The organism is Achromobacter sp. D10 (assembly GCF_035282245.1).
GTDB lineage: Bacteria > Pseudomonadota > Gammaproteobacteria > Burkholderiales > Burkholderiaceae_B > Achromobacter > Achromobacter insolitus.
The window spans coordinates 730,164-786,916 of record NZ_JAYJLE010000001.1 but is presented as its reverse complement, the minus strand read 5'-3'; the positions used below and the strand labels follow the sequence as shown (position 1 = coordinate 786,916).

Genomic DNA, 56,753 nt, shown 5'->3' with positions numbered 1-56,753 from the left:
GGCAACGCTGCGCAAGGTGATTTCGGCATTTCATACCGCCAGCGCCGGCCAGTCAGCGAACTGCTTGAAGAGCGCATGCCCGCTACGCTGGAACTGTCGTTCGTCTCCGCCGTCATGGCGCTGGCGCTTGGCATCCCGATGGGCATCTACACCGCGCTCAAGCGCCACGGCGTGCTGTCCAAGACTTTCATGGCAATTTCACTGGCCGGCATCTCACTGCCCACGTTCCTTATCGGCATCCTGCTAATCCTGGTCTTTGGGGTGCAGCTGCGATGGCTGCCAAGCTTCGGGCGCGGCGACGTAGTCAGCCTGGGCTGGTGGACCACGGGGTTCCTGACCAAATCCGGCTGGCTGGCGCTGATCATGCCGGCCATCACATTGGCGCTTTTCCAGATGACGCTGATCATGCGCCTGGTGCGCGCAGAGATGCTGGAGGTGCTGCGCGCCGACTTCATCAAGTTTGCGCGCGCCCGCGGCCTGCCGGAACGCCTGATCAATTTCCGCCATGCCCTGAAGAACACGATGGTCCCCGTGATTACGATCACGGGGCTGCAGCTGGGCTCCATCATCGCTTTCGCCATCATCACCGAGACGGTGTTCCAGTGGCCCGGCATGGGGCTCTTGTTCATCCAGGCCATCAGCATGGTGGACATCCCCGTCATGGCCGCCTACCTGGTGCTGATCGCCTTCATGTTCGTGCTCATCAACCTGGTCGTCGACCTGCTGTACTTCGCCGTGGACCCGCGTCTGCGCGTGCAGAGCAAATGATGAATAACCCCCACGCCGCGCCTGCGGCTTGCTGCCCCCCGAGGGGGCGCTTTTTACCTTGGGACGGCCCGGCGGTAAAAAAGGAAATCATATGATTGCTCGCATCGCTCCATTCTTCACCCGCGCGGCGGACAGTGACCTCTGGCACAGCTTCAAGCGTTCGCCGGGCGCGATCATCGCCGCGATCGTCACGCTGGCCATCTTGCTGGGTGCGCTGTTTGCGCCTGTCGTCGCGCCGCACAACCCCTTCGACCTGGCGTCCTTGAGCATCATGGACGCCAACACGCCGCCGTCGTGGGAAGAGGGCGGCAGTCCCGACTTCCTGTTGGGCACCGACGACCAGGGCCGCGACATCCTGTCGGCCGTGCTGTACGGTTCGCGCGTGTCGTTGCTGGTGGGCTTTGCCTCAGTGCTGTTCTCTATGGTGCTGGGCGTGACGCTGGGCCTTATCAGCGGCTACGCCGGCGGCCGCGTGGACAGCTTCATCATGCGCATCGCCGACGTGCAGCTGTCGTTCCCTGCCATCCTGGTAGCGCTGCTGATCGACGGCGTGGCGCGGGGCCTCTTGCCGCGCGACATGCACGACCAGTTGGCGCTATACGTGCTGATCTTCGCCATCGGCATCTCCGGCTGGGTGCAATACGCCCGCACCGTGCGCGGTTCCACGCTGGTGGAACGCAACAAGGAATACGTGCAGGCAGCCCGCCTCATCGGCATTGGTCCCTTCACCATCCTGCGCCGGCATATCCTGCCCAACGTCATGGGGCCGGTGCTGGTCATCGCCACCATCCACCTGGCCATCGCCATCATCACAGAAGCCACGCTTTCGTTCCTGGGCGTGGGCGTGCCGCCCACGGCGCCGTCGTTGGGCACATTGATCCGCATCGGCAACAGCTACCTCTTCTCCGGCATGTGGTGGATCTCCATATTCCCCGGCATCGCGCTGGTGGCGCTCGTGCTGTCGGTCAACCTGCTGGGCGACTGGCTGCGCGACGCGCTCAACCCCAAGCTGCGCTGAGGACGCCATGGCCCTGTTGAACATTGAAGACATCCGCATCGAATTTCCCAGTCGCCGCGGCACGCTGGTGGCCGTGGACGGCGTCTCGCTCTCGCTGGAAAAGGGCGAGATCCTCGGGGTGGTGGGCGAATCGGGCGCCGGCAAGTCCACCATAGGCAATGCCGTGATCGGCCTGCTGGAAGCGCCTGGCCGCCTGGCTGGCGGCGCCGTGCTGCTGAACGGCGAACGCATCGACACGCTCAATCCCGCGCAAAAACGCAAAGTTCGCGGCCGCCGCATCGGCATGATCTTTCAGGATCCGCTGACCTCGCTTGACCCGCTGCAGACGGTGGAAAGCCAGCTGGTCGAAACCATGCAGGTACACCTGAACCTGTCGCAGGCCGAAGCGCAAAAGCGCGCCGTGCAGTTGCTGGCGCAAGTCGGCATCGACAAGCCAGAGCTGCGCGTCAAACAGTACCCGCATCAATTCTCCGGCGGCATGCGGCAGCGCGTGGTGATCGCGCTGGCACTGTGCTGCGAACCCGAAGTCATCATTGCCGACGAGCCCACCACCGCGCTCGACGTGTCCATCCAGGCTCAGATCCTGGAACTGCTCAAGAAGCTTTGCCGTGAAGAGCAGGTCGGCATGATCATCATCACGCACGACATGGGCGTGATCGCGGACGTGACTGACCGCGTGGCGGTGCTGTATCACGGCAAACTGGTCGAACAGGGTCCTACCGCCAAGATCCTGGGCGATCCCGACCATCCGTACACCCGCAGCTTGATCTCGGCCGTGCCGCGTCCCGATATCAAGCTCAAGCGCTTCCCGCTGGTCACTTACATCGAGGACGTGAAGAAGCCCGCGCAACCGCTGGACCTGGCCACGCACTGGCTCGGGCAGCGCCGCGACTTCGGCGCGCGCACTGACGGCCCGCTGGTGCAGGTGCGCGACTTGAGCATGCGCTTCGTCTTGAAGAGCGCGCTGCTCAAGCGCAACCAGCGCACGCTGGACGCGGTCAAGCGCGTCAACTTCTCGATTGGCGAGGGCGAGGTATTCGGCTTGGTGGGCGAGTCCGGTTCCGGCAAGTCCACCGTCGCGCGGCTGATCTCCGGCCTGTACACGCCCAGTGAAGGCTCGGTCAATTTTGGTGGCACCGACCTGACCGCGCTCAAGGGCGAAAAGCAGCTGAACCCGTTCCGGCGGCAGATCCAGATGATCTTCCAGGATCCGTTTTCCTCGCTCAATCCGCGCATGCGCGTGCTGGACATCGTGGCCGAACCGATCCGCTTCCACAAGCTCGCCGCAAATGAAGCAGAAGCACGCCGCATCGTGGCCGACTTGCTGGACGTGGTAGGCCTGGGCGACCGCGCCGCCGAACGCTTCCCGCACGAATTTTCAGGCGGACAGCGTCAACGCATCTGCATCGCCCGCGCCCTGGCCACGCGCCCCCGCTTCCTGATCTGCGACGAACCGACGTCGGCGCTGGACGTCTCGATCCAGGCGCAGATCCTGAATCTGCTGAAAGACCTGCAAGAGGAACTCGGCCTGACCATGCTGTTCATCAGCCACGATCTGCCGGTGATCCGCCAGATGTGCGACCGCGTGGGCGTAATGCGCTATGGCGAGCTCCTGGAAGTGGCAGATACCGAAGACCTCTTCGAACGCCCGCAGCATCCCTACAGCCAACACCTGCTTGGCCTCATGCCCCGCCTGCAATCCATGTCCCGCGAGGGCCTGGACGTGGCGGAGTAGCGCCAGGCGCAATCCGGAGCGAGACATGACGGCAACACGACAGACCCTGTTCATAGGCGGCCAGGTTTTCGACGGCAAGGGCAAGCTGCTGCCCAACCACGGCGTGCTGGTCGAAGACCGGCACATCGCGCGCGTGGCGCCGGCCGGTGAGTTCTCCGGGTATGCGGGCATCACCGTACGCACCGACGGCATGACCCTGATGCCCAGCCTGGCCGACTGCCACGTCCACCTGGTCTACACGGGCGGGGCCGATCCGAACGCCCAACTGAGCAAGCAGGGTCCGGCCCAGATCACGCTGACCGCGCTGGAAAACGCCCAGGCCAGCCTGCGCGGCGGCGTCACCGCGCTGCGCGATTGCGGCGGCAAGGACTACCTGGAGTTCGGTGTGCGCGACGCCATCGCGCGCGGTGTGTTTCCAGGGCCCACGATCAAGGCCTCGGGCCGCATCATCTGCATGACGGGCGGCCACGGCAACCGCATCGGCCGTGTCGCCGATGGCTGTGAAGACGTGATCAAGGCCGTTCGCGAGCAGGTGCACGCCGGTTGCGACCTGGTGAAGATCATGGCCACGGGCGGCGTCATGACGCCGGGCGTCAGCCCCATGGACGCGCATTACAGCTTCGATGAAATGAAGGCTGGCGTGCATGAAGCCAAGCGTTTCCGCAAAAGCACCGCTAGCCACGCGCAAGGCACGCTGGGCATTCTGAATGCGGTGCGCGCCGGCATCGACTCGATCGAACACGGCATCTTCATGGACGATGAGTGCCTGCGCGAGATGCTGGACGCCCAGACCTATCTGGTGCCCACCATCGCAGCCGTGCGCAACATCATCGCCAATGCCGACAACGGCATCCCCGCCTATGCCGTCGAAAAGGCGCGCGCGGTGGAGCAGCGCCACCGCGAATCGTTTCAGATGTACTACAAGGCAGGCGGACGCATCGCACTGGGCACCGACGCCGGCACCCCGTTCAACCTGCATGGCGAGAACGCCATGGAACTTGCCTACATGGTGGAGTTCGGCATGACGCCCGTGGATGCCCTGATTGCCGGTACGTCGCGCGGCCACGACCTGATGGGCATGGACCTGCACGGCGCCATCGCCGATGGCAATGTGGCCGACCTGCTGCTGGTGCAGGGCGATCCCACCGAAGACATCACGAAAGCGGCCGACAAGCGTTTCCACGTCGCAGTACTGCGTAACGGGGAAGTCGCGGCCGGCGCCTTGCCGCTCTGAGCCGACCCCGGCCCGGAACCGCAAATGAAAAAGCCGCCGCGCCCTGGGCGCGGCGGCCTTCGATACCGCCTCTGCTGCGGGCGGTTCGCCCGGTTTAGCGAGCGCCGCCCATCGCGCCGCTCATCACCATCATCAGGAACTGTTCAACAGGCATCTTCTTGCCATTGAAGTCGACCTGGCCGTCGGCGTAGTTCAGGTAGGTCACGATGTTGTTGTTCTCGACCTTGGCCATGCCCATGGCGGTAGCCATGGTCCCCACCATTTCAGCCTGGCCCTTGGCGGTTTGCTGAGCCTGCTCGGCCGGCACGCCACGCACCTGCGGCTCGATGGCCATCAGGTCGCTCAGGTTGCCCTTGGACAGCACCAGCTTGGCGTTGAGCTTGCGGATCGTCTGCATCAACGTATCGGCGAATTCGCCGTCCAGCGAGGCCGGCTTGGCCATGTCCAGGTCCAGGTTGAAGGTCGACGTGCCATTGGCCGTGCGCACTTCCAGCGGCGACACCGCCAGCGTCGGATTGCCAGCCAACAGCAGTTCGACGTTGGTCTTGATGACCTGCTTTTCCTCATCCGTGAACTGGGGAGCCTGTTCCTCGTCCTTGCTCTGCATCATGCGGCGCGACGCGGCTTCATAGACGTCGTTCAACGCCTTGAAGGCCTTCGAATCCAGCTTCTGGGCGTCCAGGACCAGCTTCAGGCCGGCCATGTCCTTGTCCTGCACGTTGATCATGCCGAAATCCATGGCCATCTTCACGCCCATCAGCGAATTGGCTTCCGTCATGTCGACGGTGATGGCGGTGTCCTTGAGCTGGACCGGCGGCTTTTCCTTGGAGGTGATCGTCCAGTTCTTGAGGCCGACCTTCTGGCTGCCCACGTACATATCGTTCGAGGCCGGCGTCATGTCGCTGGTCAAGGTCAGGCCGGACATGGCCATGCTGACGATGTCGCTGTCTTCGGATTCGCCCGCCAGCACCAGGCTGTCGGCGTTCAGCGCAACCGTGCCGTGCTTGCTGCCGGTGGCGTAGGTCACATCGCCCTTCATGCCCGAGAACTTCAGGCTATTGGCGTCCTTGGCGAATTCCACCGGAGCCATGTCGAAATTGCCGGTGATGTTCTTGGCGTAGCTGACGCTATAGGCGCCGGACAGGGGCGCCGCGCCCTTGGCGGCGGCAAACCATTCCTTGACCAGGGGCGTCTCTTCCAGCTGGAAGCGGCTGGCCACCATGGCAGGAGCCAGGGAGCCCGACTTCAGGTTGGACAGCGGGAAAGGACCATGGTCCAGGTGCTCGACGAATACGAGTTCGTGATCCTGGGCCGGCTTGCCGTCGGCAGCCGGCTCGGTGAACTTGACGCGGTAGCGCTCGGTGGACGTAAACACGCCGCGGTCGAATGACACCAGCTCAACCACGGGGGTCACACCCCATTTTTCGCCGAACTTCTTCAGTTCAACATTGGCTTGCTCGATCGATTGCTTGACGAAAGCCTCGGCCTTCTGGCCCGTGTACCAGGCCGTGCCGGTCCAGACCGCGCCCAGCGCGACGACAAGGCCCAAAATTGCCGATTTTTTCATTGCAATCCTTTATTCTTCAAATGGATGAAAGCGGACGGATTATAGGTATTACAGCCTAGGGAAAACACTTATTTCGTGCAAAGGCGCTGCAATATGTTGCTTATTGATACAGGGCCATCCCTCCCGGCCGGTACCGCCACGCCACATCAGCTACAATCGCCTCGTGTGCTTTGCCAATCTGCACACGTCCGCTAGGCCCTTCGCTGCCAAGCTTCGCCCATCAGGGCGCTTCCCTTTTCTCCTTATTCGTCCGCCTGGATTGGAGTCTCTCAACTTGAGCGACGGGCTGCCGCTGGAGTTGTTTTGACTACCTCTTCCCCTTTTGCCGACCTCGGGCTGGCTGATTCCCTGTTGCGCGCCATTGCCGAGACCGGCTACACCGCACCCACTCCCATTCAGGCCCAGGCCATTCCCCAGGTCCTCAAGGGTGGCGATTTGCTCGCCGCCGCGCAGACCGGCACCGGCAAGACCGCCGGCTTCACGCTGCCCATCCTGCATCTGCTGATGCAGAAAAAACCCGAGCAGCGCAAGCCTGGCCGGCCGCGCTGCCTGATCCTGACCCCGACGCGTGAATTGACCGCGCAGGTCGAGGAATCGGTGCAAACGTACGGCAAGTACACCCCGCTGTCGTCCATGGTGATGTTCGGCGGCGTCAATATCAATCCCCAGATCTCCGCGCTGAGAAAGCCGCTGGACATCCTGGTCGCCACGCCCGGCCGCCTCTTGGATCATTGCGGCCAGAAGACGGTGGACCTGTCCGGCGTCGAGATCCTGGTGCTGGACGAAGCCGACCGCATGCTGGACATGGGCTTCATCCGCGACATCCGCAAGATCCTCGCTCTCTTGCCCAAGCAGCGCCAGAATCTGCTGTTCTCGGCAACGTTCTCCGACGAAATCCGCACCCTCGCGCGCGGCGTGCTGAACAACCCCGGCGAAGTGTCGGTCACCCCGCGCAACACCGCGACCGAGCTGGTCACCCAGACGGTGCACCTGGTGGAACAGCACCACAAGCGCGACCTCATCAGCCACATCATCCGCGAAAGCGGCTGGCACCAGGTGCTGGTATTCACCCGCACCAAGCACGGCGCCAACCGCCTGGCCGAAAAGCTGGTCAAGGATGGCCTGACCGCCGCCGCGATCCACGGCAACAAAAGCCAATCGGCCCGCACCCGCGCGCTGGCCGGCTTCAAGGACAACACCGTGACGGTGCTGGTGGCGACCGACATCGCCGCGCGTGGCCTGGACATCGACCAGTTGCCACAGGTGGTGAACTTCGAACTGCCCAACGTCCCTGAAGACTATGTGCACCGTATCGGCCGCACCGGCCGCGCTGGATCCACCGGCGCCGCGATCTCGCTGGTCGACAATAGCGAAATCAAGCTGCTCAAGGACATCGAGCGCCTGATCAAGAAGCCCATCGAACGCAAGGCCGTGGAAGGCTGGACGCCGCCGGCCACGACCGCCGCGGCCTACGACCGCCAGGAACGCGACGAAGACAACCGCAGCCCGCGCGGCGGCGGCGGCCGCAATGGCGGTCGCGGCGGCAATGGCAACGGCGGCCGCTCGCGTCCGGCGCAAAGCCAGGGCCAGGGCCAGCCACGCGCAGCTTCAGGCAACCGCGCCCCGGCGCCGGCCCGTGCCGGCGGCGAAGGCCGCGCCAGCCACGGCCCCCGCGACGGCAAGCCCGCCGACCGTCCGGCCCACGCTGGCCGCAACGAAGGCCGTCCGCAGCAGAACCACCGCCGTCCGGAAGGGTCCGCCCGCCCGGCAGGCAATGGCGGTTCCGGACGTCCTGCCGGCACCCCGCGTGCCGCGCTGCTGAGCAAGTAATATCCCGCTACCGCTACCCACGGATCCGCGCCATGCCCTTATCCACCTGGTTGACGTTCTTCCTGGCCTCCTGGGCCATTTCGTTCTCGCCTGGCGCGGGAGCGATCTCGGCGATGTCGTCCGGCCTGAAATACGGCTTCGCGCGCGGCTACTGGAACACGGCCGGCCTGATCATGGGCATCCTGTTCCAGTTCGTGGTGGTGGCGGTGGGCCTCGGTGCCGTGCTGGCCACGTCCGAAATGGCCTTCAACGTGGTCAAGTACCTCGGCGTGGCTTATCTGATTTACCTGGGCGTGCGCCAGATCCGCACGGACGCCGCGCCGGTCGCGGTGGACGCGGGCGATCCCAAGCGCGCCTCGATCCGTGAACTGGTCCTGCGCGGCTTCCTGATCAACACCATGAACCCCAAGGGCACGGTGTTCCTGCTGGCCGTGGTGCCGCAGTTCGTGGACACCTCGCTGCCGCTGGTGCCTCAGTACGCGGCCCTGGCCGGCACGCTGGCGTTCACCGACCTGGTGGCCATGGGCGTCTACACGCTGCTGGCGGCGCGCGTGCTGCGCCTGCTGCGTGACGCCAAGCATATTCGCTGGATGAACCGCACCTTCGGTTCGCTGTTCATCCTGGCAGGCGTGTTCCTGGCATCGTTCCGCCGCCATTCCTGAACCTACGCGCGGGGCATGCGCCGGCGACGGCGCATGCCCCGCGCCTTTTCATGCCCGATACCGGACCGCGCCGGGCGATACAGCGGCGCCAAGTAAAATCCTTCCGATCATGAACATCCCTCACGAAGTAGCGCGGCGCCGTACGTTCGCCATCATTTCCCACCCCGACGCGGGCAAGACGACACTGACCGAAAAGCTGTTGCTGTTCGCAGGCGCGATCCAGATCGCCGGCAGCGTCAAGGCGCGCAAGGCATCGCGCCATGCGTCATCCGACTGGATGGAAATCGAAAAGCAACGCGGCATTTCCGTGGCGTCCTCGGTGATGCAGATGGAATACCGCGATTGCGTCATCAATCTGCTCGACACCCCGGGGCACCAGGACTTCTCCGAAGACACCTACCGCGTGCTGACCGCCGTGGACGCCGCGCTCATGGTGATCGATGCCGCCAACGGCGTTGAACCTCAAACCATCCGCCTGCTGCAGGTCTGCCGGGCACGCAACACGCCCATCATCACGTTCATCAACAAGATGGACCGCGAAGTGCGCGAGCCGCTGGAGCTGCTGTCCGAGATCGAAGGCCACCTGGGCATGGACGCGGTGCCGTTCTCGTGGCCCGTTGGCATGGGCAAGGCGTTTGGCGGCGTGTTCGATATCCGCCGCGATCGCATGCGCGTGTTCCGCCCTGGCCAGGAACGCCGTTCCGACAACGACGACTTCATCGAAGGCCTGACCAATCCGGAAATCGCGCAGCGCTTCGGCTCGGCGTTCGAGCAGGCCAGCGGCGAAATCGAGCTCATCAACGAAGCCGCGCCCGCCTTCGACCGCGACCAATTCCTGGCCGGCAAGCAGACGCCCGTGTTCTTCGGCTCCGCCATCAACAACTTCGGCGTGCAGGAAGTGCTGGATGCGCTGGTAGAACAGGCGCCGCCCCCTGGCCCGCGCACGGCCATGCAGCGGGAAGTGCAGCCTGAAGAACCCAAGTTCACCGGCGTCGTGTTCAAAGTGCAGGCCAACATGGACCCGGCCCACCGCGACCGCGTTGCATTCGTGCGCGTCAGCTCGGGCCGCTTCGAGCGCGGCATGCGCCTGAAGGTCGCGCGCACCAACAAGGAAATGCGCCCCAACAACGTGGTGTCGTTCCTGTCGCAACGGCGCGAGCTCCTGGATGAGGCCTATGCCGGCGATGTGATCGGCATTCCCAACCACGGCGTGCTGCAGCTGGGCGACGTGCTGACCGAAGGCGAGACGCTGCAGTTCACCGGCCTGCCGTTCTTTGCCCCCGAGTTGTTCCAGGCGGTGGAAGTGAAGGATCCGCTGCGCACCAAGCAGTTGCGCACGGGCCTCACCCAATTGGGCGAGGAAGGCGCCATCCAGGTGTTCCGTCCCGAGGCGTCCGGCGGCTCCCTGCTGCTGGGCGCGGTCGGCCAACTGCAGTTCGAAGTGGTCGCCCACCGGCTGAAGACCGAGTACGGCGTGGACGCGCGAATGATGCCTTCCCGCTACACAATGGCACGTTGGATTACGTCTGAAAACCCCAAGGCGCTGCGCAAGTTCATGGATGCCAATGCCGCCCATATCGCCTATGATGTTGTGGATGCGGCGGCGTTTTTGATCGGTTCTCCCGCGCAGTTGCGCGTAGCCGAAGAACTGTATCCCGATGTGAAATTCCATGCCATGCGGGAGCACGGCGGCAAGGTTTTCGGAGACAAAGCGTAGACCCGTTCGGGTTCCGCACGGCAGATGAGGGTAGCAATGTCTTGGCGTTTCTTATTCGCAACGCTCCTGATCGCGCTTGGCGCGTCGGCCTGGGGCGGTATTCAATTGGGTGATTGGCTGGTGGCGCATGCGCCGGTGGCCGCGCCTGCTCCTGGCCAGGATGCCGCGGCTTCCCAGCAGCCCGTGCTGGATGCCAATGGCCGTCCTTATGTGGCCCAGCCTCCGCAACCGCGCATCGACGGTACCTTGGGCGTGCCCGACAAACCCGCCGACCGCGAATGGCAGGTCAATACCGTTTCGCTGTTCGACACCGTCAGCGATCCGTCGGTGAAGATCTCGCGGGACCGCATCAGCCCCGACCAGGCCCGCGAAATCGCGGCGGCTTCGCACGTGCCGCTACCCTCGGGCCCTTCGGACGTCAGCACGCTGGATCTGCAAGCGCCGGGCACGTCCACCGCCATCAACGGCGGCGGCCAGGTCCAGGCCAGTGGCTACGGCACGCCGCAAATGGTCCAGGCGCCGCCCCCCAACACCGCGCAGGCGCCTGGCGCCCTGGGCTGGCAAGATGCGCTCAAGCGTGAACTGGCGCATTGCGCCACGCAGGGCTTCTTCGAGCGCCCGTCGTGCTCTTGGGCCGCGCGCAACAAGTATTGCGGCCCCAACCGCGCCTGGGGCACCATGGCCGAGTGCCCGGCCCGCCCGCAATAAGGCCGGCCTGCGGCGCAACGCGCGCAACACCAAAAAAATGGCGCCCCGCGGGGCGCCATTTTTCATGACCGGAACATTACTCCGGCACGGACATCTGGCTTTGCAGGTAGTTCTGGATGCCGACCTTGTCGATCAGGTCGATCTGCGTTTCCAGGTAGTCGATGTGCTCTTCAGTGTCGTCCAGGATATCCTGGAACAGATCACGCGAAACGTAATCTCGGACCGATTCGCAATGCGCGATGGCTTCCTTCACGGTCGCCTGGGCGCCTTGCTCCAGCTTCAGGTCACAAGCCAGCAATTCCGGCACGTCTTCGCCGATCAGCAGCTTGTGCAGGTCTTGCAGGTTGGGCAGGCCGTCCAGCATGAAGATGCGTTCGATCAGGCGATCCGCATGCTTCATTTCGCCGATGGATTCTTCGTACTCGTGCTTGCCCAGCTTGTCGAAACCCCAATGGTTCAGCATGCGGGCATGCAGGAAATACTGGTTGATGGCCGTCAGTTCGTTGGTCAGTTGCTTGTTCAGAAACTGGATGACGGTTTTGTCGCCTTTCATGATGGACTCCTTGCAGTCAGGCGCGACGCAGATGCATCGCGACAAAGGAGCGCACGATGCCGCGCGTACGCAACCCCGGCAGACTACCACCAGCCGGAGGGCCGCGCCTAGCCTTGCGCTGCATTTGGTAAACCGCTTTAGGACCACAAGAAGAAAGCGTTAGGAAAATGAGAATGAGTATGCGTGCGTGATACCTTGCATGCACTGCACAGCATCCATGCGGCCTGTGCGCGGGCAAGTCTGCGGATTGCGCCTCGGAATGCCGCGAGATCCGGCCCCAATCAGCGGCGGCGCCCGCCGGAAAGGGCGCGCGACACGCGCGGGCCCTTTAGTTGCAGATCGACAACTGCGCGGCAACGGTGCGGCAAGTCCACGCTATGCGGCCCGCCGCGTCGCAAGCCAGATGCCGAACGCGATCGGCACGATGCCCAGCAAGTCCAGCCACGACACGTGTTCGCCCAACACCAGCCATCCGAACAGCAGCCCCAGTGGCGGCATCAGGAAGTGCAGCGCGCTGGCGGCCGTGGCGCTGGCACGGCCGAGAATCATGAACCACAGGTAATAGCCGCCCATCGAGACCGCGACGATCATGTAGGCCATGCTCCAGAACAGGCTGGCGGTCATGCGCGCGTCGCCGATGCTCTCGTGCATCAGCGCAAAGGGCAGCAAGGCCGCGGCGCCCGCGAGCGACTGTATGCCCGTGGATGTCCATAAGCCCGAGGAGGGCTTCAGACGCTTGTAGAGCAGCGTGCCAGCCACCAGCGCCACCAGGCCTCCCGTCACCAGCAACGTGCCATGCAGGTCCTCCTGCATGCCCGACAGCCGCGAACGCAGCACCAGCGCCACTCCCGCCAATCCCAGGCACAGGCCGAGCAGCTTGCGCCAGCCCAGGCGCTCACCCAGTACCGGGCCTGCCAGCACGCCGATCAGCAGCGGGTTGGTGCTGATCAGCACCGCAGTGAATGCGGACGACACCGTTGTCATGCCTGACCAGCTCAGCCCCAGGTATAGAGCGTTGTTCAGCACGCCCAGCAGGATTAGCGCCACCAGATCGCGCCCGCCCGGCATTTTCCAGCGGCCGCTGGCCGCTGCCAGGCCCAGCATCAGGGCGCCCGCGATCAGGAAGCGGATGGTCAACAAGGTCAGCGGCGGACAGTCCCGCACCGCGATCTTGGCTGCCGCGAACGCCGAGCTCCAAAGAAAGCAGAAAGCCGCGATGGGAGCCCAGCTGATGCCCGGCGAGGCTGGGGCGGATATGGCGGTGGCAGACAGGGTCGAGGTGGCCTTCATGGGGGGAATCCGAGGTGGACGCGCTGCCGCAGTTGCGGCGGATGTAGGAATTCTGCGCGGCCTTTCATCCATTGACAAACTCTTTATTCGGATCGAAAGTATTTGAAAAATGAATGCATGGAGCACGCAGATGCCAGATCTCGACCTTTTGCACAGCTTCGTGTCCGTGGTGGACGCCGGCGGCTTCACGGCGGCAGGCGAACGGGTGCACCGCAGCCAGTCCACCGTCAGCCAGCAAATCCGCAAGCTCGAGGAAATCCTGGAATGCGCGCTGTTCATCCGTGAGGGCCGGCAGGTTTCGCTCACCGAGGATGGCGAGCGCCTGCTGGGCTATGCGCGGCGGATGTTGGCCCTATCAACCGAAGTCCGGGAAGCCGTCAGCGGGCGCAAGCGCGTGGACGTCATCCGGCTGGGCGTGCCGGACGATTTCGCGGCCGACAAGCTGACCATGGTGGTCGCGGAGTTCGCACGGTCCCGGCCGGGCGTGCGGCTATCGGTCCGCTGCGATCTGACCTCCGCGCTCACGCGCGCGCTGGAACGGGGCGACCTGGACGTCGCGCTGCTCAAGCGTGAGCCGGGCGCTGGCGCCGCCTTGGCCGCCTGGCCCGAACATTTGCATTGGATCTGCGGCCCCGGCCTGAACCTCGCACCGACCGAGCCGGTGCCGCTGGTGGCATTCCCGCAGGGCTGCATCTACCGCAACCGTGCCATCCACGCCCTGGAAGCCGCGGGCCGGCACTGGCGGATCGCCTACGAAAGCCCGAACCTCATGGGCTTGCAGGCCGCATTGACGGGGGGACTTGGGGTGGCACTGCTGGAGCGGCGTTGCCTCTTGCCGGACCATCGGGTCATCGATGCAGGACTGCCACCGATACCGTCGACCGAACTGGCGCTATGCCTCGCCGACACGGTGCGCGAGCCTGCACGCCAATTGGCGATGACCGTCCGGGAGTTTTGCGAGAAAGAAGCAATGCGGCTCGCTGCGTGACGGCAGCGAGCCGGAGATAGACGACTATCCTCAGGCGGTAGCGACGAGGGGAATCGGGAAGCTGCTGTTGGCAGCGGGCGCGCCCGACTCGACCAGCGTGGCCGGAGGATTGACCGGAACCGCTATGGAGCGCACGTCGCACACGCTGGAGCAGCGGCCGCCTGGCAGGTATTCGGTAGCGGTAGCCGCACAGCAGCCGCAGCACGTGGCTACGCCCAGCTCGAATTGCAGGTCGGAAAGCGTCGTCGCGCCTGCGTCCACGCTGGCGCGGACTTGGCGTTCGGTGATGGCATTACATACGCAAATGTACATGAGAATAATTATCGAAAATTATTCTGCTACTGGCAAGCCCCGCGCGCAAATAAATTTGCAACCGAAGTGTCACGCAAGTCGTTGAAAATAGGGACGAATTTCCGTTATTCCGTCCCTGATTTCCGAAGCATGCTCAACGGGCGGCCGCCTGGGCCTTGCGCAATGCCGCCGGGGCTATCCGCAGCGCTTCGCGGTACTTTGCCACCGTCCGACGGGCGATGACTATCCCCTGATCGGCCAGCTTTTGCATGATCTGGCTATCGGACAAAGGCTTGGCCCGGTTCTCCTCCGCCACCATTTGCCGGATGAAAGTCTGTATCGCCGTGGCCGAGGTGGCGTCCCCGCCGTCCGTCGACACGCCCGTGCCAAAGAAGCGCTTGAGCTCCAACGTGCCAAACGGAGTGAGCATGTACTTCTGTGTTGTGGCCCGTGAAATCGTGGATTCGTGCAAACCGAGCTCGCCAGCGATGTCCTTCAGGATGAGCGGCCGCATGGCGGCAGGCCCCTGGCTGAAAAAAGCCGTCTGGTGCTGCACGATGGCCTGGGCTACGCGCAGGATGGTGTCGAAACGCTGCTCCACATTGCGGATCATCCAGCGTGCCTGCTGCAGCTGCGATTGCAGCCCCGCGTGCGCGGATTCCTTTTGATTCCCCAGCATCTGGGCGTAGAGCCCGTTGATCTGCAGCTTGGGCACGGCGGCGCTGTTCAGGGTCACCTGCCAGCCGCCGCGGGTCTTGCGCACGATGACGTCGGGCACGGCGTAGTCGGCCGCGGGCACGGTCCAGGCGCGCCCCGGACGCGGCTCCAGGCGCCGGATCAGCGCATGGGCCGAACGGAACGTGGCTTCATCGCAGCCCACGGCGGCGCACAGGCGCGCGGCGTTGCCCGTCGCCAACAGGGCCAGGTGCTGCGCGCAGATCTGGCGTGCACAGGCCAATACCGCGGCATCCGCCGCTTCAGGCAGTTGTTCCAGGTCCGGGTTGCGCAGCTGCAACAGCAGGCATTCCGCCATGTCGCGCGCGCCGATGCCTGGGGGATCGAAGGACTGGAGCAGCGACAGGGCCGCCTTCAGCTCATCCAGGTCCGGCTCCAGTTCCGCCGGCAACCAGTCCAGGATTTCCTCCAGCGGCGATCCCAGATACCCGTTCTCGTCCAGTTCGTCGATCAGGAGGCCGGCCAGCGCGACGTCCCTCGGGGCGGCCCGCGTCAGCCCCAATTGGCCCAGCAGATGCTCGCGCAGCGTGTCGGGGCGCGCGGCCTCGGGCCGGCTGGAGTCCTCGTCGGGATAGACGCCGCCGGACCCCGGCATCTCATCCACTGGCGTCTCGCGCTCAGCGGCGGGTTCGTCGTCCTGCACGGAGGATTCGCGGTCGGATTCCGCTGGCGCCTCGGCCGACGGCGCTTCGTCCTGGCGCTCCAGCAGCGGGTTCTCCGCCAGCACTTGCGAGATCTCGGCTTCGAGGTCGAGCGTGGACAGCTGCAACAATCGGATCGATTGCTGCAGTTGTGGCGTCAGCGTCAAATGCTGACCAGGTCGCAGTTCTAAAATTGGGCGGGTCATAGGTACAATATTTTGCATGATGAATCTGACTTCGCCCGCAAGCGTCCGCCAGGACTGCCGCCTGATCGGCCAGACCCTGCTCAAACTGGCGCTTCCTCGACTCATACTGCGTGCGATTGTCATCGCCGTCGCCCTGGTCGTCTGGTATCTGGCCGCCAACTGGATACTGAATTTCGGACGCACCGTGAACTACGAGTTCCTGCATTCCCTGGGCCAGCCGACCATGGACATGGTGCAGAAGGTCAACCCCTATATTTGGTGGGTGGTGGCCGGCATCTGGACCCTGATCGTGTTCTTCACGCTGCGCGCCTGGCTGTCCGCCAGCCTGGCTTCCGGCAGCGCCACGCCGGTCGAAACCAGCGTGCTGGCGGACCTGGCGCCCAACCTGTCCGAGGAGACCCTGGGCGTGCTGCGCTGGACGTGGGGCGACCGCCAGGAACCCTTTACGGTGGGCGATCTGCGCCGCGCCCTGTCTGAAATTCGCCACAATCGCGCCGGCAAGATCGCCATGGTTGCGGAACAGGCCCGCATCCTGGAATTGTCCGACCGCGCGCCGCGTGATCCTCGCGACGAAGTCCGCCGCGAAGCGCGCACTGAAGGCCGCACCGAACGTTATGTGGAACCGCGCATCGGTCCAGCCCGGTAAGTTCGTCCTCCCGCCTCCCAGACCAGGCCGCCCACGGGCGGCCTGTTTGTTTTGGTCCCTTGCCCCCCATAGCGACGCGTAAGCCGAAAACTATCCAACCCCGTTTTTGCTGAATTTTCTTCAGCGAAATGGCCTACCTGCAGCCTGTATCTCACCCCCACACAAAAGAGTATTCAGTTGCGCTGGCGGCAAAAATATGTTTGACTAGCAACCTATGGCCGCTCACCGCACCCCCTTCGCGATTGCCACCGGACGCTTCGACGCTCCGGTCGCCGGCCTGCGCGCTCGTTCCTCCGCCATCGCGCTATCGCTATACCTACCGATCGGTTGCCGGGCCTAGTGTCCCCGTGGTAGCTCGGCAGCCACGCTTGCCACACGCGATTTCCCCCTTTTATCTCTGAATCCTGCCGGTCAATCACGGCAAATCCTGGCACAAGACCGCCATCCGGTCGCGCAGCCGCCGAGGGTAGTACTCCCGGGATTCAAAAGAAACCGATCGAGGTGTAGTAATGATGCTTGCCAACCCCGCTACCAAATACGTCCCCTTCGCGCCCTTTACCCGCGACTACTCCGAACGCACCTGGCCCAGCCGCCGCATCACCAAGGCGCCGATCTGGATGAGCACGGATCTGCGTGACGGCAACCAGGCCTTGATCGAACCGATGAGCGTCGAGCGCAAGCTCCGCTTCTTCGAGCAGTTGGTGAAGATCGGCTTCAAGGAAATCGAAGTGGGCTTCCCCTCGGCCTCCCAGACCGACTTCGATTTCGTGCGCAAGCTCATCGATGAAAAGCGCATCCCCGATGACGTCACCATCATCGTGCTGACCCAGTCGCGCGAAGACCTGATCAGCCGCACGGTGGAATCCGCCGCGGGTGCCAAGCAAGCCATCGTCCACTTGTACAACGCCTGCGCGCCGGCGTTCCGCAAGGTCGTGTTCAACATGAGCAAGGACGAAATCAAGAACATCGCCACCACCGGCACGCGCCTGGTGAAGCAGTACATGGCGCAGCATCCGGAAACGCAATGGCGCTACCAGTACTCGCCCGAAGTCTTCAGCACGACCGAACCCGAATTCGCGCTGGAAGTCTCCAACGCAGTGGCCGACGTATGGCAGCCCACGCCCGAGTGCAAGATGGTGTTGAACCTGCCCGCCACCATCGAAGCCACCAGCCCCAATCTGTACGCTGACCAGATCGAATGGATGCACAAGAATCTGGCGCGACGGGACAGCATCGTACTCAGCGTGCACCCGCACAATGACCGCGGCACCGCCGTGGCCGCCGCTGAATTCGCCGTGATGGCTGGCGCCGACCGCATCGAAGGCTGCCTCTTCGGCAGCGGCGAACGCACCGGCAACGTCGACCTCGTCACGCTGGCCTTGAACCTCTACACCCAAGGCGTGCATCCGGAACTGGACTTCTCGGACATCGATGAAGTGCGCCGCTGCGCCGAATACTGCAACCAATTGCCGGTCCACCCGCGCCATCCGTATGCGGGCGACTTGGTGTTTACCGCATTCTCGGGCTCGCATCAGGACGCGATCAAGAAGGGCTTTGCCCAACAGAAGGCCGACGCCGTCTGGGAAGTGCCGTACCTGCCCATCGATCCCGCCGACCTTGGCCGCAGCTACGATGCCGTCATCCGCGTGAACAGCCAATCGGGCAAGGGCGGCGTGTCGTACCTGCTCGAGCAGGAACATGGCCTGGTGTTGCCGCGCCGCCTGCAGATCGAGTTCAGCCGCGCCATCCAGCGCGTCACGGATGAGACCGGCCGCGAAGTCACCGCCGACGACGTGCACACGATCTTCAACCGCGAATACCTCGAACAGAAGTCGCCCTGGAAGCTGGTGCGCCACCGCATCGACGGCAATCCGGCTGCCGGCGAGGGCCAGCACTTCAGCATCGAAGCCGAACTGGAATACAACGGTGAACGCCGCATCGTGACGGGCAAGGGCGACGGCGCCATCTCGGCCTTCGTGGCAGCGCTGGACGTGCCCGTGCGCATCATGGACTACCACGAGCATGCCATCGGCACCGGCACCGACACCCGCGCCGCATCCTATGTGGAACTGCGTGTCGGCGAATCGAGCACCGGCTTCGGCGTGGGCATCGACCGCGACATCGTGACCGCCTCGTTCCAGGCCGTGCTGAGCGCCGTGAACCGCCACATCAATGCCGGCGCGGTGACCGCAACCGAGCAAGAAACCGCTGAGACCGCGTGATCCGCGATCCGGCGTAAAAAAGCCAGCCTTATCGGGCTGGCTTTTTCTTCGGGCGCGTGCCGCGCACGCGCAGTCCACGCCCGCGCGCGGACGGGCGACGCTCAGCCGCGCGGCCAGATGTCGGAGGCGCCGATATCCGGCGCGGTGGCCGCCAGCAGCCGCTGATGGACCCATGCCGCCAGCGCCAGCGTGCGATGGTCGCTGTAGCGCGCGCCGACCAGTTGCAGCCCGACAGGCAGGCCTTGCGGGCCAGTGGCGAACGGCAGGCTCAGACTGGGATGGCCGAATACCGTCCAGGCACGCGAGAACTGTGGATCGCCCGTGCCCAGGTCGGCAAACGGCGCCTCGCCGCTCGCGCTTGGCGCCAGCAGCACATCGTATTTGTCGAACCAGGCATCCACGCGCGCGCGGGATTCGGCAACGCGCATCAGGTTTTTCTGGTGCTCTTCCGACGTAATCCGCGAGCCCGCTTCCAGGATGGCCTGGATCTTGGGGCTGAGCTGCGCCGCATGCTCCAGACGCTCATAGGCCAGGGCCTGCGACGCTTCGAACGCCATGATGTCCGCATGCAGCTGCACCAGAACGCAGTGCTCGGGCGGCAGCGGCAATTCTTCGACCACGGCGCCGGCGCGCGACAGAATGGCCGCGGCCTGTGCGTAGGCCTCCTTGGTTTCGGGCAAAGCATGCCGCCATTGCAGGCTGCGGTACATGCCGATGCGCGGCTTGCCGTCGTATGCGAGGTCCAGCATGCGGGGATCGCGCATCAGTACCGAAGCGAACAACGCCACGTCCGGCACCGAACGGGCAAAACCGCCGATGGTGTCCAGGGACTCGGCCAGGCTTTTGACGCCCGCGCGCGAAATACTGCCGAAGGTGGGTTTGAAGCCCACGATGCCGCAATAGGAAGCGGGCCGGATGATGGAAGCCGCGGTCTGCGTGCCCAACGCGAAGGGCACCATGTCGTCGGCCACCGCCGCGGCCGAGCCGCTGGACGAGCCGCCGGGCGAGTAGGCTTCGTTGCGCGGGTTGCGCGTGGGACCCGCCTGATAAGTGGCGAATTCGGTCGTCACGGTCTTGCCGACGACGATCGCGCCTGCGCCGCGGCACAGCGCCACCGAGGCCGCGTCCAGGCCCGGATGGTGGCGTTCATAGATGGGCGAGCCGTAACGCGTGGGCAGGTCGACGGTGTCGAACAGGTCCTTCACGCCCATGGGCAGGCCATGCAGCACGCCACGCAGCGCGCCGCGATCCAGTTCCTGCGCGCGATCCAGCGCGGCCTGCTTTTGCAGCGCGGTCCAGGCATGGATGGTGCTTTCGCGTTGCTCGATGCGCGCAAAGCAGGCGCGCACCAGCTGCTCCGCGGTCAGTTCGCGCCGTTGCAGCTTGCGCGCGGCTTCCAGCGCGCCAAGTCTGTTCAAGGCAGTAGACATGGTCCTTTCCTCTTTACCGGTACCGCGCGTCTTGCACGGCAGCAAAATACGCACCCGGTCCCCTTTGACCGAGGATCCGCCGTTATGCGCGGCATATTGCCGCGCAGTCCGGTTGGACCGACTCCTGCCATTGTGCGCGTCGCGTCAATTAGGAAAAACACCAAAAAATCCGCATTTTCCCGGGAAAAACCGCGTGCCGCGCCATGGCGATTTATTGTTGCGTCGGTATCAGCATAGCGCAAACCCGTGCAACACAAAGGTCATATTTGTCGAGTAAGATGAAATCGTTTTCACGAAACCCGACAGCAATCCTGCCATGGCTTCGCGCTCGTCGCCCCGCTTTTCCATTATTGAAGTGGCCCGCAAGGCCGGGGTTTCCCCGGCGACGGTTTCGCGCGCGTTCAACCAGCCCGAGATCGTGCATCCCGACACACTCGCGCACATCCGCAACGTGGCAAAGCGCGCGGGCTTCCGACCCAATCGCGTGGGCCGCAGCCTGCGCTCGGGCAGCACGCGCACCATCGGCCTGATACTGCCCACGCTGTCCAATCCCGTGTTCGCTGAATGCTTCGAAGGCGCGGAGCGGCGCGCGCGGGAATCGGGCTATAGCGTCATGCTGACCGCCACCGGCTACGATCCCGCGGTGGAATCCGCGGCGGTCCAGGGCCTGATGGACCACCAGGTGGATGGCCTGATCCTGACGGTCGCGGACGCCGCCAAAAGCGCCACGCTGGACGACCTGGACCACGCGGGCATTCCCTACGTGCTGGTCTACAACGAGTCCGGCGCCCATCCCTTTGCGTCCGTCGACAATCGCGCGGCCGCCAGCGACATGGTGGCCCATCTGGCCGCGCTGGGCCACCGCCGCATCGCCCTGGTGACAGGCCCGCTGACCGCATCGGATCGCGCCCGCCGCCGCTTGACCGGCGCGCGTGCCTGCGCCAAGCGGCTGGGCCTGGACGACATCCAGCACATTTCCATGAGTTCGCACACAGGCAGCGACCTGGAGGCCCTAAAGGCCGCGCTGCGCGGCAAGCAGGCGCCCACCGCCCTGTTCTGCTCCAACGATCTGCTGGCAACCGCAGTCATCGCCGACCTGGTGGGTCTGGGGCTTTCCGTGCCCGCCGATATCTCGGTATGCGGATTCGACGGCATGCGCTTCGGCGCCTTGCTCACCCCGCCCCTGACCACCGTGGCCCAACCCAGCGACGGCATCGGGGAAACGGCTTGCTCGAATTTGCTGGCGCAGATACAAGGCCAGCCCCCACACTCGGACCGCCTGCCGCATTGCATCGTCGTCGGCGGCACCGCCGCGCCGGTGCGCCGTTAAGGCATATCCCTACAACAACCATTTTCTTGTCTACGCGTCATGCTCATCGCACAAATCACCGACCTGCATATGCGCACCCCTGGCGACAAGGCCTACGGCATCATCGATCCCGCGGCCTTCCTGGCGCCGGCAGTGCGCGCGCTCAACGCCTTGACGCCGCGGCCCGACTGCGTGTTGATCACAGGCGACCTGACGGACCTGGGCCGTCCGCACGAGTACCAGGCATTGCGGGACCACCTGCAAGCGCTGGAGATTCCCTATTTCCTGCTGCCCGGCAACCACGATGACCGCGCCCAGTTGCGCGCTGCCTTCCCTGACCATGGTTATCTGCAAGGGGAAGGACCGTTTATCCAGTACGCCATAGAAACCTATCCGCTGCGCATGCTGGCCTTGGACACCGTGGTGCCCATGAAGAGCCATGGCGAGCTATGCCAGGACCGCCTGGACTGGCTGGCCGCCCGCCTGGCGGAACAACCTGAGCGCCCTACGTTGGTCTTGATGCACCACCCGCCGTTCCTGACCGGCATCGAGCACATGGACGCCATCGGCCTGCTGGCGGGCGCGCCTGAACTCGAACGCATCGTGGCGCGGTTTCCCAACGTGGAGCGCGTTCTTTGCGGCCACCTGCACCGCACGATATTCCAGCGCTTCGGCGGCACGATCGCATCCACCTGTCCGGGTACTGCGCATCAGCTCGCGCTGGAGCTGGGACCGCGCCCGACGCTGCAATACATCATGGAACCGCCGGGCTATCAGCTGCATTGGTGGCAGGGCAAGAACCTGGTCACGCATCATGCGGTCATTGGGGAATACCCCGGCCCATATCCTTTCGCCTGAGGCCATAGACTACGAAAGTTTGCCTTGCCATACATCCGTCATGTTTGCGCTGCACAATGAAAAGGTTTTCATAACAGGCAACAATGCGGATCTAACTATTAGATCTTCGAGACAGCATGTCATCCATCGTCCTGGATAACCTCACCAAACAGTACGGCAACGCCGCCGCGATCCACGGAGTGAGCTTTACGGTTCCCGCCGGCAGCTTCACGGTCCTGCTGGGACCGTCGGGCTGCGGAAAATCCACCACCTTGCGCATGATTGCCGGACTGGACACGCCGACCTCCGGCACCATACGCATCGGCGACCGCGACGTCACCCAGCTGCCGCCCGCCAAACGGCGCATCTCGATGGTGTTCCAGTCGTACGCCCTGTTTCCGCACTTGTCCGTACGCGAGAACATCCTGTTCGGGCTCAAGGTGCGCAAGGAGCCGGCGCGCGATTACGACCGCCGCCTGCAGCGCGTGGCGGGCCTGCTGGGCCTGAATCACCTGCTTGACCGCAAGCCCTCGCAGTTGTCGGGCGGACAGCAACAGCGCGTGGCGCTGGGCCGCGCCGTGATTTCCGAAGCGCCGGTCTGCCTGATGGACGAGCCGCTGTCCAACCTGGACGCGCAGCTGCGCCATGAAATGCGCCGCGAAATCCGCGCGTTGCAGCAGGACCTGGGCATCACCATGGTCTACGTGACGCACGACCAGACCGAAGCGATGAGCATGGCCGACCAGGTGGTGCTGCTGCGTGGTGGCAAGATCGAGCAGCACGACACGCCTGACGGCCTGTATGCGCGTCCCGCCACCGAATTCGCCGCGCGCTTCATCGGCACGCCTCCCATGAATCTGATCGGCCTGGCCCCTGCGCAGGGCGCCATGGTCATCGCGGGCACGCAAAGCCCCGCCATCTCTGGTGCCCCCACAGGCGCCGTGAAACTGGGCGTGCGCCCCGAACACATCCGTATCGACGCCAACGGCATTCCCGCCACCGTGGAAAGCGTGGAGTACTTCGGCGCCGATTCCATTCTGGTGTGCCGCGTCGGCGACACCCGCGGCGTGGCCGTGCGCGTGGGCGGCCATCTGCGCGCCAGCGTGGGCGAAACACTGGGACTGTCCTGGCAAGACAGCCAGCAGCACTTCTTTGCCGCCGACACGGCGGTCATCAACTCCGCCGGCCGCTAGGGCCCGTACACAGGAAAGGAAACCAACATGCGTCGTACCGTACTGAAAACCCTGGCCGCCAGCCTGGCCGCCGCCTGCCTGTCGCTGCCCGCGCAGGCGCAGAATAAGCCCGTCGAAGTGGAGTTCTACTACCCCGTTGCGGTCGGCGGCCCGATCACCAAGATCGTCGACGACATGGTGGCGGATTTCCACAAGGAAAATCCGGACATCAAGATCAAGCCGATCTACGCCGGCTCCTACCAGGACTCCATCGCCAAGGCGCTGACCGCGCTCAAGGGCGGCACGCCGCCGCAGCTGGCGGTGCTGCTGTCCACCGACATGTTCACGCTGATCGACGAGGACGCCATCGTTCCGATCGACAGCCTGGCCAAGAGCGACGCCGATAAGAAGTGGCTGGGCGGCTTCTATGACGCCTTCATGCAGAACAGCCGTACCGGCGGCCACACCTGGGGCGTGCCGTTCCAGCGTTCGACCATCGTCATGTACTACAACAAAGACCTGTTCAAGGCCGCCGGGCTGGATCCCGAACGCGCGCCGGCGACCTGGGCCGAACTGGTCGACTATGGCAAGAAGCTGACCAAGCAGGATGCTTCCGGCAACACGACGCAATGGGGCATCGAGATTCCGTCGGGCGGCGCGTTCGCCTATTGGCTGTTCCAGGCGCTGACCACTCCGAACGGCGCGATCCTGATGAACGAAGCCGGCAACGAGGTCTACCTGGACAAGCCGGCCGTGGTGGAAGCCGCGCAGTTCTGGCGCGACCTGTCCGCCAAACACAAGATCATGCCGACCGGCACCATCGATTGGGGCACCACGCCCAAGGACTTCCTGGAAAAGAAGGCCGCCATCGTCTGGACCACGACCGGCAACCTGACCAACATCCGCAAGAACGCCGACTTCCCCTTCGGCGTGGCAATGATGCCGCAGCAAAAGCGCGGCGGCAGCCCCACCGGCGGCGGCAACTTCTACATCTTCAAGAGCGGCACGCCGGCGCAGCAGCAGGCCGCGCTGAAGTTCGCGCAATGGGTCACCACGCCCGAGCGCGCCGCGGACTGGAGCATCGCCACCGGTTACGTGGCCGTGACCCCGGCCGCCTGGCAGACCGAAAAGATGAAGAAGTACGCGCAGGAAGTACCGGCCGCCGCGGTCGCGCGCGACCAGCTGGAAGTCAGCGTGGCGGAGTTCTCCACGCATGAAAACCAGCGCGTCACCAAGACCCTGAACGACGCCCTGCAAGCCGCCCTGACCGGTTCCAAGACGCCGCAGCAGGCCCTGACCGACGCGCAACGCGAGGCCGATCGCATACTGCGTCCCTACAAGTAAACAGGCCGTAAGCACGATGAGCCGCTCTTTAAACGCGCTTTATGGCTGGCTGCTGTTGCTGCCAGCCATCGTGCTGCTCGCCGCCTTCACGCATTACCCGGCGGTGGCGACGCTATGGCACAGCTTTTTCTCCACCCCCAAGGGCGCGCGCCCCGCGCGCTTCGTGGGGCTGGACAACTACGCCGTCATGCGCGATGACCCGGTGTTCTGGCAATCGCTATGGAACAACCTGTGGTTCGCGCTGGGCACCATCCCCACCTCGATCGGCATCGCGTTGATCATGGCGCTATGGGTGAATCGCAACCTGCGCGGACGCGGTTTCCTGCGCATGGCCTATTTCACGCCCACGGTGCTGCCCATGGTGGCGGTGGCCAATATCTGGCTGTTCTTCTACACGCCGCAGTACGGGCTGATTGCGCAGGTGATGCAGCTGTTCGGCTCGCCCGGCCCCAACTGGCTGGGCAACCGCGAGACCGCATTGCCCGCGCTGATGCTGGTGACGGTCTGGAAGGAAGCCGGCTTCTTCATGATCTTCTACCTGGCTGCGCTGCAGACGGTATCGCCGTCGCTACGCGAGGCCGCGATGCTCGAGGGCGCATCGCGCTGGCAGTATTTCCGCCGCATCCTGTGGCCGCTGCTGATGCCCACCACGCTCTTTGTGCTGATCAACGCCCTGATCAACGCATTCCGGCTGGTGGACCATGTGGTGGTCATGACGCGGGGCGGGCCCGATAACGCCAGCACGCTGCTGCTGTACTACATCTACCAGGTGGGTTTCAGTTTCTGGGACACGGCTTACGCCGCCACGCTGACCGTCGTGTTGCTGGTGGTGCTGGCGCTGACCGCGCTGATCAAGTTCCGCTGGCTGGACCGCAGGACGCACTATCAATGAAAGACAAGCTCGATACCCTGGGCGCCTGGGCGCTCGGTCTCTTGTGGATCCTGCCCCTGGCTTATGCCATGTGGGCGGCGTTCCATCCGCCCGCCTATGCGACCCGCTTCGACCTGTTCGCGCCGCTGACGCTGGACAACTTCGTGCGCGCCTGGCACGCGGCGCCGTTCCCGCGCTATTTCCTCAACACCTTCCTGCTGGTCACCATGGTGCTGGCGGCGCAACTGGTGCTGTCGACCCTGGCCGGCTACGCCTTCGCGCGCTTCGAGTTCCGCGGCCGCGACTTCGTCTTCATGCTGGTGCTGCTGCAGCTGATGATCATGCCGGACGTGCTGCTGGTGGAAAACTACCGCTCCATGAGCCAACTGGGCATCCGCGACACGGTGTTCGCCATCGGCCTGCCGTACTTTGCGTCGGCCTTCGGCATCTTCCTGCTGCGCCAGACCTTCAAGACGGTGCCGCGCGAACTGGAAGAGGCCGCCCGCATGGAAGGCGCCAACGCCCTGCAGGTCCTGTGGAAGGTGTATGTACCGCTCGCCAAGCCGATATACGTGGCCTACGGGCTGGTGTCGGTCAGCCACCATTGGAACAACTTCCTGTGGCCGCTGATCATCACCAATTCGGTCGAATCGCGGCCGTTGACGGTGGGGCTGCAGGTGTTCTCGTCGACCGACCAGGGCATCGACTGGTCGGTCATCACCGCGGCCACGCTGATGTCGGCCGCGCCGCTCCTGATCGCCTTCCTGCTGTTCCAGCGCCAGTTTGTGCAGTCGTTTATGCGCGCAGGCATCCGCTAGAACGCACGGACGGGATCGGCCCAAATGAATACTGCCCCTTCCGGGGCAGTATTTTTTTGAAATGAGCCCTGGTTGCTCAGTAGCCTACGGTCAGCCCAGGCAGATCCACGGTAATGCGCGGGCGCTCCAGCGCCAGCGCCAGGTGCTCCGCGAACTCGCGGGCTTCCTTTTCGTCGGAGGAGAGGGTCTCGTAGCCCAGGGCATCGGCCACGCCCAGCACCTTGTCCAGCAGCAGGACCTTGCCGCTGGGACGCAACGGCTCGCAACCCAGCGTTTCCCAGGCGCTGTCGAACCAGTCGCGCGCGTCGCTCTGGCGCTGCGGCGAGGGCTCGACGCTGGCCGAGAGGTCGAGCGAACGGCGGGAGTCGAAAACGATGGTGATATCGCTGCGCATGTTGTGATTCCTTGGGGGTGGCGTCAGCCGAGTAGGGTAGGCAAAAAACACCGGGCAGATTGTCCGCCCGGCGACATTGGGCTCGCCGGCTTACCAGCCGCGCGACACCTCCCAGGTGACTTCAGCGTTTGCCGCCAAGGACTGGCGCATCATGTCCAGCAGGGGGAAGGCGCGTTCCTTCAGGCCCACCATGCGGGCCATGGGCGATGCCGGGGCCTTGTCGTCGTCTTCTTCCTCGGTGCCGTCATGGGCGGTCTGGTAGTCCTCGATCGCGCGTTCGATGCCGCTGATGGCCGGCCCCAGTTGCTCGACGGTGAAAACGCCGCGTTCCGGGATCTTGTCCTTGAACGACTTGCCCGCCGCCTGCAGCAACGCGCCAGCATGGTCGGTCAGCATCAGAACCTCGGCCACGACCTTGGAATGAAAGGTGATCAGCATATTCCAGTCTCCCACATTGATTACTTACATACACTACCGCAACACCCGGGGGCTGCCAACTGGCCTGGGGAACCGGGTCCGACAGCCGTCATGATCCGTCCCCAAGACCAGCCGGCGCCGGGCGTCGGGCTTGGGTCCGGGCCGGATCAAAGGCCAAATCAAGCTATCATTCAGGAGATTCCCGTGACAGCGGGGCCTGACTCGGCCATGAATCCGCGGCCATGAATCCGGCACGCGCGGTCCGCCCGGCCATGCCGCCCCCTGTCCGCTCCGCCCGACAGGCTTGACCTGTGCGGGCGCGTCCGTCACTAACTCAGAACTTCTCCAGACGCCCATGCTCCTCGAGCAACAAAAACAGCTTATCTCCCTGATCCAGGCCGCCGTCGCGCAAAGCCTGCCCGATGCCCAGGCCGATACGGCCCGGGCCAACGTGCTTCTGGAGCGCCCCAAGGTCGCCGCCCACGGCGACGTCGCCACCAACGTGGCCATGCAACTGGCCAAGCCCGCCCGCCGCAACCCGCGTGAACTGGCCCAGGCCATCGTCGACGCCTTGATGGCGCAGCCTGGCGCCGTCGACCTCATCGAGGCCGCCGAGATCGCCGGCCCTGGCTTCATCAATCTGCGCATCACCCCCGCCGCGCGCCAGGCCGTCATCGCCGCCGTGGCCGAGCAGGGCGCCGCTTTCGGCCGCTCGCCGCGCAACGGCGAGAAGATCCTGGTCGAGTTCGTGTCGGCCAATCCCACCGGCCCGCTGCACGTGGGCCACGCCCGCCAGGCTGCGCTTGGGGACGCCATCTGCCGCCTGTACGACGCCATCGGCTGGGACGTCACGCGCGAGTTCTATTACAACGACGCCGGCAACCAGATCCAGAACCTGGCCATCAGCGTGCAAGCCCGCGCCCGCGGCCTGACGACCGATTCCCCCGACTGGCCCGCCGACGGTTACAAGGGCGATTACATCGCCGATATCGCGCGCGATTTCCAAGCCCGCGCGACCATCCAGTCCGACGGCGTGGCCGTCACCGCCACGGGCGATGTCGACAACCTCGAAGACATCCGCGTCTTCGCCGTGGCCTATCTGCGCCGCGAGCAGGATCTGGACCTGCAGGCCTTCGGCCTGGCGTTCGACAATTACTACCTGGAAAGCTCGCTCTACACCTCCGGCCGGGTCGAAGCGACCGTCAAGGCGCTGATCGCCGGCGGCCATACCTACGAGGAAGGCGGCGCCCTGTGGCTGCGCACCACCGAACTGGGCACGGGCGACGACAAAGATCGCGTCATGAGGAAGAGCGAAGGCGGCTACACCTACTTCGTGCCTGACGTGGCCTATCACAAGGCCAAATGGGAACGGGGCTTTCACCGCGCCGTGAACATCCAGGGCAGCGACCACCACGGCACCGTGGCGCGCGTGCGCGCCGGCCTGCAGGCGCTGGAAGAGGGTATTCCCAAGGACTACCCCGCCTACGTGCTGCACAAAATGGTCAAAGTCATGCGGGGCGGCGAAGAGGTCAAGATCTCCAAGCGCGCCGGCAGCTATGTGACCATGCGCGACCTGATCGACTGGGTGGGCCGCGACGCGGTGCGCTACTTCCTGATCCAGCGCCGCGCCGACACGGAATTCGTGTTCGACGTGGACCTGGCACTGTCCAAGAGCGACGAGAACCCCGTCTATTACATCCAGTATGCGCACGCCCGCATCTGCTCGGTGGTGAACAACGCCGCCATGCCGGCCGCCGACGTGGCCCAGGCCGATGCCGCGCTGCTGACCGCGCCGACCGAATTCGCGCTGATGCAGCGCCTGGCCGAATTCCCCAGCGTCGTGGCGCTGGCGGCGCAGGATCTGTCGCCGCACCATATCGCGTTCTGGCTGCGCGACTGCGCCTCGGATTTCCATGCCTGGTACAACGCTGAACGCGTGCTGGTCGACGACACGGCCCTGAAGCTGGCCCGTCTGCGCCTGGCCTCGACCACGCGCCAGGTGCTGGCCAACGGCCTGGAACTGTTGGGCGTGTCCGCGCCCGAGCGGATGTAACATCGGTTCATGGCAACCAAGCGCAAAACCACCCGCCGGTCCTCCGGCGAAAGCGGCAGCACCCTGTACGGCGCGCTGGCCGGCTTGCTCCTCGGCCTCATCGTGGCCGCCGTCGTCGCCTTCTACGTCACCAAGGCTCCCGTGCCATTCGTCGACCGGGCCAGCCGCCAGGGCGACAACGGCAAGCTGCCCGACCCGCGCCAGGCGCCGGACCCCAATGCCGGCTTGTACGGCCGCGATGGCGCCGCCGGCGTCCCGTCCACCGGCCCGACCGCCACCGCGCCCGCGCCGCTGCCGGGTGCAGGCACCGGCCCGGCCACGGGTCCCACCGTCTCCAAGGGTGATGACACGCCCGCCAAACTGGACGACCTGGGCGCGCTGATCGCTACCCTGCCCAGCACCAGGGCGCCTGCCGTGGCCTCCGCGCCGCCTGCCGCCGCGCCCAGCCAGGCGCCCACGCCGATATCCAAGTCCGCCCCCGCCGCGGCGCCCGCGCCTGCCCCCAAGCCGGCGGCCACCGCGTCCGCGGCCAACGGCACGTACTACCTGCAGGCCGGCGCGTTCCGGGGCGAAAACGATGCGGAATCCCTCAAGGCCCGCATCATCCTGCTGGGCCTGCCGGTGGCCGTGCAAAAGGCCGAAGTGAACGGCAAGCCCATCAACCGGGTCAGGGTGGGGCCGTTTGCGCGCCTGGACGACATGAATCGCGCCCGCGGCCGCCTGGGCGAAAACAAGATCGAGACCGCCGTGGTGCGCCAGTAATGCGCGCCGCCACGGACACGAGCATTGAACTTATCCGGCCCTGGGTCGGTCTGTAACTTTTTACTCAGGAACCTCTCATCCATGCTGTCCCCCAAGATAATCCGCATCCTGGCCGCGGCCGCGCTGACCGCCACGGCATTCTTCAGCCCGGCAAGCCACGCGCAAGGCGCGCAGCAATTCGTGCCCATCAATCCGCCCCTGCCGTCGGATACCCCGGGCAAGATCGAGGTCCTGGAATTCTTTGCCTACACCTGCCCGCACTGCGCCGCCATGGAACCCATGGTTGAGGACTGGGCCAAGACCGCGCCCCCGGACGTGGTGCTCAAGCAAGTGCCGATCGCCTTCAACGCCGGCATGAAGCCGCTGCAGCAGCTCTACTACACCCTGCTGGCCCTGGACCGCCCCGACCTGCACGCCAAGGTGTTCACCGCCATCCACGGCGAGCACAAGCGCCTGTTCGACAAGAAGGCTATGGGCGAATGGATCGCGACCCAGGGCGTGGACCGCGAGAAATTCGACTCGGTCTTCGACTCGTTCAGCGTGCAGACGCAGGTACAGCGCGCCAACCAGCTGGCCGATGCCTACCGCATCGACGGCACCCCGTCGTTTGCCGTCGGCGGCAAGTTCATGACCTCGCCGGTCATGGCCGGCAACAGCTACGAGGGCGCGCTCAAGGAAGTGAGCCGCCTGATCCCGATGGCGCGCAACTGACACGCTGCAACCGGAATCCGCAACGCCCCGAGCCGCCAGGCCGGGGCGTTTTTATTTGGAGCCCCGGCCAGGGCCCGCGCTACACTTTCCCCACAACAAATCGCCGCGACAGCGGCACACAATGGGTGGAAGACAAATGAAGCAGCGATTCCCGCGCAGCCGCGCGATGCTGAGCCTGTGCCTGGCCGTGGCCGCCAGCCTGGCCCAAGCCAATGAAGCCGATGGCGTGAAGATCGGCGTACTCACGGACATGGCCGGCGTCACCGCCGACGCCACGGGCAAGGGTTCTGTCGAAGCCGCCCGCCTGGCCATCGAGGAAATGGGCGGCACCCTGCTGGGCAAGCCCATTTCCCTGGTCTCTGGCGATCACCAGCACCGGCCCGACATCGGCAGCGGCATGGCCCGCAAGTGGTACGACACCGACGGCGTGGACGTGATCGTGGACGTGCCCAACTCGTCGGTCGCGCTGGCGGTGCAGGGTATCGCGCGCGAAAAGAAAAAGATCGTGCTGTTCTCCAGCCCCGGCACCACGGCGCTGACCCAGGCCCAGTGCTCGCCCTATGGCGTGCAATGGACCTACACCACGTACGCGCTATCGCGCGGCACGGCGACGGCAGTAGTCAACGAGGGCAATAAGCGCTGGTTCATCCTGGCCTCCGACTATGCTTTCGGCAAGCAATTGGCAGCCGACACCGAAACCGTGGTCAAGGCCAATGGCGGCGAGGTCGTCGGCACCGTCTTCCATCCCCTGAACGCATCCGACTTCGCGTCCTTCCTGCTGCAGGCGCAAGCCTCCAAGGCGCAGATCATCGCCATCGCCAATGCGGGCGGCGACACGATTTCGGCCATCAAGCAGGCGGCGGAATTCGGCATCGGCGGCGCACAGCAGCTGGCCGCCATGCTGCTGCTGATCACCGACGTGCACAGCCTGGGCCTGTCGGCTGCGCAGAAGACCTACCTGACCGTTCCATCCTACTGGGACATGAACGACGGAACGCGCGCCTTCGCCAAGAAATTCGAGGCCCGCGTGGGGCGTCCGCCGACCTTTCTGCAGGCCGGCGTCTACGGCTCGGTGCGCCATTATCTGCAAGCCGTAAAGGCCGCCGGTACGGTGGACGCCGATGCCGTCATGGCAAAGATGAAGTCGCTGCCCATCGACGACCCCTTCAGCCTGAATGCGCGCATCCGCGAAGACGGCCTGGTGGTGCGCGACATGATGCTGGCGCAGGTGAAGACGCCGGAGCAGTCCAAGGCGCCCTGGGATTACTACAACATCGTACGCAACATTCCCGGCGCCACGCTGGCCTGGCCCTTGTCGGAAAGCCAATGCCCGCTGGTCAAGCCATGACGCAGCCGGTGACGCTGGCCGACTTCGGCAGCTTCTACGCGGGAGGCCGGCAGGTGCGCATCGGCGGCCTCCCGGTGCGCGACATCGCGTTCACGCAAAGCGCCTCGCTCGCCTATGACCCGAACGGCCTGTATCACTTCGAGCAGGCCTACGTGCAGTACTTCATCCCCGCCCGGCTGGCGCATCCGCTGCCCATCGTGCTGCTGCATGGCGGCGGCATGACGGGCGCAATGTGGGAGCAGACCCCCGACGGCCGGCCCGGCTGGATGCAGCATTTCTTGCGCCAGGGGCATGCGGTGTACGTGGTCGACAACGTCGAGCGCGGCCGCGCGGGCTGGGCTCCTTTCAAGGAAGTCTGGCCCGAGCCGCCCATCATCCGCAATGCCGAGGAAAGCTGGACGCTGTTCCGCTTCGGGCGCGCCGAAGACTACGCGGCGCGCCATCCCTTTGCGGGCCTGCGCTTTCCGGTCGATGCGTTCGACAGCTTCATCCGCCTTGCGGTGCCACGCTGGTTGGGCAACAACGATGCTGCATTACGGGGATTCTGCGCGGTGCTGGAACGCGTGGGACCATGCCTGGTAATGGCGCACAGCCACGGTGGCGAGGTCGCCTATCGCGCGCTGCAGGCACGGCCCGACCTGGTGCGCGGCGTCATCGGCATCGAGCCGTCGGGCTTCTCGTCCGAGGTGGCGGCTGGCGCCGTGGCCGACAAGCCCTTCCTGTTTGTCTATGGCGACTACCTGGACGCAACGCCGCTTTGGGAGAAGCTGTGCGCCACCGGCCAAGCCTATGCAGACGAGCTGGCGCGGCAGGGCGCGCGCGTGGAAACATGGCGTCTGGCGGACATGGGCATTGCCGGCAATTCGCACATGCCCATGATGGACGACAACAGCGACGATATCGCCGCCCGCATCGGCGCCTGGATACGCGGCGCGGCGGCCTGAGCGCGCCGCGCCGGGCGGATGCTCAGCCCTGGACGGCCGCGGCCTTCTCCAGCGCCTGCGTCAGGTCCGCGATGATGTCGTCCGGGGATTCCAGGCCGATGTGCAGGCGCACCAGGGCGTTGTCGCCTTCGCCCCAGTAGCGGTGCTTGGCCAGGTCCTTGCCCGACACCAGCTGCACCAGGCTTTCGTAGCCGCCCCAGGAAAAGCCGATGCCGAACAGGGTCAGCGAATCCACGAACACGCGCGCGGCCGCCGGCGACAAGCGCAGTTCGACCGACAGCATGCCATTGGAGCCGGTGCAATCGCGCTGCCACAACGCGTGGCCCGGATCCTGCGGCCAGGCCGGATGGAACAAGCGCACCGTCTCGGGGCGGCCTTTGAAGAATTCGCACACCTGCATGGCATGGCGCGCGTGCTGCGCCATGCGGATGGGCATGGTACGCACGCCGCGCAAGGCCAGCCAAGCGTCGTCCGCGCTGATGGAATAGCCCATGGCGTACTGCGTGCGATTGAGCTTGCGGGCGACCTGTTCGTCATTGGTGACGACGGCGCCCAGCATCAGGTCGGAGTGCCCGCCCACGTACTTGGTGCCGGCGATGACGGACACCTGCGCGCCCAGCGTCAGCGGTCGGTAGATGTAACCCGAACCCCAGGTATTGTCGGTCGCCAGCACCAGGCCGTGGCTCTGCGCGAAGGCCGCCATGGCGCCCATGTCCAGCATCTCGAACAGCAGGGATCCCGGCGATTCCACGTACAGCAGCTTGGTATTCGGACGCACCAGTTCTTCGAGGTCTTCGCCGGCCGCGAAATAGGTGATCTCGATGTTCATGCGCTTGAGCACCGCGTCGTCCAGCTCGCGCATCGGGCCGTATACGCAGTCCGAAATCAATGCGTGGTCGCCAGCCGAGCAAAGGGCCAGCATGACCATGGTCATGGCCGACAGGCCCGAGGGCGCCAGATAGCAATGCGTGCCGCCTTCGAGCTGGGTAAAGACCTGCTCCAGCGCGGCATGCGTGTCCATGCCCATGCGCCCGTAGGTAGAGGCGCGTCCGCCTGCCGCCTTGCTGCGCTGGGCCTTTTCGAGCGCGGCAAGGTTCTCGAAGCGCACGGTGCTGGCGCGCATGGGCGGCAGAGGCACCGGCGCCGTGCCGGTTTCGGGATTGAACGGGGCGGTGCCTGCGTGCTGCAGAAGCGTATCGATGTGTTTGCTTGGCATCTTCAGAGGACTGCTTGCGAATGGACAGGAGCGGGATAGAAGCGATCAGGGTGAACCATATCAGGCCGGGCGCGGCCTGTCCTTACTCGCCGACCCAGGTAACGGTCTCGGACTGCGGCGCCCGGCTGGTGCGGTAGCTATTGGCAGGGTGCTCGGTGTCCGCATAACCAAAGGAAATGCCGCAGACCACGCGGCGATCGGCCGCAATGCCGAGTTCCTCGCGCAGGACTTCCGGGTACATGGCCAGCGACGCCTGGGCGATGGTGGCCACGCCGTTGGCCTGGGCCGCCAGGAGGAAATTGGCCACATAGCCGCCGCAATCCATGGCGCCGTACTCACCCAGCGCCTCGTCGGTGGTGACGATGGCCACGTGCGGCGCGTCAAACAGCTGGAAATTGCGCATTTCCTGGCGGCGGTATGCCTCGCGGTCGCCGCGCGCCACACCGACCGCGCCGTAAAGCTGAAACCCCGACTCACGCCGGCGGGCCAGGTATTCGCCCTGGTATTCGCGTGGAAACGGGAAATCCGGAGTGAAGCCGGACTGTTGCGCCCGGCGCTGCAACGCACCGCGCAAGCGTTCCGTGCCCGCGCCTTCGGTGATCGTTACGTGCCAGGGCTGGCAATTGCACCAGGACGCGGCGCGCTGCGCCAGCGCCAGGATGCGTTCGATGGTGCCGCGCGCAACCGGCTCGGGCAGGAAGGCGCGGCAACTGTGGCGCGCATGCAGCCACGCTTCGAGCGCGGCATCGGGGCGCGCGTCGCCGTCTTGCTGGGGTTCCGGGGATCGCGGCATGGCGGTGGGGGGCATGGCGGTTGTCTCTCCTGGTCGGTTCGCAGGCGCCTCGTCCCGGGACGCATGCGCATGCATGATGGGCACGTCTTTGCCTTTATGATGCCACTTTCGGCCTCCCCAGGGCGGCCGAACCGTTCCAGGCGAACCCTCATGCTGCCCATCGATACCCTGATCGCATTCTTCGGCATTGCCGTGCTGCTGGCCCTGACTCCGGGGCCGGACAACCTGTTCGTACTGATGCAGTCCGCCATCTGGGGCCGCAAGGCCGGCATGTTCGTGGTGCTGGGGCTGTGCACGGGGCTGCTGGGACACACAGCCGCGGTGGCAGTCGGATTGGCCGCCGTGTTCGCGGCTTCGCCCATGGCCTTCACCGTGCTCAAGCTGGCCGGAGCCGCGTATCTGGCTTATCTGGCCTGGCAGATCCTGCGCGCACCGGTCGGCGCCGAGGACGGCAAGCGCCCCGAACCCATGAAGCCCGGCGCGCTGTACCGCCGCGGCATCGTCATGAACCTGACCAATCCGAAGGTGCTGCTGTTCTTCTTCGCCTTCCTGCCGCAGTTCACCTCTCCGGCGCTGGGGCCAGTGGGCCTGCAGACCATGCAGCTGGGCGCGGTATTCATGGTGTCCACGCTGCTGGTGTTCGGCGCCATCGCATTCTTTTCGGGCGCGTTCGGCGAACTGCTGCAACGCTCGGTGACGGCAAAGCGCTGGCTGAACCGGATCGCCGCGCTGGTATTCGTCGGCCTGGCCGTGCGGCTGGCAACGGCCTCGCGCTAAGGCTTGCGCTAAGGCTTGGCGCTGGGGTTTGGCGTATGGCGGCGGCCCAGGCGCCGCCTTGCCTTCCGGCCGCCTGGCGGACTCAGACCGCCGAAAACCGCACGATGCCATCCGCGCCTTGCGCGCGCTTGAGCTTGCCTTCGAAGTACAGGGCATGCAGGTGCGCCAGCGCCTCGCCCATGGCAAAGGTCAGCTGGTGCAGGTCCAGCTTGCGCTTGAACAGCACCGGCACGATGTCCGTGGTCGATTGCGGCTGGACCGCACAGGCCTCCAGCACTTCCGCCAGGCGGTCGCGGTGGTGTTCATGCTGTTGCGCGATGCGCTCATGCAGGCCCTTGAAAGGCCGGCCGTGCGAAGGCAGCACCAGCGTGTCTTCGGGCAGGTCGGCATAGCCGTCCAGCGAACGCAGGTACAAAGGCAGGGGATTCGCGTCCGGCTCGTAGTCGAACACGCTGACGTTGGTGGAGATGCGCGGCAGCACCATGTCGCCCGAGATCAGCACGCGCAGGTCGGGAGAAAACATCGAGGCATGCTCGGGCGCGTGTCCATAGCCCACGATCACACGCCAGTCGCGCCCGCCTATGCGCACCGCGTCGCCGTGCAGGATGCGCGTGTACCGCGCAGGCATGGCCGGCACCAGGTTGGGGTAATAGTTGGCGCGCTGGCGGATCTGTTCCTGCGCGTCCGGGTCGGTCAAGCCATGGCGCGCGAAGTGGTCCACCGCCGACTGGCCGCCGGGACCGGCGCCGCCTTCGCCGCGCCGCGAAGACCACAGCGAGGCCACCATGAAGTCCGTCATCGTCATCCACAGGCGAGCATCCCAGCGTTCGCACAGCCAATGCGCCAGGCCCACGTGATCCGGGTGCATGTGGGTGACAATCACGCGCAGCACCGGCAGGCCTTCCAGCTCGTTCTCGAACACCGCTTCCCACAGCGTCTTCACTTCGTCGCGCGTGATGCCGCAGTCGACGATGGTCCAGCCCTCGCGGCCGTCGATGTTGTCGCGCAGCAGCCAGAGGTTGATATGATCCAGCGCGAACGGCAGAGGCATCCTGATCCATTTGACCCCTTCCGCCACCACGTGCGAACGGCCGGCTTCAGGCTGGAAATCGGCCCAGGGGTACTGCAGTTTCTGCTCGTTGGGGTTCATTGCCTCTTCTCCACGCTTGACGATCGGGTCAAGTCATCATAATTTACGTTTACGTAAACTGCCACACGTCGCATGTCCCCGTCAACCTGGACCATCTCTGAACTCTCACGCGAGTTCGACGTCACGCCCCGCACGATCCGCTTCTACGAAGACCAAGGGATCGTCAGCCCGGCGCGCGAAGGACGCAACCGCATCTTCGGGCCGCGCGACCGCACGCGCCTGAAGCTGGCTTTGCGCGGCAAGCGCCTGGGCCTGCAGTTGTCCGAGATCCTGACCTTGATCGACATGTATGACGGCCCGGGCGATACCGAGGTCCAGCTGCGCCAATACCTGACCGTGCTGGAACAGCACCGCGCGACCTTGGAACAACAGCGCCGCGATATCGAGGATACCCTGCGCGAGATCGCGCAGCAGGAACAGCAATGCCGCGAGCTGCTCGCGCAAAAGCCTTAAGCACGCCGACATGGGCGTTTTGCAGACCCTCGCGCTGTTCATCCTGACGGCGCTGGCCGAAATCGTCGGCTGCTATCTGCCTTATCTGTGGTTGCGCAAGGGCCATTCCATCTGGCTGCTCGCCCCCGCCGCGGCCAGCCTGGCGCTGTTCGCCTGGCTGCTCACGCTGCACCCCACGGCTTCGGGCCGCGTGTATGCGGCGTACGGCGGCGTCTACATAGGAATGGCGCTGCTGTGGCTATGGGCCGTGGACGGCGTGCGGCCCAGCATGAGCGACTGGCTGGGCGTAGGCCTGTGCCTCGCCGGGATGCTGGTGATCATGTTCGGGCCGCGCAGCGGGTAGGGGGAGCCCCCACGCCGCGCCCGCTGCGCGGGCTAGCTGCCCCCCAAGGGGGCGCTTTTTGCCTTGGGGCGGCCCGGCGGCAAATAGGGCCCCCACGCCGCGCCCGCTGCGCGGGCTAGCTGCCCCCCAAGGGGGCGCTTTTTGCCTTGGGGCGGCCCGGCGGCAAATAGGGCCCCCACGCCGCGCGGGCTAGCTGCCCCCCAAGGGGGCGTTTTTTGCCTTGGGGCGGCCCGGCGGCAAAAAAGGGCCCCCACGCCGCGCCCGCTGCGCGGGCTAGCTGCCCCCCGAGGGGGCGCTTTTTGCCTTGGGGCGGCCCGGCGGCAAAAAGGGCCCCCACGCCGCCCCCGCTGCGCGGGCTAGCTGCCCCCCAAGGGGGCGCTTTTTGCCTTGGGGCGGCCCGGCGGCAAAAAGGGCCCCCACGCCGCCCCCGCTGCGCGGGCTAGCTGCCCCCCAAGGGGGCGCTTTTTGCCTTGGGGCGGCCCGGCGGCAAAAAGGGCCCCCACGCCGCCCCCGCTGCGCGGGCTAGCTGCCCCCCGAGGGGGCGTTTTTTGCCTTGGGGCGGCCCGGCGGCAAAAAGGGCCCCCACGCCGCGCCCGCTGCGCGGGCTAGCTGCTTTTTTAGCGCCGGGGGACAGGCTTATTCGGCCTTGATGTTCCCTTCCTTGATGATCCGCGCGTTGTTCGCGAATTCGGCCTGCACCTGCTTGGCGAAGGCTTCGCCCGTGGCCGTGCCCGGCTGCAGGTAGGACTTGGCCAGCAGGTCCTGGAACTCAGCGCTGGCGACTGCCTTGGCCAGCGCGGCCTGCAGGGGCTGGGCGACCGTGGCGGGCAGCTTGGCGGGCGCGAACACGCCGAAGTTCGAGTAATACTGCGCCTGCGGCATCTTCAGCTCGGCCATGGTGGGTGTGTCGGGCCAGGCGGCCAGGCGTTGCGGCGCCATCACAGCCAGCGGCTTGAGCGCGCCGCTGGCCACGTGCGGCAGCACCACGTCGCTGTTGACCACCAGCAGCTCGACCACGCCGCCCAGGCCGTCGGTCAGCGCCTGGCTGTTGCCGCGGTACGGCACGTGCAGCATCTTGGTGCCGGTTTGCGCCGTCACGGCCGACATGCCGATGTGGGCCACGGTGCCTTGGCCCGGCGTGCCATAGCGCACACCGTCCGGATGGGACTTGGCGTATTCGATCAGGCCGGCGAAGTCTTGCACCGGGAGAGCCTTGGTGGCGACGATGGCGACGGGCGCAACGGCTACGCTGGCCACCGGCGTCAGATCCTTCATCGGGTCGTAGTTGGTCTTGGCCAGATGCGGGAAAATCGTCAGCGGGCTGGTGGAGGCCAGCAGCAAGGTGGTGCCGTCCGGTTGGGCGCGCGCCACGAAGTCCGTGCCCACGGACGCGCCCGCGCCGGGCTTGTTCTCGACGATGACCGTTACGTTGCTTTCCTTGCGCAGGACGTCGCCCAGGCGGCGTCCGATCGCGTCGGCGCTGCCGCCAGCGGTGTAGGGAACGACCAGCGTGACGGGCTTGGCCGGCCAGTCTTGCGCCATGGCGCCGCTGGCCATGATCGCCAAGGCCGCCCCCGCGGCCTTGATCAGCAATGTCTTCTTTTTCATATCGTCCTGGTTATGTTGCGTGGCACTGCGTCGGATAAAACGAGAAACGTGAAGCACATCAGGCCAGGTAGCGTTGCGCCAGGCGTACCCAGTACGACGCGCCAGCCGGAATCAGGGAATCATTGAAGTCATAGCTGGCGTTGTGCAGCATGCAGGGACCCAGGCCGTGGCCCGCCATGCGGTGCTCGCCGTCGCCATTGCCCAGGAACACATAGCAGCCCGGCTTTTCCTGGAGCAGGAAGGCGAAATCCTCCGACGCCATCGCCGGCTCGATGACCTGCGCGCGGTCCTCGCCCACCACCTCGCGCATGACTTCCATGCAGAATTCGGTCTCGGCCACGGTGTTCACCAGCGCCGGATAGCGGCGCTCGAAGAACACGTCCGCTTCGCAGCCATGCGCGGCCGCGATGCTGCCGGCGATTTCGTTCATGCGGCGTTCGATCAGGTCCACCACGGCGGTGCTGTAGGCGCGCACCGAGCCGCCTAGCCAGGCGCTGTTGGGAATGACGTTGATCACGCTGCCGCCAGCCTGCACCTGCGTGATCGACAGCACGGCGGCGTCCAGCGGACGCTTGCTGCGCGTGAGGATGGTCTGCAGCGACTGGCCGATGGCAAACAGCGCCGGCACCGGGTCGTTGCAGTCCTGCGGCGCGGCGGCGTGGCCGCCCTTGCCGCGGACAGTGATCTTGAAGCCGTTGGCGGCGGCCATCATGGGGCCGGCGCAGACGCCGAAGGTCCCGGCGGGCAGTCCTGGCCAGTTGTGCATGCCGAATACCGCTTCACAAGGGAAACGCTCGAACAAGCCGTCCTGGATCATCGCCCGACCGCCCGCGCCGCCTTCCTCGGCTGGCTGGAAGCAGAGATACACCGTGCCGTCGAATCCGCCTTCGGTCTGCAGATGGCGGGCCGCGGCCAGCAACATGGCCGTGTGGCCGTCGTGGCCGCAGCCGTGCATCTTGCCGTCGTGGCGAGAGCGGTGCTCGAACTGGTTTTCTTCCTGCATGGGCAGCGCGTCCATGTCGGCGCGCAGCATGATGGCGCGGTCCGAGTTGCCGCGCTTGATCACGCCGACCACCCCGGTCTTGGCGATGCCGGTGTGCGTCTCGATGCCCCAGCCTTGCAGCGTGTCCGCCACGACCTTGGCCGTGCGGTGCTCTTCATAGCAGAGCTCCGGATGCATGTGGATATCGCGCCGCAGCGCCACAATTTCGTCCAGATTGGATAGTTCGAGCACGGCAGACTCCATCGCAATGATTCAGGATTCAAGGATCGGCTGGCATATTACTCAGCGCAACTCCCTCGGCAGTCCGCAATTACCTAGGGATAACCCGACTCCAATTTACGTTTACGTAAACGTAATATTTGCGGTGCATCATTGCGCAGCGATGGCCGATCGGCGCATCATGAGCCACGCGCGGCAATCCGGCGCCGGAGACTGGCGCCCACAAAATAGTAAGTACCTACTATCACGGAGACAGCGATGAACCTTCCCGGCCTGAACTTCGACCTGGGCGAAGATCTGGACATGCTGCGCGATGCGGTGCGCAATTTTGCGCAGGCCGAAATCGCGCCGCGCGCCGCAGAAGTCGACCGCAGCGACCAGTTCCCCATGGACCTCTGGCGCAAATTCGGCGATCTCGGCGTGCTCGGCATGACGGCCGGCGAGGAATACGGCGGCGCCAACATGGGCTATCTGGCCCATATGGTCGTGATGGAGGAAATCTCCCGGGCCAGCGCTTCCATCGGCCTGTCCTACGGCGCGCACTCCAATCTGTGCGTAAACCAGATCAACCGCAACGGCACGGCGGCTCAGAAAGCCAAGTACCTGCCCAAGCTGATTTCGGGCGAACACGTGGGCGCCCTGGCCATGAGCGAGCCGGGCGCCGGCTCCGACGTGGTCAGCATGAAGCTGCGCGCCGACAAGAAGGGCGACCGCTACGTGCTCAACGGCAGCAAGATGTGGATCACCAACGGCCCCGACGCCGACACCCTGGTGGTCTATGCCAAGACCGATCCCGAGGCCCACCAGCGCGGCATCACCGCCTTCCTGGTGGAAAAGGGTTTCAAGGGCTTTTCCGTGGCGCAGAAGCTCGACAAGCTGGGCATGCGCGGCAGCCATACCGGCGAGCTGGTGTTCCAGGACTGCGAAATCCCCGAGGAAAACGTGCTCGGCCAGGTCAATGGCGGCGTCAAGGTGCTGATGAGCGGCCTGGACTACGAGCGCGCCGTGCTGTCCGGCGGACCGGTGGGCATCATGCAAGCCGTGATGGACGTGGTCGTCCCCTATATCCATGACCGCAAGCAGTTCGGCCAGGCCATCGGCGAATTCCAGCTGATCCAGGGCAAGGTCGCGGACCTGTACACCACGCTGCAGGCCAGCCGCGCCTTCTGCTATCAGGTCGGCAAGAATCTGGATCGCCTGGGCACCGAACACGTGCGCCAGGTGCGCAAGGACTGCGCCGCGCTGATCCTGTACACGGCCGAGAAAGCCACGTGGATGGCGGGAGAGGGCGTGCAGATCCTGGGCGGCAACGGCTACATCAACGAGTATCCGGTGGGCCGTCTGTGGCGCGACGCCAAGCTTTACGAGATCGGCGCCGGCACCAGCGAAATCCGCCGCATGCTGATCGGCCGCGAGCTGTTCAACGAAACCGCCTGAGCCCCCGCCATGATCCGCATGTCCGACGTCCAGCACATCGAGCAGGCGCCCGCTCCCGGGCCCTTGCCGCTGGACGTCGCGCGGCTGATCCTGGCGGGCTTTGACCGCCATTACGCGCTGTTCCGCTATAGCGCCCAGCGCGCCAAGGCACTGTTCGAATCCGGCGATTGGCATGGCATCCAGCGCCTGTCGCGCGAGCGCATCGAGTACTACGACATGCGGGTGCGCGAATGCGCCACCCAACTGGAAGGCGTGCTGCGCGGCCGCCCGGAAGGCGCGGTGGGCGCCAATGGCAGCGCCGCGCCCGCCCTGAGCGATGAGCAGACTGCGTTCTGGCAGCAGATCAAACAGGAATTCGTGGGATTACTGGGCGATCACCGCCAGCCCGAATGCGCCGAGACCTTCTTCAACTCGGTGTCTTGCCGCATTCTGCACCGCGACTACTTCCACAACGCGTTCCTGTTCGTCCGCCCGGCCATCGCCACCGATTACCTGGACAGCACCATCCCGTCGTATCGGGTGTACTACCCGGCCACGGACGGACTGGAGAAAAGCCTGATCCGCATGGTCGCGGACTTCGGCCTGGCGCTGCCCTTCGAAGACCTGCCGCGCGACACCCGATTGCTGGCACGCGCCGCGATCAAGCAGTTGCGCGCCATCCTGCCGCGCCACGTCGGCCGCCGCATCGCCAGCGACTGCCAGATCCATGCGCTGGGCTCGCTGTTCTTCCGCAATAAAGGCGCCTATATCGTCGGCCGCCTGATCAACCAGGGCACGGTGTATCCCTTTGCCGTGGCGCTGATGCGCAACCCCGCGGGCCAGGTCGTGCTGGACGCGCTGCTGCTGGGCGCGGACGACCTGAGCACACTGTTCAGCTTCACGCGCGCCTACTTTCTGGTGGACATGGAAACGCCCGCTGCGGTGGTGAACTTCTTGTCCAGCCTGTTGCCGCGCAAGCCCAAGGCCGAGCTCTACACCATGATCGGGCTGCAAAAGCAGGGCAAGACGCTGTTCTACCGCGACTTCCTGCATCACCTCGCCCATTCGCGCGACGCCTTCGACATCGCGCCCGGCATCAAGGGCATGGTGATGTGCGTGTTCACGCTGCCGTCCTATCCCTACGTGTTCAAGCTCATCAAGGACCGCATCGACAAGGACGGCATGGACCACGCCACCGTGCGGCGCAAATACCAGATGGTGAAGCTGCACGACCGCGTCGGCCGCATGGCGGACACCTGGGAATACTCGCAGGTCGCGCTGCCGCGCGCGCGTTTCGCGCCCGCGCTGCTGGAAGAATTGCGCAGGCTGGTCCCCAGCCTGATAGAGGAATCCGGGGACACGGTGGTCATCCGCCATGTCTACATCGAACGGCGCATGACCCCCCTGAACATCTATCTGCGCCAGGCGCCCGACGCGCTGCTGGACCCCGCCGTGCGCGAATACGGGGACGCTATCCGCCAACTGGCGGCAGCCAATATCTTCCCTGGGGACATGCTGTACAAGAACTTCGGCGTGACGCGCCTGGGCCGGGTCGTTTTCTACGATTACGACGAAATCCAGCGCATGACCGAAATGAATTTCCGGCGCATCCCGCCCGCCCCCAACGAAGAGGCGGAACTGGCTTCCGAGCCCTGGTACGCCATCGGTCCGAACGACGTCTTCCCCGAGGAATTCGGACGCTTTTTGCTGGGCGATGCGCGCGTGCGCGGCGCCTTCATGCGTCACCATGCCGACCTGCTGGAACCGGAGTGGTGGCAGGCCTGCCGGGCCCACGTGGCGCAAGGCCGGATTGAAGAATTTTTCCCTTACGATACGGACAGACGCCTGCGTCCGGAACGCCCTCCAGGCGCCCACGCGGCCTCGTAACCCCAGAGCTGTCCCGACCCTCACAGGAGCTAGCCATGTCAGATCCCATCGTCATCGTTTCCGTCGCCCGCACGCCCATGGGCGGCATGCTGGGCGCCTTGTCCGGCCTGGCCGCGCACGAGCTGGGCTCGATCGCCATCAAGGCCGCCGTCGAACGCGCCGGCATCAAGCCCGAGCAAGTCGAAGAAGTCATCATGGGCAACGTGCTGCAAGCCGGCCAGGGCCAGGCCCCGGCGCGCCAGGCCGCGCTGGGCGCAGGCCTGCCGCTGGGTGTGGCTTGCACCACCATCCACAAGGTCTGCGGCTCGGGCCTGAAGGCCGCCATGTTCGGCCATGATCTGCTCGCCGCGGGCTCCGCCAACGTCGTCGTCGCCGGCGGCCAGGAAAGCATGAGCAACGCCCCTTACCTGCTGCTCAAGGGCCGCCAGGGCTACCGTTACGGCCACAACACCGTGTACGACCACATGGCCCTGGATGGCCTGGAAGACGCCTACGACAAGGGCAAGGCCATGGGCGTGTTCGCTGAAGATTGCGCCACCAAGTATTCCTTCACGCGCGAACAGCAGGACGCGTTCTCGCTGGAATCGCTGCGCCGCGCCCGCGCCGCCACGGAAGACGGCAGCTTCAAGTGGGAAATCACGCCCGTCACCGTCGCCGGCCGCAAGGGCGACACGGTGATCGACACCGACGAAGCCCCCACCAAGGCCATGCCGGAAAAGATCCCCACGCTCAAGCCCGCCTTCAAGAAGGACGGCACCGTCACCGCCGCCAACTCCTCGTCGATTTCCGACGGCGCGGCCGCCATGGTGCTGATGCGCGCATCCACCGCTGAAAAGCTCGGCGTCAAACCGCTGGCGCGCATCGTCGCCCACAGCCAGCACTCGCAAGAGCCGAACTGGTTCACCACCGCCCCCGTGGGCGCGCTGAAGAACCTCTTCGCCAAGACCGGCTGGAAGGCCGAGGACGTGGACCTCTACGAAATCAACGAGGCCTTCGCGGTGGTCACCATGGCCGCCATGACCGACTTCAAGCTGCCGCACGAGAAGGTCAACATCCACGGCGGCGCCACCGCCCTGGGCCACCCGATCGGCGCGTCCGGCGCCCGCCTGATGGCCACGCTGGTCGGCGCGCTGCGCAAGACCGGCGGCAAGCGCGGCGTGGCCACGCTGTGCATCGGCGGCGGCGAAGCCGTGGCGATGGCAATCGAGATGATCTAAGGCCTGGCGCTGCGCGCCTGCAAATGTGCTGTGGCGCGCAGCGCGAAACCTCCGCAAGAATTGCCGCCCCGCCGCGGGGCCGCCCCCTCGGCGGGGCAGCAAGCGCGCGAAGCGCGCGCGGCGTGGGGGTTTCATCCTTCCGCCCACCGGGCAACGAGACAAACCGCTCCACGAGCGCCTACAAATTTCCAACAAGCAGGACGGGTGGAACCCCATGCCCATCATCGAATCCCGCATCAATCCGCGGTCGCAGGACTACACCGACAATGCGCAGGCCATGCAGGCGCAGCTGGACGATCTGAATCAGCAACTGGCCCATACCGCGCTGGGCGGCAGCGAAGCCGCGCGCGCCAAGCACGTGGCGCGCGGCAAGCTCCTGCCGCGCGACCGCGTCGAACACCTGATCGACCCGGGCACGCCGTTCCTGGAACTGTCGCCCATGGCCGCACATGGCATGTATGGCGGGGAAGCGCCCGGCGCAGGGGTTATCACGGGCATTGGCCGCGTCGCGGGAACGGAATGCGTGATCGTCTGCAATGACGCCACGGTCAAGGGCGGCACCTACTACCCGATGACGGTCAAGAAGCACCTGCGCGCGCAGGAGATAGCCGCGCAGAACCATCTGCCCTGCGTCTATCTGGTGGATTCGGGCGGCGCCAACCTGCCTCAGCAGGACGAAGTCTTCCCTGATCGCGAACACTTCGGCCGCATCTTCTACAACCAGGCGCAAATGTCCGCGCAGGGCATTTCGCAGATCGCCGTGGTGATGGGGTCCTGCACCGCGGGCGGCGCCTATGTGCCCGCCATGAGCGACGAGTCCATCATCGTCAAGAACCAGGGCACCATCTTCCTGGGCGGCCCGCCGCTGGTGAAGGCGGCCACGGGCGAAGAAGTCAGCGCCGAGGACCTGGGCGGCGGCGACGTGCACACGCGCCTGTCCGGCGTGGCGGACCACCTGGCCGCCAACGACATGCACGCGCTGCAGCTGGCCCGCAACGCGGTTGCCCGGCTCAATCGCAAAAAACCCCAACCGCTGGCCACCGTCCCGGTGCGCGAGCCACGCTACGACCCCAGCGAGCTGAACGGCATCATCCCCGCCGACACCCGCAAGCCCTATGACGTGCGCGAAGTCATCGCGCGCATCGTGGACGGCTCGGAGTTCGACGAGTTCAAGGCGCGCTTCGGCCCCACGCTGGTCACGGGCTTCGCGCACATCCACGGCATGCCCGTGGGCATCGTGGCCAACAACGGCATCCTGTTTTCGGAGTCCGCCCAGAAGGGCGCGCACTTCATCGAACTGTGCGCGCAGCGCAAGATCCCGCTCGTGTTCCTGCAGAACATCACGGGTTTCATGGTGGGCCGCAAGTACGAAAACGAAGGCATCGCCCGCCACGGCGCCAAGATGGTGACGGCCGTGGCCACCGCCAACGTGCCCAAGTTCACGGTGCTGATCGGCGGCTCGTTCGGCGCCGGCAACTACGGCATGTGCGGCCGCGCCTATTCGCCGCGCATGCTGTTCATGTGGCCCAATGCCCGCATCTCGGTGATGGGCGGCGAACAGGCCGCCAGCGTGCTGGCCACGGTGAAGCGTGACGGCATCGAAGCCCGCGGCGGCCAGTGGTCCACGGACGAGGAAGCCGCCTTCAAGGCGCCCATCCGCGAACAATATGAACGCGAAGGGCATCCTTACTACGCCACCGCGCGGCTGTGGGACGACGGCATCATCGCGCCGGCCGACACGCGGCGCGTGCTCGGACTGGCGCTGTCGGCCGCGCTGAATGCCCCCATTGAAGACACCCGATTCGGTGTGTTCCGCATGTAGGGCGGCGCAGCCGTCCGCAGCGCAGTTCAAGAATAATTTCAGCCTGGATGACATCCATGTTCGACACTTTGCTGATTGCCAACCGCGGTGAAATCGCCTGCCGCGTGGCCGCCACCGCCCGCCGCATGGGCATCCGCACCGTTGCGGTGTATTCCGACGCCGATGCCAACGCCCGCCACGTCGCCGCCTGCGACCAGGCCGTGTATATCGGCGGCTCGGAACCGCGCGCCAGCTACCTGCGCGCCGACGCCATCCTGCAGGCCGCGCGCGACACGGGCGCAGGCGCCATCCACCCCGGCTATGGTTTCCTGTCGGAAAACGAAGCCTTCGCCGAAGCCGCTGAAAAGGCCGGCATCGCTTTCGTCGGACCGCCGGCCTCGGCCATCGCCGCCATGGGCAGCAAGTCCGCCGCCAAATCGCTGATGGAAAAGGCCGGCGTGCCGCTGGTGCCGGGCTACCACGGCGACAACCAGGACCCGCAATTCCTCAAGTCCCAGGCAGACAGCATCGGCTACCCCGTGCTGATCAAGGCCAGCGCCGGCGGCGGCGGCAAGGGCATGCGCGTGGTCGAATCGTCAGGCGCTTTCCTGGACGCGCTGGCCTCCTGCCAGCGCGAAGCCGCGTCCAGCTTCGGCGATGACCGCGTGCTGATCGAACGCTATCTGCAAAAGCCCCGCCACATCGAGATCCAGGTGTTCGCGGACAAGCACGGCAATTGCGTCTACCTGTTCGAGCGCGATTGCTCCGTGCAACGCCGCCACCAGAAGGTCATCGAGGAAGCTCCCGCGCCCGGCATGACCGAAGAGCGCCGCCGCGCCATGGGCGAAGCCGCCGTGGCTGCCGCGCGCGCCGTGGGCTATGTGGGCGCGGGCACGGTGGAATTCATCGCCGAACCTGACGGCCGCTTCTATTTCATGGAAATGAACACACGCCTGCAGGTCGAGCACCCGGTCACCGAAATGATCACGGGACATGATCTGGTCGAATGGCAGTTGCGCGTGGCCGCCGGCCAGCCGCTGCCGGCGCGCCAGGAAGACCTGCGCATCCAGGGCCACGCCATCGAGGCCCGCATCTACGCGGAAAATCCCGAGAAGGGCTTCCTGCCGTCCATCGGCACGCTGGCCTATCTGGGCCTGCCGGCGCACACGGCGTTCGCCAACGGCGATATCCGGGTCGACGGCGGCGTGCGCATGGGCGACACGATCACGCCGTTCTACGATCCCATGATCGCCAAGCTGATCGTGCACGGCGCCGACCGCGACCAGGCGCGCGCCCGCATGCTGCAAGCCCTGGCCCAGACCCAGGCCGTCGGCGTGCAGACCAACGTGGCGTTCCTGTCCCGCCTGATGCAGGACAGCGCCTTCGCCGCGGCCGACCTGGACACGGGCCTGATCGAACGCCAGCGCGCCACGCTGCTGCCCGAACCCCAGCCCGCCACCCCCGCCACGCTGGCGCTGGCTTGCGCCGCCGTACTGGTGCGCCAGGGCTTGGCGCAGCCCGGCGCGCTTGGCGGCAAGCAACCTGCCGATCCCTGGGACGCCCGCGACGGCTGGCGCCTGGGCGGCCGCTACACGCGCCAGCTGCAATGGGTGGACAACGGCGAAACCCGCCACGCCACCGTCGCCCGCCAGGGCGGCGCCTGGACCCTGGACATCGGCGCAGGTCCGCAAGCTTTCCTGTGGCGCGCCCACGCCAGCGCCAACCCCAACCTGGCCTACGGCCTGCGCATCACGCTGGACGGACACGAAAGCGCCGGCACGGTCGTGCTCCATGCGGACCGCGCCCACGTCTTCGGCGGGGCTGGCGTACACGTGTTGGACCTGTACGATCCCCTGGCGCATTCCCAGGACACGCAGGGCGACCACGGCGGCGGCCTGACGGCGCCGATGCCCGGCAAGATCATCTCGATCTCGGTCAAGGCCGGCGATGCGGTGGAAAAAGGCCAGCCCCTGCTGGTGATGGAAGCCATGAAAATGGAGCACACCATTTCCGCGCCTGCGGATGGCAAGGTCACGGAGGTGTTCTACGGCGTGGGCGATCAGGTGACGGAAGGCGCGGAGCTGGTCGCCATCGGCGAATAGGCCGGCCGGGGTAACAAATCGTCAACCCCCCGCGCCATGCGCGGGTTCATCATGGGCCATTCCTTGTGCTCGACAGGAGGGCCCGTGATGAACGCAAATTCTTCCGAAGCCGCTGCGCCCCGGCTGTTTCCGACCATGCGCTGCCGCGATGCGGACGCGATGATACGGTGGCTGACCAGCGTGGTGGGATTCACTGAACACGCCGTCTATCGCGAAGGCGGCGCCGTGCTCCACGCCGAACTCGCCTACGGCAGTTCCCTCCTGATGCTGGGACAACACCGCGACGACGACTACGGCAAGCTGGTGGGCGACCTGCAAGGCCGCCGCACGGATGCGTTGTACCTGGCCGTCGACGACCCTGACGCCTTGCATGGGCAGGTACGGGCCGCAGGCGCCACCATCGAAACCCCGCCGTATGACACCGCCTACGGCAGCCGCGAATTCGCCTGCCGCGATCCGGAAGGCAATCTATGGAGCTTCGGGACATACTGGCCCAAGGTGTAGCGCGCGGCGCCTGCGCGTTCCGCGACTTATGCGTTTTTCGCAATCATTTATCGAAATAGATTGTCCTTGTTATCAATAAGCAAGGACTCCTATGCTCGTCGCAAGGTCATTCGACAGCCACGAGGAGATTTCGATGAGTGCGGTTCTGCAAGCGAAGACGTCGCCGGTGACGATGGTGCCTGCCGGCGTGGACCTGGTGGAGTACTACTACGAACGCGGCTTCACCGACGGCCTGCCGGTGGTTCCGCCCACTCAGGAGAAAATCGACGAGATCGTGGCCCGATTGGGCGGCGACGCAAGCTTTGTCGAAGCGCGGGTGGCGCCGCGTTGGGGCGAACTGACGCGCGAGGTGCTGGCCATCAACATGGTGATGGCCGGCTGCAAGCCCGAGTACGCGCCGGTGGTGCTGGCAGCAGTAAAGGCCATTACCGATCCTGCCTTCAACCTGAATGGCGTTCAGGCCACCACGCACGTCGCTTCCCCCTTGCTCGTGGTAAACGGCCCGATCGCCCGCGAAATCGGCATGAATGGCGGCGTCAATGCATTCGGTTCGGGCAACCGCGCCAATGCCACGATCGGCCGCGCGCTGCGCCTGATCATGCTCAACGTGGGCGGAGGCTGGCCAGGCGACCTGGACAAGAGCACGCTGGGTCACCCCGGCAAGTACACCTACTGCGTCTGCGAGAACGAACTGCAAAGCCCGTTGGCTCCTTATCACGTGGAGCATGGCTACAAGGCCGACGATTCCACCGTGTTCGCCCTGGCGGCCGAAGCGCCGCACAGCGTCACCAACCACATATCCAACGACCCCGAGGGCATACTCGACACGATGTGCTCGGCCATGAGCACCATCGCCTCCAACAGCGCGGTGCTGGGCGGCCACATCGCGGTCGTGCTGGGCCTTGAGCACGCACAGACCATCGGTAAACACGGCTGGTCGCGGGCCGACGTGCGTAACTATCTCTACGTCAATCACGGCAACCGCTTCATCGACCTGGCTTACGGCCACCGCTACGGCAAGGTCTACAACCGCAACCTGCCCAAGTACTACAAGCGCGAGGACGATACCCGCATTCCCATCGTGCACAGTCCCGAGCACATCCACCTTTTCGTGATGGGCGGCGAAGCCGGCCGCTTCTCCGTGCTGATCCCGGGTTGGGGCAGCATGAGCACGCCAGTGCTGCGCGCGATAGACGGCGCAAACGCCGAGAGCGCCGATTGCACCAGCGGCGCGTGCGCCATCTAGGGCGGCAGCCCGCAAAACCAGGAGAGAGACATGTTGATGAACGATGCGGAAAAAGTTGCGGTGTTTGATCCGCGCGGTGCGCTGCGCTTCGAGGACGCGCCGGTATCGGCGCGCAAGAAAGGCCTGGCCGGCCTGCGCCTGGGCATTCTGGACAATTCCAAATGGAACGCCAACAAGCTGCTGCGCGGCGCCGCCGCCGCCCTGGGCGAAGAGATTGGATTCGCCGAGGTGAACTACTACGTCAAGCACAGTTTTTCCAAAGACGCAGCGCCTGAACTGATCGAGCGCATAGCGGCCGAAAACGACATCGTGTTGACCGCCATCGGCGATTGCGGCTCGTGCTGCTCGGCTTGCGTACGCGACTCCATCGCGCTGGAACGCCTGGGCCTGCCCAGCGCGGTCATCATTACCACCGAGTTCGCTCGCGAGACCGAACTGACGCGGCAGGCCATCGGCATGAAAACGCTGGAGCCCGTGGTCATCGCGCATCCGGTCAGCTCCATTACTGCCGATGAAATCGCGCAGCGCGTGGCGCAGATCAAGGAACAGGCCCAACAGGTCTGGCTGGGCACCAAAGCGCCGATGGCGCTGCGCGTGGCCCTTCAATAGCGGCGGCGTTACGTAGCGGCGCCGTTCGCGGCGCTACGCAAACGGGGAGGGGAACAATGGGCGCACTGTCGCATTTGCGGGTGCTGGACCTTTCGCGCGTGCTTGCCGGCCCCTGGGCCAGCCAGTTGCTGGCTGACCTGGGCGCGGAAGTCATCAAGATCGAACGCCCGGGCCTGGGGGACGATACTCGCGGCTGGGGACCGCCGTGGATCAGCGATCCGCAATGGGGCGACGTGGCGCAATCCGCCTACTTCGCAGGCGCCAACCGCAATAAGAAATCCGTCGCCATCGATATCGCCATGCCCGAAGGCCGGCGCCTGGTGGCGGCGCTGGCGGCGCAGTGCGACGTATTCATCGAGAACTTCAAGGTAGGCGGACTACGTGCCTACGGCCTGGACTACGACACGCTCAAACGCCAGCATCCTGGCCTGGTGTACTGCTCCATTACGGGCTTTGGGCAGAGCGGGCCTTATGCTTCCCGCCCCGGATACGACTTCCTGGTCCAGGGCATGGGCGGCCTGATGAGCATCACCGGGCGCGAAGACGGCCAGCCCGGCGCCGGGCCGCTGAAGGTGGGCGTGGCGCTCACCGACATCCTGACCGGCCTGTACGCCACGGCGGGGATCCAGGCGGCGCTGGCGCATCGCGACCGCACCGGCGAGGGCCAACACGTGGATGTGGCCTTGCTCGACGTGCAGGTCGCCGTGCTGGCCAACCAGGCCATGAACTTCCTGGCCAGCGGGCGCGAACCAGCGCGCCTGGGCAATGCCCACCCCAACATCGTGCCGTACCAGGACTTCGCCACCCGCGACGGCTACGTCATCGTCACCGTGGGCAACGACACGCAATTCCGCAAGTTCTGCGGCGCGCTCGGCCTGCCGGATCTCGCGGACGATCCGCGCTACGCCAACAACACCGCGCGGCTGGCTTCGCGCGGCACGCTTATCCCGTTGATCCAGGAACGGATGGCGCTGCACCCCAGCGCGCACTGGCTGCGCGAGCTGGAGGCGCTAGGCGTGCCTTGCGGTCCCATCAATGGCCTGGCCGAGGTATTCGCCGACCCGCAGGTCCTGCAACGTGGCATGCGCGTGCCGATGCCGAACGCGCAGGCGGGCTGCGCCGACCTCGTGGGCAATCCGCTGCATCTTTCCGCGACACCCGTGGAATACCGCAGCGCTCCGCCGGTGCTGGGTTCCCACACGGAACCCGTGCTGCGCGAAGTGCTGGGACTGGCGCCGCAGGCGCTTGCCGACCTGCGACGCGATGGCGCGATCGCGGTCGAACCCTGAGCTGTTCCTACACAAGAAAGCGACAAGGGAGACAAACCATGGAACCATCCGTTCAAACAAAGGCCGTCGTCAGTCCTGCCAGGCGCCGCCTGCTCATCGGCACCGCCGGCGCGGCACTCGCCGCGATCGGCGGCGGCGCCAGGGCGCTGGCGGCAACCGATTACCCGTCCAAGCCGCTGCGGGTCGTCATCCCCTATCCCCCGGGCGGCCCGACCGATATCGTCGGGCGCATCGTTTCGGCCACGCTGTCCGATAAGCTCGGCCAATCCGTCGTTATCGAGAACCGCCCGGGCGCCAGCGGCATGATAGGCGCGGACATGGTCGCCAAGGCCGCGCCTGACGGCTATACGCTGCTCATCAATGTGTCGGGGCAGCTGATCAATCCCGCGCTGTACACCAACATGTCGCATGATCCGTTGAAGGACTTCAGCGGCATCACCAATCTGGCCTCCACGCCCATCCAATTGATCGTCAGCGCCAATTCGCCCGTGCGTTCGGTGGCGGACCTGATCGCCCTGGTCCGCTCTCAACCCGGCCGCCACAATTTCGCATCGTCCAGCAATGGCACGCCCGGCCATCTGGCCGGCGAAGCGTTCAAGGCCGCCGCCAAACTCGACGTCACGCATGTGCCGTACAAAGGCAGCGCCCCCGCGCTGACGGATGTCGTCGGCGGCCAGGTCACCTATATGCTGGACTCCATGCCGTCATCGATCGCCCTGGTAAAGGGCGGCAAGCTGCGCGCGCTGGCGGTCACCGCGCCGCAACGCGTGGCCGCGCTGCCGGATGTGCCGACCTTTGCCGAACTCGGCTACCCGACCGTCAATCTCAGCACCTGGTATGGCATGTGGGTGCCGGCGAAAACGCCCCCGGATCTGATCGCGCGCCTTTACCGCACTGTCAGCGGCATACTGGAGCAACCCGACGTGCGCGCCCGCCTGATCGAGGCGCAGGCCATGCCGATAGGCGATACGCCGGAACACTTCGACGCGTACTGCCGCAGCGAGGCCCAGCGTTATGCGGAACTGGTGAAACTTGCCGGCATCCGGTTGCAATAGCGCTTAGCGGCGCAGCTTACGCGCTGGCGCAACAACCTGAACCCAATCGCTGCGCAGTTGCGCGAGAAAGCCGTTGGCGCTTGGGGTCAGGCCGCGTTCCTTGAGGAACACCACGCCAATCGCCTGACTCAGGGCCGGCCTGGTCAACGGGCGGGCTACCAAGTCAGCGCTAAGTGCAGCCGGCACCGCGCCGCCCGGCACAATCGCCACGCCCACGCCCGCCCACACAAACTGCATCACGGTCGCGAACTGGCTCACGGTAACCGTGTGCCGCAAGGGAACGCCAGCAATCGCCGCATGGCTGTCGATCAGCCGGCGGGTCTGGGCTTCGCGCGGCAGCGACACCTGGGCGTACTCCGCCAGCGCTTCCAGCGTCACCCCGGCCCGCGCGGAAAGCGGATGATTGCGCGGCATCACCACATGAAAGGCCTCGCGGCCCAGTGATACCACCGCGAATTCGGTGGGCACGTCGTCGATATAGGTAATCCCCATGTCCGCAACGCCGCTACGCACGTCGTCCATGACCGTGCCGTGCACGCCTTCGCGCACCTGTAGTTCGATGCCCGGACGCGACTCGCGATACCGGGCGACGATGCGAGGCAATTGCGTATAAGCCACCGACATCACCGCCGACACGATGCTGCGGCCGCGCAGTTCGTCGGAGATTTCGCGCATGTTCTCCACCGAAATGCGCAGATCGGCCAGCACCCGTTGCGCGAGCGTTACGAATTCCTGGCCCGCAGCCGTGGTCTCCACGCGCCGCGTGGAACGCTGGAACAGCGCAACGCCCAGCACCTTCTCCACCCGCTGCACCATGCGCGTGAGCGCAGGCTGTGAGACATTCATCGTCAACGCCGCGGCGACAAAGCTGCCGCATTCGGCGAGCGTGCAAATTGCCTGCAGCTCGCGAGAACGCAGATCGGGAAGCGTGGCCATGGCTGGATTACCCATCGGAAGTGGCAATGCGCGACATCGCAGTATAGGCACACACGCGCCATTTCACGCATCAATCCGGCCAGGCCCCCCCGGTATGCCCTGAGTCTCTTAGTTTCCCGTCAGCGAATTGTCCCTAGAATGCCGGATCCGGCCCAGCCGCCAAATCCCTGCCCACCCTTCCATGCCTGCCCCCGACTCGCCCAGTCCGCTTCAACGACCCGCCTTCCTGCACTACCTCTTTGCGCGTATCGGCGCATCGCTGGCCTTCCAGATCGTCTCGGTCGCGGTGGGCTGGCAGATCTATGCGTTGAGCGGCAGCGCCCTGGACCTGGGGCTGATCGGCCTGGCGCAGTTCCTGCCCATGGCGGTGCTGACCCTGGTGGTCGGTCACGTAGCCGACCGCTACGACCGCCGCAAGATCGTGGCGGTGTGCATGGCGCTGGAAGCGCTGGCCACGCTGGTGCTGGCAATCGCCGCCCTGAATGGCGTAGGCGGCAAGACGCTGATCTACGCCACCATCATCATCATGAGTTCGGCACGCGCCTTCGAGGCGCCCACCCTGGCCACCCTGATCCCCGCCGTGGTGCCGCGCGAGTGGCTGCCGCGCGCGACCGCGCTGGCATCCTCGGGCGGCCAGATCGCGCAGATCGCGGGCCCGGCGCTGGGCGGCGTGGGCTACGGGCTGGGCGCCGGGTGGATCTATTGCGTGGCCGCCGCCCTGTACCTGTCCGCCTTTGCGTCCATTGCCACGCTCGTCATCGAGCGCGCGCCACCGCGCAAAGAACCCACCACCTGGCGCACCCTGTTCGCCGGTATCACCTTTATCTTCCAGCGGCGCCTGCTGCTGGGCACTTTGTCGCTGGACCTGTTCGCCGTACTGCTGGGCGGCGCCACCGCGCTCTTGCCCATTTTCGCCAAGGACATCCTGAACGCCGGCCCGTGGGCGCTGGGCGCGCTGCGCGCCGCTCCTGCCTGCGGCGCGGCGCTGATGTCGCTGACCCTGGCTCGGCTGAGCCTGGGCGAGCACGTCGGCCGCCTGCTGTTCGGCGCGCTGATCGTGTTCGGTCTGGCCACCACGGTCTTCGGCCTGTCTACCTCGATCCCGCTGTCCATCGCGGCGCTGGTGGTATTGGGCGCCGCGGATGCGGTCAGCGTGGTCGTGCGTTCGTCGCTAGTGCAGCTGAACACGCCAGACCACATGCTGGGCCGCGTCAGCGCGGTGAACACGCTGTTCGTAGGCACGTCGAACCAGCTAGGCGAGTTTGAATCCGGCGTCATGGCGGCGATGTTCGGCGCGGTGCCTGCCGTGGTGATCGGCGGTATCGGCACCATTGCCGTGGCCGGCCTGTGGATGCGCTGGTTCCCGGAACTGCGGAAGCTGAAAAGCCTGCACGCGCCCTGAGCGGGCGCGCCGCACGGCCGGATCAGCGCTCCAGCCCCGCCTTCTTGGCCTGATTGGCGATGGCAATCATGACCCCGATCCGGCGCAGCGGATCGGGCGGCAGCCAGTTCGGCTTCTCAAATGCTTCCAGGTCGTCCAGCATGGGGCTGCGCCTGCCGGCGATGAGCTCGCCCAGCAGCTTGCCGTGGATGGTGCCCTTGATCACGCCCGCGCCGTTGCATCCCACGGCCGCATACAGGCCCGGACGCACCTGACCGACGAAGGATGCGCCATTGCCCGTCAACGCCGTGGATCCGCTCCAGACGTACTCGAAATCATGCGATGCCAGCTCCGGGTAGCGACGCTGGAATGAATCGCGCAGCAACTGCTCCATGCGCTCCAAGGGCTGTTCGGCCTCGTACGAATACGCGCTGCGCACCATGAAACGGCCACCACGGATGCGGCGCAGCGTGGTGCCTAGGCGGTTGGCCGGAATGACGCCCCACTGGTCGCGCTGGCCCAGCAGC

At 65.5% G+C, this 56,753-nt stretch carries 51 protein-coding genes (2 of these 51 cut by a window edge); 36 read left to right on the top strand and 15 right to left on the bottom strand.

Going from position 1 to position 56,753, the window contains the following annotated elements:
* The 4 genes from VCS63_RS03765 to VCS63_RS03750 all read left to right on the top strand — a co-directional run.
* A protein-coding gene (locus VCS63_RS03765) for an ABC transporter permease (protein ID WP_042795733.1) crosses the window boundary here: on the top strand, positions 1-768 show its 3' portion. It extends 204 nt beyond the left edge of the window; the window shows 768 of its 972 coding nt (coding positions 205-972); its start codon lies off the left edge, out of view; it ends in the stop codon at positions 766-768.
* A gap of 91 nt (positions 769-859) precedes the next feature.
* Positions 860-1,786 carry an ABC transporter permease gene (locus VCS63_RS03760; RefSeq protein ID WP_042795734.1) on the top strand — a complete coding sequence of 309 codons (927 nt, stop codon included), beginning with the start codon at positions 860-862 and terminating at the stop codon, positions 1,784-1,786.
* Between the two features lie 7 nt (positions 1,787-1,793).
* Positions 1,794-3,521 carry an ABC transporter ATP-binding protein gene (locus VCS63_RS03755; RefSeq protein WP_042795736.1) on the top strand — a complete coding sequence of 576 codons (1,728 nt, stop codon included), beginning with the start codon at positions 1,794-1,796 and terminating at the stop codon, positions 3,519-3,521.
* A 25-nt stretch (positions 3,522-3,546) separates the two neighbouring features.
* The gene (locus tag VCS63_RS03750) at positions 3,547-4,755 is read left to right on the top strand and encodes a metal-dependent hydrolase family protein (protein WP_063639194.1); all 1,209 of its coding nucleotides are present in this window, start codon (positions 3,547-3,549) and stop codon (positions 4,753-4,755) included.
* Positions 4,756-4,849: 94 nt separating this feature from the next.
* On the opposite strand, the gene VCS63_RS03745 is transcribed toward VCS63_RS03750, so the two are convergent.
* Positions 4,850-6,322, bottom strand: a complete 1,473-nt coding sequence (locus tag VCS63_RS03745) for a YdgA family protein (protein ID WP_042795738.1) — start codon at positions 6,320-6,322, stop codon at positions 4,850-4,852.
* A gap of 303 nt (positions 6,323-6,625) precedes the next feature.
* On the opposite strand from VCS63_RS03745, the gene VCS63_RS03740 reads away from it, so the two are divergent.
* The 4 genes from VCS63_RS03740 to VCS63_RS03725 all read left to right on the top strand — a co-directional run bounded on the left by VCS63_RS03740 (position 6,626) and on the right by VCS63_RS03725 (position 11,239).
* Complete coding sequence (locus tag VCS63_RS03740; RefSeq protein WP_063639193.1) at positions 6,626-8,152, top strand: DEAD/DEAH box helicase; 1,527 nt, start codon at positions 6,626-6,628, stop codon at positions 8,150-8,152.
* Positions 8,153-8,184: 32 nt separating this feature from the next.
* Positions 8,185-8,814 carry a LysE family translocator gene (locus VCS63_RS03735; RefSeq protein ID WP_042797460.1) on the top strand — a complete coding sequence of 210 codons (630 nt, stop codon included), beginning with the start codon at positions 8,185-8,187 and terminating at the stop codon, positions 8,812-8,814.
* Positions 8,815-8,923: 109 nt separating this feature from the next.
* Positions 8,924-10,531: a peptide chain release factor 3 gene (locus VCS63_RS03730; RefSeq protein ID WP_042795739.1), complete on the top strand. Its 1,608-nt coding sequence runs from the start codon at positions 8,924-8,926 to the stop codon at positions 10,529-10,531.
* Positions 10,532-10,555: 24 nt separating this feature from the next.
* A complete protein-coding gene (locus tag VCS63_RS03725; protein WP_170946311.1) occupies positions 10,556-11,239 on the top strand; it encodes a hypothetical protein in 684 nt (227 codons plus the stop codon).
* A 76-nt stretch (positions 11,240-11,315) separates the two neighbouring features.
* On the opposite strand, the gene bfr is transcribed toward VCS63_RS03725, so the two are convergent.
* On the bottom strand, positions 11,316-11,792 hold the full coding sequence (gene bfr, locus VCS63_RS03720; protein ID WP_042795741.1) for a bacterioferritin: 477 nt from the start codon (positions 11,790-11,792) through the stop codon (positions 11,316-11,318).
* A gap of 375 nt (positions 11,793-12,167) precedes the next feature.
* Positions 12,168-13,082: a DMT family transporter gene (locus VCS63_RS03715; RefSeq protein ID WP_042795742.1), complete on the bottom strand. Its 915-nt coding sequence runs from the start codon at positions 13,080-13,082 to the stop codon at positions 12,168-12,170.
* Between the two features lie 130 nt (positions 13,083-13,212).
* Here VCS63_RS03715 and VCS63_RS03710 point away from each other — a divergent pair, with 130 nt between their 5' ends.
* Positions 13,213-14,070, top strand: coding sequence for a LysR substrate-binding domain-containing protein (locus tag VCS63_RS03710; RefSeq protein ID WP_278488253.1), 858 nt, complete (start codon positions 13,213-13,215; stop codon positions 14,068-14,070).
* Positions 14,071-14,100: 30 nt separating this feature from the next.
* Here VCS63_RS03710 and VCS63_RS03705 read toward each other — a convergent pair whose 3' ends face one another.
* Complete coding sequence (locus VCS63_RS03705; RefSeq protein WP_042795745.1) at positions 14,101-14,382, bottom strand: (2Fe-2S)-binding protein; 282 nt, start codon at positions 14,380-14,382, stop codon at positions 14,101-14,103.
* Positions 14,383-14,515: 133 nt separating this feature from the next.
* Positions 14,516-15,961: an RNA polymerase factor sigma-54 gene (rpoN, locus tag VCS63_RS03700; protein ID WP_063961223.1), complete on the bottom strand. Its 1,446-nt coding sequence runs from the start codon at positions 15,959-15,961 to the stop codon at positions 14,516-14,518.
* Here rpoN and VCS63_RS03695 point away from each other — a divergent pair.
* Together VCS63_RS03695 and leuA are read left to right on the top strand one after the other, a co-directional pair.
* Positions 15,960-16,589 carry a hypothetical protein gene (locus VCS63_RS03695; protein ID WP_042795747.1) on the top strand — a complete coding sequence of 210 codons (630 nt, stop codon included), beginning with the start codon at positions 15,960-15,962 and terminating at the stop codon, positions 16,587-16,589. The genes rpoN and VCS63_RS03695 overlap by 2 nt on opposite strands.
* A gap of 509 nt (positions 16,590-17,098) precedes the next feature.
* The gene (gene leuA, locus VCS63_RS03690; protein ID WP_042795748.1) at positions 17,099-18,811 is read left to right on the top strand and encodes a 2-isopropylmalate synthase; all 1,713 of its coding nucleotides are present in this window, start codon (positions 17,099-17,101) and stop codon (positions 18,809-18,811) included.
* A gap of 101 nt (positions 18,812-18,912) precedes the next feature.
* Here the strand turns inward: leuA and VCS63_RS03685 are convergent, their stop codons facing one another.
* Entirely contained in the window at positions 18,913-20,241 is a 1,329-nt protein-coding gene (locus VCS63_RS03685; RefSeq protein WP_042795749.1) for an amidase, read from the bottom strand.
* 316 nt (positions 20,242-20,557) lie between these two features.
* Between VCS63_RS03685 and VCS63_RS03680 the strand changes: the two genes are divergently transcribed.
* The 6 genes from VCS63_RS03680 to VCS63_RS03655 all read left to right on the top strand — a co-directional run bounded on the left by VCS63_RS03680 (position 20,558) and on the right by VCS63_RS03655 (position 26,592).
* The gene (locus tag VCS63_RS03680; RefSeq protein ID WP_042795750.1) at positions 20,558-21,571 is read left to right on the top strand and encodes a LacI family DNA-binding transcriptional regulator; all 1,014 of its coding nucleotides are present in this window, start codon (positions 20,558-20,560) and stop codon (positions 21,569-21,571) included.
* Positions 21,572-21,610: 39 nt separating this feature from the next.
* Complete coding sequence (locus VCS63_RS03675) at positions 21,611-22,408, top strand: phosphodiesterase (protein WP_063639188.1); 798 nt, start codon at positions 21,611-21,613, stop codon at positions 22,406-22,408.
* 116 nt (positions 22,409-22,524) lie between these two features.
* Positions 22,525-23,580 carry an ABC transporter ATP-binding protein gene (locus VCS63_RS03670; protein ID WP_042795752.1) on the top strand — a complete coding sequence of 352 codons (1,056 nt, stop codon included), beginning with the start codon at positions 22,525-22,527 and terminating at the stop codon, positions 23,578-23,580.
* A 27-nt stretch (positions 23,581-23,607) separates the two neighbouring features.
* Positions 23,608-24,903, top strand: coding sequence for an ABC transporter substrate-binding protein (locus VCS63_RS03665; protein WP_042795753.1), 1,296 nt, complete (start codon positions 23,608-23,610; stop codon positions 24,901-24,903).
* A gap of 16 nt (positions 24,904-24,919) precedes the next feature.
* Complete coding sequence (locus tag VCS63_RS03660) at positions 24,920-25,795, top strand: carbohydrate ABC transporter permease (RefSeq protein WP_063639187.1); 876 nt, start codon at positions 24,920-24,922, stop codon at positions 25,793-25,795.
* The gene (locus VCS63_RS03655; protein WP_042795754.1) at positions 25,792-26,592 is read left to right on the top strand and encodes a carbohydrate ABC transporter permease; all 801 of its coding nucleotides are present in this window, start codon (positions 25,792-25,794) and stop codon (positions 26,590-26,592) included. Before VCS63_RS03660 ends, VCS63_RS03655 begins: the two co-directional genes overlap by 4 nt.
* 76 nt (positions 26,593-26,668) lie before the next feature.
* Here the strand turns inward: VCS63_RS03655 and VCS63_RS03650 are convergent, their stop codons facing one another.
* Complete coding sequence (locus tag VCS63_RS03650) at positions 26,669-26,986, bottom strand: hypothetical protein (protein ID WP_042795755.1); 318 nt, start codon at positions 26,984-26,986, stop codon at positions 26,669-26,671.
* 90 nt (positions 26,987-27,076) lie between these two features.
* Positions 27,077-27,424 carry a DUF1840 domain-containing protein gene (locus tag VCS63_RS03645; protein WP_042795756.1) on the bottom strand — a complete coding sequence of 116 codons (348 nt, stop codon included), beginning with the start codon at positions 27,422-27,424 and terminating at the stop codon, positions 27,077-27,079.
* Positions 27,425-27,758: 334 nt separating this feature from the next.
* Between VCS63_RS03645 and argS the strand changes: the two genes are divergently transcribed.
* From argS to VCS63_RS03620, 5 genes are all read left to right on the top strand, one after another.
* A complete protein-coding gene (gene argS / locus VCS63_RS03640) occupies positions 27,759-29,456 on the top strand; it encodes an arginine--tRNA ligase (RefSeq protein WP_042795757.1) in 1,698 nt (565 codons plus the stop codon).
* A gap of 9 nt (positions 29,457-29,465) precedes the next feature.
* Positions 29,466-30,218: an SPOR domain-containing protein gene (locus VCS63_RS03635; protein WP_323878467.1), complete on the top strand. Its 753-nt coding sequence runs from the start codon at positions 29,466-29,468 to the stop codon at positions 30,216-30,218.
* An 81-nt stretch (positions 30,219-30,299) separates the two neighbouring features.
* Positions 30,300-30,929: a thiol:disulfide interchange protein DsbA/DsbL gene (locus VCS63_RS03630; RefSeq protein WP_042795759.1), complete on the top strand. Its 630-nt coding sequence runs from the start codon at positions 30,300-30,302 to the stop codon at positions 30,927-30,929.
* Between the two features lie 136 nt (positions 30,930-31,065).
* Positions 31,066-32,277 (top strand): ABC transporter substrate-binding protein, encoded by a 1,212-nt coding sequence (locus tag VCS63_RS03625; protein ID WP_323878464.1) that lies wholly within the window; start codon positions 31,066-31,068, stop codon positions 32,275-32,277.
* Entirely contained in the window at positions 32,256-33,221 is a 966-nt protein-coding gene (locus VCS63_RS03620; RefSeq protein ID WP_063639185.1) for a hypothetical protein, read from the top strand. Before VCS63_RS03625 ends, VCS63_RS03620 begins: the two co-directional genes overlap by 22 nt.
* Positions 33,222-33,243: 22 nt before the next feature.
* Here VCS63_RS03620 and metC read toward each other — a convergent pair whose 3' ends face one another.
* A complete protein-coding gene (metC, locus tag VCS63_RS03615) occupies positions 33,244-34,437 on the bottom strand; it encodes a cystathionine beta-lyase (RefSeq protein ID WP_042795762.1) in 1,194 nt (397 codons plus the stop codon).
* Between the two features lie 82 nt (positions 34,438-34,519).
* Positions 34,520-35,245, bottom strand: a complete 726-nt coding sequence (locus VCS63_RS03610) for a nitroreductase (RefSeq protein ID WP_323878463.1) — start codon at positions 35,243-35,245, stop codon at positions 34,520-34,522.
* Between the two features lie 135 nt (positions 35,246-35,380).
* Between VCS63_RS03610 and VCS63_RS03605 the strand changes: the two genes are divergently transcribed.
* On the top strand, positions 35,381-36,007 hold the full coding sequence (locus VCS63_RS03605; protein ID WP_042795763.1) for a LysE family translocator: 627 nt from the start codon (positions 35,381-35,383) through the stop codon (positions 36,005-36,007).
* A gap of 82 nt (positions 36,008-36,089) precedes the next feature.
* Here VCS63_RS03605 and VCS63_RS03600 read toward each other — a convergent pair whose 3' ends face one another.
* Positions 36,090-37,157, bottom strand: coding sequence for an MBL fold metallo-hydrolase (locus VCS63_RS03600; protein ID WP_149063455.1), 1,068 nt, complete (start codon positions 37,155-37,157; stop codon positions 36,090-36,092).
* Positions 37,158-37,229: 72 nt separating this feature from the next.
* Between VCS63_RS03600 and VCS63_RS03595 the strand changes: the two genes are divergently transcribed.
* On the top strand, positions 37,230-37,610 hold the full coding sequence (locus VCS63_RS03595) for a MerR family transcriptional regulator (protein ID WP_042795765.1): 381 nt from the start codon (positions 37,230-37,232) through the stop codon (positions 37,608-37,610).
* Between the two features lie 10 nt (positions 37,611-37,620).
* Entirely contained in the window at positions 37,621-37,953 is a 333-nt protein-coding gene (locus VCS63_RS03590) for a YnfA family protein (protein WP_174564781.1), read from the top strand.
* Between the two features lie 636 nt (positions 37,954-38,589).
* Here VCS63_RS03590 and VCS63_RS03585 read toward each other — a convergent pair.
* Together VCS63_RS03585 and VCS63_RS03580 are read right to left on the bottom strand one after the other, a co-directional pair.
* Positions 38,590-39,561, bottom strand: a complete 972-nt coding sequence (locus VCS63_RS03585; protein ID WP_323878456.1) for a tripartite tricarboxylate transporter substrate binding protein — start codon at positions 39,559-39,561, stop codon at positions 38,590-38,592.
* Between the two features lie 58 nt (positions 39,562-39,619).
* Positions 39,620-40,795 (bottom strand): M20 aminoacylase family protein, encoded by a 1,176-nt coding sequence (locus VCS63_RS03580; RefSeq protein ID WP_042797463.1) that lies wholly within the window; start codon positions 40,793-40,795, stop codon positions 39,620-39,622.
* Between the two features lie 246 nt (positions 40,796-41,041).
* Here VCS63_RS03580 and VCS63_RS03575 point away from each other — a divergent pair, with 246 nt between their 5' ends.
* The 10 genes from VCS63_RS03575 to VCS63_RS03530 all read left to right on the top strand — a co-directional run bounded on the left by VCS63_RS03575 (position 41,042) and on the right by VCS63_RS03530 (position 53,909).
* The gene (locus VCS63_RS03575) at positions 41,042-42,220 is read left to right on the top strand and encodes an isovaleryl-CoA dehydrogenase (protein ID WP_042795767.1); all 1,179 of its coding nucleotides are present in this window, start codon (positions 41,042-41,044) and stop codon (positions 42,218-42,220) included.
* Positions 42,221-42,229: 9 nt separating this feature from the next.
* Positions 42,230-44,086 carry a bifunctional isocitrate dehydrogenase kinase/phosphatase gene (gene aceK, locus VCS63_RS03570; protein WP_042795768.1) on the top strand — a complete coding sequence of 619 codons (1,857 nt, stop codon included), beginning with the start codon at positions 42,230-42,232 and terminating at the stop codon, positions 44,084-44,086.
* 35 nt (positions 44,087-44,121) lie between these two features.
* Entirely contained in the window at positions 44,122-45,303 is a 1,182-nt protein-coding gene (locus tag VCS63_RS03565; protein WP_042795769.1) for an acetyl-CoA C-acetyltransferase, read from the top strand.
* A gap of 214 nt (positions 45,304-45,517) precedes the next feature.
* Positions 45,518-47,125, top strand: a complete 1,608-nt coding sequence (locus VCS63_RS03560; RefSeq protein ID WP_042795770.1) for a carboxyl transferase domain-containing protein — start codon at positions 45,518-45,520, stop codon at positions 47,123-47,125.
* 56 nt (positions 47,126-47,181) lie between these two features.
* Positions 47,182-49,206 carry an acetyl/propionyl/methylcrotonyl-CoA carboxylase subunit alpha gene (locus VCS63_RS03555; RefSeq protein WP_042795771.1) on the top strand — a complete coding sequence of 675 codons (2,025 nt, stop codon included), beginning with the start codon at positions 47,182-47,184 and terminating at the stop codon, positions 49,204-49,206.
* An 87-nt stretch (positions 49,207-49,293) separates the two neighbouring features.
* Entirely contained in the window at positions 49,294-49,710 is a 417-nt protein-coding gene (locus VCS63_RS03550) for a VOC family protein (RefSeq protein ID WP_308024244.1), read from the top strand.
* Between the two features lie 133 nt (positions 49,711-49,843).
* Positions 49,844-50,956, top strand: coding sequence for a hypothetical protein (locus VCS63_RS03545; RefSeq protein ID WP_112966855.1), 1,113 nt, complete (start codon positions 49,844-49,846; stop codon positions 50,954-50,956).
* A 30-nt stretch (positions 50,957-50,986) separates the two neighbouring features.
* A complete protein-coding gene (locus VCS63_RS03540) occupies positions 50,987-51,565 on the top strand; it encodes a UGSC family (seleno)protein (protein WP_042795774.1) in 579 nt (192 codons plus the stop codon).
* A 56-nt stretch (positions 51,566-51,621) separates the two neighbouring features.
* Positions 51,622-52,854, top strand: a complete 1,233-nt coding sequence (locus VCS63_RS03535; protein ID WP_323878452.1) for a CaiB/BaiF CoA-transferase family protein — start codon at positions 51,622-51,624, stop codon at positions 52,852-52,854.
* 38 nt (positions 52,855-52,892) lie between these two features.
* Complete coding sequence (locus VCS63_RS03530; RefSeq protein WP_164794267.1) at positions 52,893-53,909, top strand: Bug family tripartite tricarboxylate transporter substrate binding protein; 1,017 nt, start codon at positions 52,893-52,895, stop codon at positions 53,907-53,909.
* A gap of 3 nt (positions 53,910-53,912) precedes the next feature.
* Here the strand turns inward: VCS63_RS03530 and VCS63_RS03525 are convergent, their stop codons facing one another.
* The gene (locus VCS63_RS03525; RefSeq protein ID WP_323878449.1) at positions 53,913-54,845 is read right to left on the bottom strand and encodes a LysR family transcriptional regulator; all 933 of its coding nucleotides are present in this window, start codon (positions 54,843-54,845) and stop codon (positions 53,913-53,915) included.
* Positions 54,846-55,026: 181 nt separating this feature from the next.
* On the opposite strand from VCS63_RS03525, the gene VCS63_RS03520 reads away from it, so the two are divergent.
* The gene (locus tag VCS63_RS03520) at positions 55,027-56,247 is read left to right on the top strand and encodes an MFS transporter (RefSeq protein WP_063639176.1); all 1,221 of its coding nucleotides are present in this window, start codon (positions 55,027-55,029) and stop codon (positions 56,245-56,247) included.
* Between the two features lie 22 nt (positions 56,248-56,269).
* Here VCS63_RS03520 and VCS63_RS03515 read toward each other — a convergent pair whose 3' ends face one another.
* Positions 56,270-56,753, bottom strand: partial view of an FAD-binding oxidoreductase gene (locus VCS63_RS03515; protein ID WP_323878446.1) — the 3' portion only. It continues 833 nt past the right edge of the window; the window shows 484 of its 1,317 coding nt (coding positions 834-1,317); its start codon lies off the right edge, out of view; it ends in the stop codon at positions 56,270-56,272.

What these genes read in the sequence shown, in the direction of transcription:
- VCS63_RS03725 (WP_170946311.1), top strand. Translation starts at nt 10,556, where the DNA reads ATGAGGGTAGCAATGTCTTGGCGTTTCTTATTCGCAACGCTCCTGATC.
- VCS63_RS03760 (WP_042795734.1), top strand. Translation starts at nt 860, where the DNA reads ATGATTGCTCGCATCGCTCCATTCTTCACCCGCGCGGCGGACAGTGAC.
- VCS63_RS03625 (WP_323878464.1), top strand. Translation starts at nt 31,066, where the DNA reads ATGAAGCAGCGATTCCCGCGCAGCCGCGCGATGCTGAGCCTGTGCCTG.
- aceK (WP_042795768.1), top strand. Translation starts at nt 42,230, where the DNA reads ATGATCCGCATGTCCGACGTCCAGCACATCGAGCAGGCGCCCGCTCCC.
- VCS63_RS03565 (WP_042795769.1), top strand. Translation starts at nt 44,122, where the DNA reads ATGTCAGATCCCATCGTCATCGTTTCCGTCGCCCGCACGCCCATGGGC.
- VCS63_RS03520 (WP_063639176.1), top strand. Translation starts at nt 55,027, where the DNA reads ATGCCTGCCCCCGACTCGCCCAGTCCGCTTCAACGACCCGCCTTCCTG.
- VCS63_RS03620 (WP_063639185.1), top strand. Translation starts at nt 32,256, where the DNA reads ATGCCCGCTGGTCAAGCCATGACGCAGCCGGTGACGCTGGCCGACTTC.
- VCS63_RS03590 (WP_174564781.1), top strand. Translation starts at nt 37,621, where the DNA reads ATGGGCGTTTTGCAGACCCTCGCGCTGTTCATCCTGACGGCGCTGGCC.
- bfr (WP_042795741.1), bottom strand. Translation starts at nt 11,792, where the DNA reads ATGAAAGGCGACAAAACCGTCATCCAGTTTCTGAACAAGCAACTGACC.
- VCS63_RS03745 (WP_042795738.1), bottom strand. Translation starts at nt 6,322, where the DNA reads ATGAAAAAATCGGCAATTTTGGGCCTTGTCGTCGCGCTGGGCGCGGTC.
- VCS63_RS03695 (WP_042795747.1), top strand. Translation starts at nt 15,960, where the DNA reads ATGATGAATCTGACTTCGCCCGCAAGCGTCCGCCAGGACTGCCGCCTG.
- VCS63_RS03670 (WP_042795752.1), top strand. Translation starts at nt 22,525, where the DNA reads ATGTCATCCATCGTCCTGGATAACCTCACCAAACAGTACGGCAACGCC.
- VCS63_RS03530 (WP_164794267.1), top strand. Translation starts at nt 52,893, where the DNA reads ATGGAACCATCCGTTCAAACAAAGGCCGTCGTCAGTCCTGCCAGGCGC.
- VCS63_RS03525 (WP_323878449.1), bottom strand. Translation starts at nt 54,845, where the DNA reads ATGGCCACGCTTCCCGATCTGCGTTCTCGCGAGCTGCAGGCAATTTGC.
- VCS63_RS03595 (WP_042795765.1), top strand. Translation starts at nt 37,230, where the DNA reads ATGTCCCCGTCAACCTGGACCATCTCTGAACTCTCACGCGAGTTCGAC.
- VCS63_RS03545 (WP_112966855.1), top strand. Translation starts at nt 49,844, where the DNA reads ATGAGTGCGGTTCTGCAAGCGAAGACGTCGCCGGTGACGATGGTGCCT.
- argS (WP_042795757.1), top strand. Translation starts at nt 27,759, where the DNA reads ATGCTCCTCGAGCAACAAAAACAGCTTATCTCCCTGATCCAGGCCGCC.
- VCS63_RS03610 (WP_323878463.1), bottom strand. Translation starts at nt 35,245, where the DNA reads ATGCCCCCCACCGCCATGCCGCGATCCCCGGAACCCCAGCAAGACGGC.
- VCS63_RS03650 (WP_042795755.1), bottom strand. Translation starts at nt 26,986, where the DNA reads ATGCGCAGCGATATCACCATCGTTTTCGACTCCCGCCGTTCGCTCGAC.
- VCS63_RS03675 (WP_063639188.1), top strand. Translation starts at nt 21,611, where the DNA reads ATGCTCATCGCACAAATCACCGACCTGCATATGCGCACCCCTGGCGAC.
- VCS63_RS03710 (WP_278488253.1), top strand. Translation starts at nt 13,213, where the DNA reads ATGCCAGATCTCGACCTTTTGCACAGCTTCGTGTCCGTGGTGGACGCC.
- VCS63_RS03660 (WP_063639187.1), top strand. Translation starts at nt 24,920, where the DNA reads ATGAGCCGCTCTTTAAACGCGCTTTATGGCTGGCTGCTGTTGCTGCCA.
- VCS63_RS03680 (WP_042795750.1), top strand. Translation starts at nt 20,558, where the DNA reads ATGGCTTCGCGCTCGTCGCCCCGCTTTTCCATTATTGAAGTGGCCCGC.
- VCS63_RS03540 (WP_042795774.1), top strand. Translation starts at nt 50,987, where the DNA reads ATGTTGATGAACGATGCGGAAAAAGTTGCGGTGTTTGATCCGCGCGGT.
- VCS63_RS03600 (WP_149063455.1), bottom strand. Translation starts at nt 37,157, where the DNA reads ATGAACCCCAACGAGCAGAAACTGCAGTACCCCTGGGCCGATTTCCAG.
- VCS63_RS03585 (WP_323878456.1), bottom strand. Translation starts at nt 39,561, where the DNA reads ATGAAAAAGAAGACATTGCTGATCAAGGCCGCGGGGGCGGCCTTGGCG.
- VCS63_RS03630 (WP_042795759.1), top strand. Translation starts at nt 30,300, where the DNA reads ATGCTGTCCCCCAAGATAATCCGCATCCTGGCCGCGGCCGCGCTGACC.
- VCS63_RS03685 (WP_042795749.1), bottom strand. Translation starts at nt 20,241, where the DNA reads ATGTCTACTGCCTTGAACAGACTTGGCGCGCTGGAAGCCGCGCGCAAG.
- VCS63_RS03755 (WP_042795736.1), top strand. Translation starts at nt 1,794, where the DNA reads ATGGCCCTGTTGAACATTGAAGACATCCGCATCGAATTTCCCAGTCGC.
- VCS63_RS03750 (WP_063639194.1), top strand. Translation starts at nt 3,547, where the DNA reads ATGACGGCAACACGACAGACCCTGTTCATAGGCGGCCAGGTTTTCGAC.
- VCS63_RS03735 (WP_042797460.1), top strand. Translation starts at nt 8,185, where the DNA reads ATGCCCTTATCCACCTGGTTGACGTTCTTCCTGGCCTCCTGGGCCATT.
- VCS63_RS03575 (WP_042795767.1), top strand. Translation starts at nt 41,042, where the DNA reads ATGAACCTTCCCGGCCTGAACTTCGACCTGGGCGAAGATCTGGACATG.
- leuA (WP_042795748.1), top strand. Translation starts at nt 17,099, where the DNA reads ATGATGCTTGCCAACCCCGCTACCAAATACGTCCCCTTCGCGCCCTTT.
- VCS63_RS03535 (WP_323878452.1), top strand. Translation starts at nt 51,622, where the DNA reads ATGGGCGCACTGTCGCATTTGCGGGTGCTGGACCTTTCGCGCGTGCTT.
- VCS63_RS03665 (WP_042795753.1), top strand. Translation starts at nt 23,608, where the DNA reads ATGCGTCGTACCGTACTGAAAACCCTGGCCGCCAGCCTGGCCGCCGCC.
- VCS63_RS03645 (WP_042795756.1), bottom strand. Translation starts at nt 27,424, where the DNA reads ATGCTGATCACCTTTCATTCCAAGGTCGTGGCCGAGGTTCTGATGCTG.
- VCS63_RS03555 (WP_042795771.1), top strand. Translation starts at nt 47,182, where the DNA reads ATGTTCGACACTTTGCTGATTGCCAACCGCGGTGAAATCGCCTGCCGC.
- VCS63_RS03655 (WP_042795754.1), top strand. Translation starts at nt 25,792, where the DNA reads ATGAAAGACAAGCTCGATACCCTGGGCGCCTGGGCGCTCGGTCTCTTG.
- metC (WP_042795762.1), bottom strand. Translation starts at nt 34,437, where the DNA reads ATGCCAAGCAAACACATCGATACGCTTCTGCAGCACGCAGGCACCGCC.
- VCS63_RS03705 (WP_042795745.1), bottom strand. Translation starts at nt 14,382, where the DNA reads ATGTACATTTGCGTATGTAATGCCATCACCGAACGCCAAGTCCGCGCC.
- VCS63_RS03730 (WP_042795739.1), top strand. Translation starts at nt 8,924, where the DNA reads ATGAACATCCCTCACGAAGTAGCGCGGCGCCGTACGTTCGCCATCATT.
- VCS63_RS03635 (WP_323878467.1), top strand. Translation starts at nt 29,466, where the DNA reads ATGGCAACCAAGCGCAAAACCACCCGCCGGTCCTCCGGCGAAAGCGGC.
- VCS63_RS03550 (WP_308024244.1), top strand. Translation starts at nt 49,294, where the DNA reads ATGAACGCAAATTCTTCCGAAGCCGCTGCGCCCCGGCTGTTTCCGACC.
- rpoN (WP_063961223.1), bottom strand. Translation starts at nt 15,961, where the DNA reads ATGCAAAATATTGTACCTATGACCCGCCCAATTTTAGAACTGCGACCT.
- VCS63_RS03715 (WP_042795742.1), bottom strand. Translation starts at nt 13,082, where the DNA reads ATGAAGGCCACCTCGACCCTGTCTGCCACCGCCATATCCGCCCCAGCC.
- VCS63_RS03605 (WP_042795763.1), top strand. Translation starts at nt 35,381, where the DNA reads ATGCTGCCCATCGATACCCTGATCGCATTCTTCGGCATTGCCGTGCTG.
- VCS63_RS03560 (WP_042795770.1), top strand. Translation starts at nt 45,518, where the DNA reads ATGCCCATCATCGAATCCCGCATCAATCCGCGGTCGCAGGACTACACC.